A 56,386-nucleotide genomic window follows, 5' to 3' on the forward strand; every position below is an offset into this window, starting at 1 on the left:
GGTACGGGTGGGCGAGCGGCCACGCCGGGAACGTGTTGGTGGAGAACCGGGAGTGCACCACGGCGAGCGCGCTCGTGACGCGCTCGTCGGACAGGTCCGGGTAGAAGGCCTCGACCTGCGGCTCGGCGAGCATGCCCTTGTAGACGATCGTGCGCGGCGACAGGCTCGGGAAGTAGACGCCGGTGGCGTGCTCGGCCCGCTTGCGCAGGCAGAACGTGCGGCGCTCCAGGTCGATGCCCGACTCGCCGGCCAGGCCCGCGACGAACAGCTGGCGGAAGCTCGGCATGGCCTCGCGGGCCATCGGGCCCAGATCGGCGGCGTCGGGGTCGGTGGGCAGCTCGCGCCAGCCCAGCACCTCGAGGCCTTCCTCGGCGGCGAGCTTCTCGATCTCGGCCACGGCGACGTCGGCATCGGTCCGCTCGGCGGGCAGGAACGCGGTGCCCACGGCGTATGCGCCCTCTACGGGCAGTTGGAACCCCACGACGGCCCGGAAGAACTCGTCGGGCACCTGGAGCAGGATCCCCGCGCCGTCCCCGGTATTCGCCTCCGCGCCTCGCGCGCCGCGATGCTCCATCCGCAACAGCGCCGTGAGCGCCTTGCGGACGATGGCGTGGCCGCGGCGACCGGCGAGATCGGCGACGAAGGCGACGCCGCAGGCGTCGTGCTCGAACTCCGGGTCGTAGAGCCCAGCCGAGGTACCCGCTGAGATCGCAGCCAAGAGTGCCTCCTGTGTCGTCTCGGTGCACCCCGACACCAGCATCGGGACGACGGCGTGACGAGTGTGTGGTGGTGGACGTTGCAGGGAAAGGGGAGTATCGGTCTGGTCCGCCTGCTCCGCCGGTTCTGGCGTTTCCTTCCGCGTGCGGCGCAGCACCGTGCGTCCGGACGTGGGTGAGCCTCGGACACCGGCACGACGACCGGTCGCCGTCGTGTGGCGTCGGCCGGGGTTCTACGCACGGTGCGAGCGCGCACGCGTCAGCGAGTGCGGTTTCGCGGGAACAATGTCGCACGTGGGAGCGGCGATTCGCCAGTGAGAGCCGCAGTGAACACAGTGACCGGCCTTGAACGCGCGAGATCGGCCGTACGCCCTGTAATGTGTACGGCCGGTTTCGTCAGCGTGACCCCGTGGCACCTCCCACCCTACTCGGCCGGTGATTGAGCGGGTGCAGGACGTGACGGGGGCACACTCCGGGGGTGGACGCGCGTTCCCTGCTCGCCGACGTGGCCGGGCTCGGCCCGTTCTTCACGTTCGCTACCGGCCCCGGCGAGCGTCCACTGCCCGACCCGGAGCCGGTGCGGGACCGGATCGCCCACGTCCGCGGGGCGCTGGCGTGCGATCAGCGGGTGGCGGCCTCGCTTGCGTTCCAGGGGTTCGCGGCGCAGCTGGTGTCCGCGCCGTACGCGGCCGCCGTGCTGCATCGGGAGGTACCGGAGGTCACGCCGTCCTCGGTGGGGTGGAGCCGGTTCGCGGACGGTGGCTGGGCGCTGTGCACGAATGCCACGGCCCTCGTCGACGAGGATGCGCTTCCCCCGCTGCTCGCGGGCCTGCTCGCGCCGCTGGTCGCGGCTTTCCGCGGGCAGGTCCACGTGGCGGAGCGGCTGCTCTGGGGCAACGCGGCGTCCACCGTCGCGGCGGCCAAACGACTGCTCGTGATGCAGCGCTCTGCTGTCGCCGGCAGAGCGGCCGATGTGGCCGAAGCGGTGCTCGTCCACGGCCCGTTCGCCGGGGCGGGGGAGCGGCTCTCCCCACGCGACCCCGATCTGGTCTGGACCTTCCGGCGGCACAGCTGCTGCCTCTACTACCGGGTGCCCGGCGGTGGCTTGTGCGACGACTGCGTCCTGTCCACCGTGCGCGGCTGACTCGTGGCCGGATCCGGACGCAGAGGTTGTCGGCCCGCGCTACCCGTCTCAGCCGACGCGATCCGTCGATGGGCCGCGTCCTCCCGATCGGGGTGCGTGAGCGGTATCGGGGTGCGTCGCCCGGCCCGTGTCCCGTTCCCGCCCGCCCCGGCCCGCCCGGGAACCGAGCGGCCGGACCCGTAGACTCGCGAGGACGACCGGCCGGTTGCTCGCAGGCATCCGTGGCCGGGACCGCGAGCGGACCATGTCGCCTGCGGTCCGCGCACATCCCAGTACAACCGAGGAGTAGTCCCCACCGTGAAGAGCACCGTCGAGCGGCTGAGCCCGACGCGAGTCCGCATCAACGTCGAGGTGCCCTTCGACGAGCTGAAGCCGGACTTCGACCGGGCCTACAAGAAGATCGCGCAGCAGGTCAGGGTGCCCGGCTTCCGCCCGGGCAAGGTCCCGGCCCGCATCATCGAGGCGCGCCTCGGGCGTGGTGTCGTGCTCGAGGAGGTCGTCAACGGCGCCGTTCCGGCCAAGTACAGCGAGGCCGTCACCTCCGCGGAGGACATCACCCCGATCGGCACCCCCGACATCGAGGTCACCGAGATCGCCGACGGCGACAAGCTCTCCTTCAAGGCCGAGGTCGACGTCCGCCCGCAGATCGACCTGCCGGACCTCTCCTCGCTCGCCGTGTCGGTCGACGACGTCGAGGTCTCCGACGATGACGTGCAGGAGCAGTTGGAGAACCTCCGCGCCCGCTTCGGCACCCTCGCAGGCGTCGAGCGGCCCGCGCAGAAGGACGACTTCGTCCTCATCGACCTGTCGGCCACCGTCGACGGCGAGCCCGTCGAGGAGGCCCAGACCACCGGCTTCTCCTACCAGGTGGGCCAGGGCGGCCTCATTGACGGCATCGACGATGCGGTCACCGGCCTGTCCGCCGATGAGGAGGCCACCTTCACCTCGAGGCTGGTAGCGGGTGAGTTCGCCGACCGCGACGCCGAGATCACCGTCAAGGTCACCGCGGTCAAGGAGCGTCAGCTGCCCGACGCCGACGACGAGTTCGCCCAGCTGGCCAGCGAGTTCGACACGCTCGACGAGCTCACGGCCGACCTGCGCGAGCGGCTCGGCCGCGTCCGCAGGATGGAGCAGGTCACTCAGGCGCGGGACAAGGTGCTCGACGCCATCGTCGATGCCACCGAGGTGCCGCTGCCGGAGTCCGTCGTCAAGGCCGAGGTCGACTCCGCCGTCCACGACGCCGTGCACCCCTTCGACCACGACGAGGCCAAGTTCGAGGAGTTCCTCGTCTCGCAGGGGAGCAGCCGGGAGCAGTTCGACACCGAGACCAAGGAGGCCGCGGAGAAGTCCGTGCGCACCCGGCTCGTGCTCGACGCGCTCGCCGACCGCGAGCAGACCACCGTGAGTGAGCAAGAGCTCACTGAGCGCATCGTCTTCCAGGCGCAGCAGTACCAGATGCAGCCCGAGGAGTTCGTGCGCCGCATCCAGGAGGCCGGCCAGCTGGGTGCGGTCTACTCGGACGTGCGTCGCAGCAAGGCGCTCATCGCGGCTGTGCGCGCGGCCAGCGTCACCGACAGCTCGGGCAGCGAGGTCGACCTGTCCGATCTGCTGGGCGAGGACGAGGACGAGGACGAGGGCGCGGAGACGACCGATGCCGCGCAGGCCGGCACCGAGCCGAGTGAGGACGCGCCTGCCGCTTCCGAGGAGAAGGCGCCCGCCTCTTCTTGAGGCGCGCCACGCCCACAGCGAACAACCTGGCCAGACGCGGCGAACGTGAGGTTCGTCCGCGTAGGGTCGCTATCGATGGACACGCGAGCCGAACCAGCAGAAGGCAGGGTGAAGTGAGGCCACAGGACATCGGCCCGCGTACGGCGGACCGACTCGTCGGAGAGACGATGCGGCGGGGTGGCGCGCCTGCGTCGATGACGCTGTCCGACTCGGTGTACGAGCGGCTGTTGCAGCAGCGCATCATCGTGCTCGGCCAGCAGGTGGACTCCGAGATCTCCAACCGCATCGCGGCGCAGATGCTGCTGCTCGCGGCGGAGGACGCGGAGGCCGACATCTCCCTGTACATCAACTCGCCGGGTGGCTCGGTGCCGGACGGCATGGCGATCTTCGACACCATGCAGTTCATCCCGTGCGACGTCGCGACGTACGGGATGGGCATGGCCGCGTCGATGGGGCAGTTCCTGCTCTCGGCGGGCACGCCCGGCAAGCGGTACGTGCTGCCGCACTGCCAGATCCTCATGCACCAGCCGTCGGCGGGCGTCGGCGGCACCGAGTCCGACATCTCGATCCAGGCGGAGCTGTTCAAGCGCCACAAGCGCGAGATGGCGGAGCTCATCGCCGAGCACACCGGCCAGACCGTCGAGCGGATCGTCGCCGACTTCGACCGTGACCGGTGGTTCTCCGCGCAGGAGGCCCTCGAGTACGGCTTCGTCGACCACGTGATCTCCAGCGCCAGCCAGATTCCCGACCCGAACCAGAACGGGAGCGCCCGATGAGCAACATGTGGACGCCGTCGGGGGGCCGTGCTCCCGAGCCGGCACAGTCCCGGTACGTGCTGCCGTCCTTCGTCGAGCGCACGAGCTACGGGGTCAAGGAGTCCAACCCGTACAACAAGCTCTTCGAGGAGCGCATCATCTTCCTCGGGGTGCAGATCGACGACGCGTCGGCCAACGACGTGATGGCGCAGCTGCTGTGCCTCGAGTCGGCCGACCCGGACCGCGAGATCAGCATGTACATCAACTCGCCGGGTGGGTCGTTCACGTCCCTGATGGCGATCTACGACACGATGCAGTTCATCCGCCCGGACATCCAGACGGTCTGCCTCGGGCAGGCCGCGTCCGCGGCTGCGGTACTGCTCGCGGCCGGCACGCCGGGGCGCAGGCTCGCCGTGCAGAACGCGCGGGTGCTGATCCACCAGCCCGCCACCGAGGGCTTCTACGGCCAGGTGTCGGACCTGGAGATCCAGGCGGCCGAGATCTCCCGCATGCGCAGGCTGCTGGAGAGCACGCTGGCCCACCACACGCACCGCACCCCCGAGCAGGTGCACGAGGACATCGAGCGGGACCGGATCCTCACGGCCGAAGAGGCCAAGGAGTACGGGATCGTCGACGAGATCATCCAGAGCCGCAAGCTCTCCGCGGTCTAGACAATTCAAGAGGCGCGGTCGGCGCCCGGCTTTTCTTCGCCGGCGTCGACCGTCCGCCGACCCGTCGCCGAATCTCCGGTGCACGAAGCTCCCCGGGGACCGGGTCTGACGGGTACCGTCCAGAGAGCGCGCCTCCCGGACCCGCCGGGGCAGCGCAGAGAAGGATTTGGGGTCTGCACTCATGGCACGCATCGGCGACGGCGGTGACCTGCTCAAGTGCTCGTTCTGCGGGAAGAGCCAGAAGCAGGTCAAGAAACTGATCGCCGGTCCTGGGGTCTACATCTGCGACGAGTGCATCGATCTCTGCAACGAGATCATCGAGGAGGAGCTGGCCGAAGCGGGTGAGGTCAAGCTCGACGAGCTGCCCAAGCCGGCGGAGATCCACGAGTTCCTCGACCAGTACGTCGTCGGGCAGACCCAGACGAAGCGCACGTTGTCGGTGGCGGTCTACAACCACTACAAGCGCATCCAGGCCGGCGAGCGCCGCGGTGGCGGCGACAGTGGCGACGGTATCGAGATCGCCAAGTCCAACATCCTCATGCTCGGCCCCACCGGCTGCGGCAAGACCTACCTCGCGCAGACACTGGCCAAGCTGCTCAACGTGCCGTTCGCGATCGCCGACGCCACGGCGCTCACCGAGGCCGGCTACGTGGGCGAGGATGTCGAGAACATCCTGCTCAAGCTGATCCAGGCCGCCGACTACGACGTCAAGCGCGCCGAGACCGGCATCATCTACATCGACGAGGTCGACAAGATCGCCCGCAAGTCGGAGAACCCGTCGATCACGCGCGACGTCTCCGGCGAGGGCGTCCAGCAGGCCCTGCTGAAGATCCTGGAGGGCACCACCGCGAGCGTGCCGCCGCAGGGTGGGCGCAAGCACCCCCACCAGGAGTTCATCCAGATCGACACCACCAACGTGCTGTTCATCGTGGCCGGCGCGTTCGCGGGTCTCGAGAAGATCATCGGCGACCGGGTGGGCAAGCGGGGTCTGGGTTTCGGTGCCGAGATTCGCTCGAAGCGCGACATCGACCCCGCCGAGAGCTTCACCGAGACCTTGCCAGAGGACCTCATCAAGTTCGGCCTGATCCCCGAGTTCATCGGCCGCCTGCCGATCGTCGCCTCGGTCACCTCGCTGGACAAGGACGCCCTCGTCAAGATCCTCACCGAGCCGCGCAACGCACTGGTGAAGCAGTACCGCAAGCTGTTCGAGATGGACGGGGTGGAGCTGGAGTTCACCGAGGACGCGCTCGATGCGGTGGCCGACCAGGCCATCCTGCGCGGCACCGGCGCCCGTGGTCTGCGAGCGATCATGGAGGAGGTGCTGTTGCCCTGCATGTACGACATCCCGAGCCGCGACGACGTGGCGAAGGTCGTCGTCACCGGCCAGACGGTGCGCAGCAACGTCAACCCCACGATCGTTCCTCGCACCCCGGCCCGCCGGGAGCGCCGCGAGCGTTCTGCCTGAGCTTTTCGCGAAACGACGCCGGTCCGCGCAACGCGGGCCGGCGTCGTTGTGTTGCGGGCGATTCGCCCCGCTCGTTCGCCGTTCGTCGACCGCCGGTCGCGATCGCATACCGTATGGCGTAGTCGCGGTTGCACCTGCACCTACCGTGATCTACGTTCACGCGGTCGTGTCCCGTGAGGTGGCGAGGGAGCTGCCATGGCCGTCGGGTTCCTGCAACGCGAGCGCATCATCGCGCCGCCCGGATGGAGCAGGTGGCTGATCCCACCCGCTGCGCTGTCCATCCACCTCGCGATCGGGCAGGCGTACGCGTGGAGCGTCTTCAAGAATCCGCTCGCCGCCACGATGCTGCAGGGCAACCCGGCTGCGGGCACACTCACCGCGCTCCCGTTCACGCTGGGGATCGTGATGCTGGGGGTGTCGGCCGCGGTGTTCGGCACCGCGGTGGACCGCAACGGCCCGCGCTGGGCCATGTTCATGTCGATGCTCTGCTTCTCGACCGGCTTCCTCGTCTCGGCCTTCGGCGTGTCCATCGGCCAGTACTGGCTGGTCATCGTCGGGTACGGCCTGATCGGCGGGATCGGGCTCGGCATCGGCTACATCTCGCCGGTATCCACGCTCATCAAGTGGTTCCCGGACCGGCCCGGCATGGCCACTGGGCTCGCGATCATGGGCTTCGGCGGCGGAGCGCTGATCGCGTCGCCGTGGTCGGCCTCGATGCTCAGCGGGTTCGGCGCCACCGGGGACAATCCTCAGGCGAGCGGGGTCGCGCTGTCCTTCCTCGTGCACGGGCTGGTGTACGCGGTGTTCATGTCGGTCGGGTGGCTGCTCGTGCGAGTGCCGCCCGATGGCTGGCGGCCTGCGGGCTGGCACCCTGACTCCGCCAAGACCGGAACGCTCATCACCACGGCGAACGTGTCGGCGAACAACGCGATCCGCACGCCCCAGTTCTGGTTCCTATGGGTCGTGCTGTGCTTCAACGTCACGGCGGGTATCGGCATCCTCGAGCGCGCCTCGCCGATCTTCCAGGACTACTTCCCGGACGCCGGCACGCAGATCGCCGCCGCGGCCGCGGGATTCGTCGCGATCCTGTCGCTGTCGAACATGGTCGGCCGGATCGTGTGGTCCTCGACGTCCGACATCATCGGGCGGAAGAACATCTACCGGGTCTACCTGGGCGTTGGCGCGCTGTTGTACCTGCTCATCACGCTGACGGGCAACGCCAACCAGGTGCTGTTCCTGATCGCCTCGATGCTGATCCTGTCGTTCTACGGTGCCGGCTTCGCCACCGTGCCCGCGTACCTGCGGGACCTGTTCGGCACGTACCAGGTGGGCGCGATCCACGGGCGGCTGCTCACCGCGTGGTCCACGGCGGGCGTGCTGGGGCCGGTGATCGTCAACGCGATCGCCGACGCCCAGATCGCGGCCGGCGTGCAGGGGCCGGGGCGGTACACCGTGGCGTTCTCGATCATGATCGGCCTGTTGATCATCGGCTTCATCTGCAACGAGCTCATCCGGCCGGTGCACGAGCGCTTCCACGAGCCGGTGGGGGAGCAGGCCATCAGCCCCGAGGGAGCGAAGGCGGCATGAGCGCGCACACCGAGTCCGCCGATGTCCGGTCCGGCCCGCCCGCGGTCGCATGGCTGGCCTGGGTCTGGGTGGTGGTCCCGTTCCTGTACGGCCTGTACCAGCTCGTGATCAAGATCCCGGCCCTGTTCGGCGGCTGATCCGCGCGGCGGCTGTGGTCCTCGCAGGCGCCGCGGGCCATGCGCGGACCGCACTCAGCGCGCGACGCCGGGATCGGGGCGCCCGGGCGGGCGCCGTCCCACGGGGTTAGGGTCGCGCCCGTGGCTGAGAGCAGCGATGCGCGCGCCCTGTCCGAGTGGGTCACCGCCGTGGTGCGGGAGCTGGGCATCGAGGGCGCCCTTGAACGCGAGGGCGTGGTCGACATGGTGCTCGACCTGACCTCCGACGTGGCCCACGGCGTCTCCCGGCCGGGAGCGCCGGTCACCGCCTTCCTCGTCGGGGTGGCGGCCGGTCGCGCCGACGACCCGGCCGTCGCCGCCCGCGACTACGCCCAGAAGATCGGGCGTCTCGCCGACGGGTGGGGCGCCGACAGCGATCGCGGCGCCCCGGCGGGCGACCAGTCCCGCCGCGCCTGACGGGACTAGCCGTTAGCGTCGTACGTGATCAGCGGATCGGCGCCAAAGCCGACGCTACGCGTCGGGAAACGCGCCAGTTCGATGATCAAGGGCTGGTTGTGACGCGACCGGCTGTGGTCCCGTTCCCACCCCGCTGACCACGCACACCGGCATGATCGGCCGGAGCGTGACCTCAGCCGCACCCACGCGGCTCATGTCACGTTCCCGCTGATCACAGGCACCGCCGCGGCCCGGTACTGGTGTCACCCTGGCTCTCCAGGAGAGGGATTGAGAGGTCAAGGCGAACCGGCGGGACCACACGAGAGGCCGGACCGCAGCGCGAGCACCCGGCGGCCCGAGCCGGGAACGGCGCGCCCACCGGCGTGCTGGCCGACCAGACCGACATGACGAGCATCGGGCCCGGCGGGCAAGCGGCCGCCCACCCAGGCGCTCGACAGCGCGGCGGCATGATCCGAAGTTCCGGTTGTCCATGGCTGTCGGCACAGCCATGGACAACCGAGACCGCGGATCATGGGTGCGACCACCGCCACCGGACGGGGTAGCGGGTCGTCCCGGACACGTGCACCCAGTCGCCGTCGACCACGGCGCGGGCGTACCCGATCTGCTCCTCGAACGTCGAGCCGCTGAGGATCGCGCGTCGTTCTGTCACGGGCAGGACGCTAAGTGATGGCCGCGAGTTGCTGCTCGCCGCCCGGCGCGTTCTCGCCGACCTCGCCGCCTCCCCGGGCCCTGTGAACCGCGCGCGATCGCGGCATCAGCCGGTGACGTCGAGGTCGGCGATCACGCGGGTCGGCCGTAGGCGCACCACGAGCTCGCCCGGCACGCCGTTGCGCTTCCCGAACTCCTCGGCCCGGTCGGCGCCCATGTAGCGACCGCCGATGGCGGTGGCGGTTCGCAGCAGCTCGTCCAGGTCGTCCGTTACCGTCGCGGTGCCTTGGACCTGCACGAACGCGTAGGGCGGCTCGTCGTGGTCGACGCAGAGCACGATCCGGGGATCGCGGGCGATCGCCCGTGCCTTGGGTGTGGTCGCACCGGTGTTGAACACCAGTTCGTCCCCGTCGACGACGAACCACACCGGCGCCACCAGTGGGCGGCCGTCCTTGGCGATGTAGCCCAGCTTCCCGGTGCGCGTACCGGTGGAGAGGAAGGCCCGGATCTCGGGCGTCAGGTCGGACACACTCGGCACTGTAGGCGCCGCCGTTCATCCCGGTACCGGCAATCGTTCACCCGGATGGTCTACACCAGGCGCATGCGCTCCCTCCGCATCGACCGCCGCTCCCTGCTCCGCGCCGCCGCCGTCGGCGCATTCGCCGCCCCCGGACTCGTCCGGGCCGACCGCCCCGTACTCACCCACGGCGTGCAGTCCGGGGACGTGGTCCGCGGGTCGGGCCTCGTCTGGGCGCGCGCGGACCGGCCGTCCCGAATGGTCGTCGAAGTGTCGGACGAACCCGGCTTCGCGCACGCGCGGCGGGTCGAGGGACCGGTGCTCACCCCGGACACCGACTTCACGGGGAAGGTGCGGGTACTCGGCCGCGGGCGCACGGTGCACTACCGCGTCACGGCGGAGGACCTCGACGGCCGCGTCGCGAGCGAGCCGGTGACCGGTTCGTTCCGCACGCCGCCCGCCCGCAGCGAGAGCGTGCGGTTCGTCTGGTCCGGCGACGTGGTCGGGCAGGGCTGGGGGATCGACCGCGACCGGGGAGGGATGCGGATCTTCCGCGCCATGGCCGAGCGCGACCCCGACTTCTTCCTGCACAGCGGCGACACCATCTACGCCGACGGGCCCCTCACCGAGACCGTCGCGCTGCCCGACGGGACCACGTGGCGGAACCTGGTGACGCCGGAGAAGGCGAAGGTGGCCGAGACGCTCGCCGAGTTCCGCGGGCAGTACGCCTACAACCTGCTCGACGAGCACCTGCGCGCCTTCGTCGCGGCCGTGCCGCAGGTGAACCAGTGGGACGACCACGAGGTCACGAACAACTGGTATCCGGGCGAGCTGCTCGCGGACGACCGCTACACCGAGAAACGGGTGGACGTCCTCGCCGGGCGGGCGTTCCAGGCCTATCACGAGTGGGTGCCACTCGACCCGCGCCGGGCGGTGGACGGGCGGGTGTACCGGCGGCTGCCGTACGGGGCGCACGTCGAGCTGTTCGTGCTCGACATGCGCACCTACCGGGACGCCAACAGCGCCAACACCGGTCCGCTCGAACGGATCCTCGGCGAGCGGCAGGCGCGGTGGCTCGTGGACGGGCTGGCGTCCTCGCACGCGACGTGGAAGTTCGTGGCCTCCGACATGCCCATCGGCGTGCAGGTTCCGGACGGGACCGCGTGGGAGGCCGTCGCGAACGGTGCCGCCGGTCCGCCGAGCGGGCGGGAGGCCGAGCTCGCGTGGGTGCTGTCGGAGCTGCGCAGGCGCCACGTCCGCAACGTCGTATGGCTCACGGCGGACGTGCACTACACGGCTGCCCACCACTACGCGCCGGAGCGGGCCGCATTCACCGAGTTCGACCCGTTCTGGGAGTTCGTCTCGGGGCCGCTGCACGCAGGCGCGTTCGGGCCGAACCCCCTCGACGCGACGTTCGGCCCCGAGGCCGTGTTCGTCAAGGCCCCGCCTGCCCCGAACACCTCACCCGCCGCCGGGTTCCAGCACTTCGGTGAGGTCGAGGTCGCCCCGGGCGGCGAGCTGCGCGTGACGCTGCGCGGGCAGGGCGGGGAGGAGCTCTGGTCGACCACGCTCCCGGCCGTGGCGTGACCCCGCCTGCGCGGGGAGTATCAGGGCATGCGGACCGTGGTCGGGGTGGCGTGGCGGATCGGGTCGCGGGTGGGGCGCTCGCGCGCGCAGCCGGAGCCGGCCGCACAGGTCCGGCCGCTGGCGGCCGGCAGGCGCCCGCTGCTCACCGACCGGCTCGGCGAGCAGCGGCGCGGCGGGGTGCGCCTCGACCAGGTCGACGGCACCACCTGCGGTAGCGCGGTGCTCATCGCCCTCGCCGCGTGGGCCGATCCGGCCGAGACGGCGCGCCTCGACGGTGACGAGGCGGCCGCCGCGGCCACGGGTGCGGGAGCCGGGGCGCGAGCGGGCGTCGCTATCGGGTTCGGGGCGCGCTACGACGCCCGGCAGAAGGAGGTGCACCGGCAGTCCACGCGGTTCTGGCCGCGGGCGCTGGGCACGACCCCGTGGGGGATGGTCGGCTGGCTGCGCCGGCACGCTCCCGCCGCCGGTCCGTACCGCGTGCGGCTGGTCGACGACGTGTCCGCGGCCGACGTCGACGACGCGCTCGCGGAGGCCGGAGCCGCGCTCGCCGCGGGCAGGCCGGTGCCGCTGCTGGTGGGATCGCTGGTGCCACGGCACTACGTCATGGGCCTCGGCGTGCTGGGAGACGGCCGGTGGCGGGTGTACGAGCCCACGAGCGGCCAGGTCCGCGCGCTGGACCTGCGGCTGGTCCGGGAGCGCAGGCTCGCGTCCGTGCTGGGGTTCGACCGGCTGCAGGCGGTGCTGCTGCCCGTCTAGTGGTTGAGAAGCGAGTGGCGTCTGCCGTACACCAGGTAGACCACCAGGCCGATGGCGAGCCATACGGCGAACCGCAGCCAGCTGAGCAGGTCGAGGTTCAGCATCAGGTAGAAGCAGGCGAGCGCGGCGAGCGCGGGCACCACCGGTGACAGCGGCACCTTGAAGGGCCGCTCCAGCTCGGGCCGGGTACGGCGCAGCACCGGCACCGCGATCGCAACGATGATCATCGCGCTGAGCGCCCCGATGGAGACCATGTCGGCCAGCTCGGAGATCGGCGTGGTCGCCGCGATGATCGCGATCACCACGGCGCCGATGATCGTCATCCGGTGCGGGGTGTGGAACCGGGGGTGGGCGGTGCCGATCGGTGTCGGCAGGAGCCCGTCGCGGCCCATCGCGAACCCGATCCGGCCGATGGTAACCAGCTCGACCATCATCACCGAGGTCAGCCCCGTGACCGCGCCGATCGAGATCAGCGCTCCGACCCAGGAGAGCCCGACCGCGTTGAACGCGCCCGCGAGCGGGGCCCCGGCGTCGATCTGGTCGTAGGGCGCCATCCCGGTCAGCACGAACGAGACCGCGATGTAGAGCACCGCGCAGAGGCCGAGCGCGCCGAGCAGCCCGATCGTCATGTCGCGTTCCGGTCGCCGGGTCTCCTCGCCGAGGTTGGCGAGCGCCTCGAAGCCGGTGTAGGCGAAGAACACGACCGCGGCCGCCGTGAGCATCCCGCCGACCCCGTACGCCGTGGCCTCCAGCCCGAACACGCCCTCGACGACCGGCTGTTCGAGGACCGAGCCACCCTCCGGCACGGGCACCGCGGGCGGGATGAACGGCGTGAGGTTGGCAGCGTCGACGAAGAAGATGCCGACGCCGATGATCAGCACGCACACCGCGAGCTTGATGGCCACCAGCACATTGGTGAGCCGGGACGACTGGCGGATCCCGAGCACCGCCACCACGGTGAGCAGGCCGATGATCAGGACGGCACCGATGTTGACCGGCGCGGTCTCACCGAACAGCACCTGCGGCAGCCCGAAGAGGTTCGCAAGGTAGCTCGACCAGCTGCGGGAGACGACTGCCAGGCCGAGCCCGAACTCCAGCAGGAGGTCCCAGCCGATGATCCAGGCGAACAGCTCGCCGAGCGTGGCGAAGGCGTAGGTGTAGGCGGAGCCCGCCGTCGGCACCGAGGACGCGAGCTCCGCGTAGCAGAGCGCGGCCAGCGCGGCGACGACCGCGCCGATGATGAACGACAGCGTGACCGCGGGCCCGGCGTGCTCCTTGGCCTCCACCCCGGCCAGGGTGAAGATGCCGGTCCCGATGATGATGCCGACCCCGAACCCGACGAGGTCGCGCCCCCGCAGCGTCCGCCGCAGGTTCTCGTCCCTGCCTCGTTCCAGGACGTGCTCGACCGGGAGCGTGCGCAGCACCGACATCCACCGCACGTTAGCCCGAGCCGCCCAGTCCTGCCGGGCTTAGGCCGTGTCTCGTGGATCTTGGCCGATGGGCTTCGAGATCTGGGCTCGAAGAGCGCGGTCAAGATCCGCGAGACACGGCCTAGTACCGGCCGCCCACCGGCTCACTGTCGGTCGCTCGTAGACTTTTTCGAGTGACCGACACCCTCCCACAGCGCACTGCCGACCTGCCCGCCCAGTGGAACCCGGGCGAGGTAGAGGGCGTGCTCTACGAGCGGTGGGTGGAGCGCGGGTACTTCGAGGCCGACAACGCGTCGGACCGGCCGCCGTTCTGCATCGTCATCCCCCCGCCGAACGTCACCGGCAGCCTGCACCTCGGCCACGCCATGGACCACACGCTGATCGACATCCTCACCCGGCGCCGCCGGATGCAGGGCTACGACGCGCTGTGGCTGCCGGGCATGGACCACGCGGGCATCGCCACCCAGAACGTCGTCGAGCGCAGGTTGGCCGGCGAGGGCCGCAGCCGCCACGACCTGGGCCGGGAGGCGTTCGTCGACGAGGTCTGGACGTGGAAGGCCGAGTCCGGCGGGGCGATCCTCGGCCAGATGCGCCGCCTCGGCGACGGCGTCGACTGGGCGCGCGAGCGGTTCACGCTCGACGATGGCCTCTCCCGCGCCGTCCAGACGATCTTCAAGCGGCTCTTCGACGACGACCTCATCTACCGGGCCGAGCGGATCATCAACTGGTGCCCGCGCTGCCACACGGCACTGTCGGACATCGAGGTCGACCACCACGACGACGAGGGTGAGCTCGTCTCGATCCGCTACGGCGACGGGGAGGACTCCGTCGTCGTGGCCACCACCCGCGTCGAGACGATGCTCGGCGACACGGGCGTGGCCGTGCACCCCGACGACGAGCGCTACGCCCACCTCGTCGGCCGCGAGATCGAGTTGCCGATCGTCGGCCGGAAGATCCCCGTGGTCGCCGACGAGCACGTGGACCCCGCGTTCGGCACCGGCGCGGTGAAGGTGACCCCGGCGCACGACCCCAACGACTTCGAGATCGGCCGCCGCCACGACCTGCCGATGCCCTCGATCATGGACGACGCCGCGGTGATCACCGGGTCCGGCACCAGGTTCGACGGGATGGACCGGTTCGCCGCGCGCGATGCCGTCCGCGAGGAGCTGCGGGCGCAGGGCCGGATCGTCGCGGAGAAGCGCCCGTACGTGCACGCGGTCGGGCACTGCAGCCGGTGCGACACGGTGGTGGAACCTCGGCTGTCGCTGCAGTGGTTCGTCCGTGTCGAGCCCCTCGCGAAGGCCGCGGGCGACGCCGTCCGCGACGGCCGGACCACCATCCACCCGAAGGAGCTGGAGAAGCGCTTCTTCGACTGGGTCGACAACATGCACGACTGGACGATCAGCCGGCAGCTGTGGTGGGGCCACCGCATCCCGGTCTGGTACGGCCCGGACGGCGAGGTCGTCTGCGTCGGACCCGACGAGCAGCCGCCAACCGGCGAGGGCTGGCGCCAGGACGAGGACGTGCTCGACACCTGGTTCTCCTCCGGGCTGTGGCCGATCTCGACGCTCGGCTGGCCGGACTCCACGCCGGACCTTGCGCGCTACTACCCGACGTCCGTGCTGGTCACCGGCTACGACATCCTGTTCTTCTGGGTCGTCCGGATGATGATGTTCGGGCTGTACGCGATGGACGGGAAGCCGCCGTTCGAGCACGTGTTCCTGCACGGGCTGATCCGCGACCAGCACGGCAAGAAGATGTCGAAGTCCAAGGGGAACACGATCGACCCCCTCGACCTGATCGACCGCTTCGGCGCCGACGCCCTGCGCTTCACGATCGCCCGGGGGGCCAACCCGGGTGCCGACATGGCGCTGTCGGAGGAGTGGGTCGCCGGCTCGCGCAACTTCGGCACCAAGCTGTGGAACGCCACCCGGCTCGCGCTGACCAACGGGGCGTCGGCGGACCTGGACCTGCCCGCCGACGTCGACCGCACCGACGCCGACCGCTGGATCCTCGGCCGACTCGCCGAGGTGGTGGAGCAGACCGACGCGTTGCTGGAGGACTTCCAGTTCGCCAAGGCCACCGAGGGCCTCTACCACTTCACGTGGGACGAGCTGTGCGACTGGTACCTCGAGCTCGCCAAGGTGCAGCTGCGCGACGAGCGCACCGCCGACGGCACCCGCGCCGTCCTCGGCCACGTGCTGGACGCGCTGTTGCGGCTGCTGCACCCGATCAGCCCGTTCGTCACCGAGGCGCTGTGGACGGCGCTGACCGGCCGCGAGTCCGTGGTCGTCGCGCCGTGGCCGACGGGCGTGGGTGCGCCGGTCGACGCGGCCGCCAACGGCCGGCTCGCCGACGTGCAGAAGCTGATCACCGAGGTGCGCCGGTTCCGCACCGAGCAGGGCTTGCCCGACAGCCGCCGCGTCGCGGCCCGGGTGGAGGGCCTGGTGGCCGCCGGACTCGGCGAGCCCGGTCCGGGTGGTGCGGCGGCCGCGCTGCGGTCACTGGCCCGCCTCGACGACCCGGGCGACGGCTTCGCGCCCAGCGCCACGCTGGACGTCCTGCTCTCCGGCGGGAAGGTCCACGTCGAGATCGACACCTCTGGCGCCATCGACGTGGCCGCCGAACGGGCCCGTCTCGGCCGCGACCTCGCCGCCGCCCAGAAGGAGCTCGACCAGGCGGACAAGAAGCTCGCCAACCCGAAGTTCGTGGAGAAGGCCCCGGCCGACGTCGTGGCGGGTATTCGCACCCGGCGCGAGGCTGCGGAGGCGGAGATCGCGAGGGTGACGGCGCGGCTGGAGGCCCTGCCCAGCGCCTGAGTTCGGATAGGTTCCTGGGCTCAGAACCGGTGGCGGGTGTGGGAGAACGTGCCCTTGCCGAAGGTCAGGACCTTGGCGGGTGCGACGGCGTACACCAGCGCCGGGCCGACCTCGTGCTGGAACGCGCCGTCGCGCGCCTCGAACTGCCAGCGTCCGTCCCATTTCGTGCGCCACGCGTCGGCGAGCCGCTTCAGCATCGCGTCGTCCGTGACTTGGACGGCGTCACCCTCGACGACGACGTCGAGCCCGCGGTCCCAGTCGTTGCGGCCGGTGGTCAGGACGACGTGCGGGTTCGCGCGCAGGTTGACGGCCTTCTGCTCGGCGGCACCGGTGCAGAAGTGGAGGGCGCCGTCGAGCCAGATCGCGGGCAGCGGGGTGACGTGCGGCCTGCCGTCGGCGCGGACGGTGGTGATCCAGAACAGCTCCGCAGACTTGATGGCTTCCACAGTGTCGTCCCACGAGGTCGCCGTGGCGGCCGGGTCGCTGAACCGGCTGTCGAGCGAGGTCTTCGGTGCACTCATGGAGAGTCCTCTCGTGTCAGTTCGTCGACGATCAACTGGTCGATGCGGGCCGCGGTGGTGAAGTCGCCGAAGCGGTTGCGCATCATCGCGACGGCGACGCCGGAGTCGATGTCGGCGAAGGCGGCGGAACCGTTCGCACCGAGCCAGCCGAACGTCGAGCCGGGCCGGCCGCGGCCGCTCGGGCGGAAGGGGCTGTAGCCGAACGCGCAGGACGCAGGGAAGCCCATCACCTCGTCCATCCCGGTGAACGCGATCGCGGCCATCGCGGTGCGCCGGCCGGGCGACACGAGGTCGACGCCGTCCACGTGCCCGAGGAGGGCGGAGTAGACGCGGGCGACGCCGCGGGCGCTCATGGTGCCTTCGGCGGGGATGTCGCTGGTGAGGAGGTCGGAGCGGTTGGCGTACTCGGCGTCCGGAACAACGCCGGGAGGCATCGCTCGGGCGAGCGGTGAACCGGGTTCGGGCAGTGCTGTGGCGGACCCGACCTGCCGAGCCACCCGCGGCAGCAGTGACTCGGGGACGCCGAAGTGGACCTCGTCGCCGACCCCGAGCGGTTCGGTCACGTGCCTGCGGAGCAGGGTCGAGATCGGGTCGCCGGTCGCGCGGCGGAGGGTCTCACCGAGCAGGAACCCGAACGTCTTGGCGTGGTAGCCGAACCGGGTGCCGGGCTCCCACCACGGCTCCGCATCGGCGATCACCCCGCACATGCGGTCCCAGTCGCACAGGTCGGCCGCGCTCGTGCCGGGCGGGAGGCCCGGGACGCCCGCGGTGTGAGTCAGCACGTGGCGCAGTGTCACCCGGTCCTTCCCGTGGGCCCCGAACTCCGGCCACACCTCGACGACTCGCATGTCATCGGTGAGGGCGCCCCGTTCGACGAGGACGTGCGCCACCGTGGCGGCGACGCCCTTCGCGGTGGAACCGGCCCAGAACAGCGTGCCCGGCTCGACCGGTGCGCCCGTGCGCGAATCAGCCACTCCCCGTGCCGCGTCGACGAGCGTGCGGCCGTGCCGAATGACGGCGACCTGCAGCCCCACCTCCGCTCCCGAGGCGACCAACTCGTCGAGCAGGGCATCGATCGCCACAGCAAGCCGCTTCTCGCGCACACCAGGTATGACCGTGGGCAGGCGCCACACTCATCGGTCACCCGGCAGCGTTGTGGCTCCACAGTGCTGCGGGAGGGGCCCTCAGATCAGCACTATGGCTCCGTGACGCGGTCCGGGAGGAGCACCTCCACCCGCGTGGGGCCTTCGTTGCGTTCCTCCAGCACCAGGTTCTGGATCCGGCCGGCCGCTCGCACGTCCGATTCGGCCATGGCCAGCGTGGACAGGACGGCGCCGGGGGCCGTCACCACCGTCTTGCTGACGTCGGCGCGCATGGAGACCTTCGCCTCCGACTTCGCCCTGCGCACGGCGGTGAGGACCTCGGTGGCGGCGGTGAGGACCTGTGGGTCGCCTGCCTGCGCGCGGAGATCGGTGGCCTCGGGCCATGGGGCGACGTGCACCGAGCCCTCCTGCCACCACGACCAGACCTCCTCGGTGACGAACGGCAGTACGGGTGCGAACAGCCGAAGCAGCACCGACAGCGCGGTGGCCAGCCCGGCGCGGGCCGAAGCGGCCGCGTCCTCGCCGTGCTCGCCGTAGGCGCGGGCCTTGACCAGCTCGAGGTAGTCGTCGCAGAAGTGCCAGAAGAACCGCTCGGTGACCTCGAGGGCGCGGGCGTGGTCGAAGTCCTCCAGCGCGGCGGTGGCGACCTCGACGGTGTCGGCGAGCTCCGCCAGCAGGGCCCGGTCCAGCGGTGCCGTCACCTCGCCGGGGACGGCTCCCGTCGAGAGCGCGAAACGGCTCGCGTTGAGCACCTTGATCGCGAGCCTGCGGCCGATCTTCATCTGGCCCGGGTCGAAGGCCGTGTCGGTGCCGGGCCGGGCGCCCGCGGCCCAGTAGCGCACGGCGTCCGAGCCGTACTGCTCCAGCAGCGCCATCGGCGTGACGACGTTGCCCTTCGACTTCGACATCTTCTTGCGGTCCGGGTCGAGGATCCAGCCGGAGATCGCGGTGTGCCGCCACGGCAGCGTGCCGTGCTCGGTGTGCGCGCGCAGCACCGTGGCGAACAGCCAGGTGCGGATGATGTCGTGGGCCTGCGGGCGCAGGTCCATTGGGAAGACCCGCTGGAACAGGTCGTCGTCGCTGCACCAGCCGGCCGCGATCTGCGGGCTGAGCGACGAGGTGGCCCAGGTGTCCATGACGTCCGGGTCGCCCGCGAAGCCGCCCGGCTCGCCGCGCTGTGCCTCCGTGAAGCCGGGTGGCACGTCGGTGCTCGGGTCGACCGGCAGCGCGGCCTCGGCCGCGGAGATCGGGCGGTCGTACACGGGCTCGCCGTGCTCGTCGAGCGGGTACCAGACGGGGAACGGCACCCCGAAGAACCGCTGCCGGCTGACCAGCCAGTCGCCGTTCAGGCCCTCGACCCAGTTCTCGTACCGGGCACGCATGTGCACGGGATGCCACGCCAGCTCGCGGCCGCGCTCGAGGAGCGCCGCGCGCAGGTCGGCGTCGTGGCCCCCGTTGCGCACGTACCACTGCCGGGTGGTGACGATCTCTAGGGGCTTGTCGCCCTTCTCGTAGAACTTCACGGCGTGGGTGATCGGTTTCGGCTCCCCGAGCAGCCTGCCCTTCTCCCGCAGCATCGCGACCACCCGCTCGCGCGCCGTGTGCACGGTGGCCCCGGCCAGCTGGGCGTACGCCGTGCCGTTCAGGCCGTCCGGCGGCTCGGACAGGAACCGGCCGTCGTGCCCGACGACGGTGCGCGTGGGCAGCTGCAACTCGCGCCACCACAGGACGTCGGTGGTGTCGCCGAAGGTGCAGACCATCGCGATCCCGGTGCCCTTCTCCGGATCGGCGGCGCGGTGGGCGAGCACCGGCACCTCCATCTCGAAGACGGGGGTGCGCGCCGTTGTGCCGAAGAGCGCGCGGTACCGCTCGTCGTCGGGGTGGGCCACCAGCGCGACGCACGCCGGCAGCAGCTCGGGCCGGGTGGTGTCGATCTCCAGGTCGGCGCCGTCGGCGCGGGTGAACAGCAGCCGGTGGAACGCGGCGGGCCGCTCGCGGTCCTCCAGCTCCGCCTGCGCCACGGCGGTGCGGAACGTGACGTCCCACAGCGTCGGCGCCTCGGACAGGTACGCCTCCCCTCGGGCGAGGTTTCGCAGGAACGCCCGCTGTGCCGCCACCCGGGCCGGGACGCCGATCGTGCGGTAGGTCATGGACCAGTCGACGGAGAGCCCGAGCCTGCGCCACAGCTCCTCGAACGCGACCTCGTCGTCGGCGGTGAGGCGCTCGCACAGCTCGATGAAGTTCCGCCGGGACACCGGGATCTGGCGCTCGCCCGCCCGCTCTGGCGGCTCGAACGCGGGGTCGTAGGGGAGGGCGGGGTCGCAGCGCACGCCGAAGTGGTTCTGCACCCGGCGTTCGGTGGGCAGGCCGTTGTCGTCCCAGCCCATCGGGTAGAACACCGCACGCCCGCGCATCCGCTGGTAGCGCGCGATCACGTCGGTGTGCGTGTAGGAGAACACGTGTCCGACGTGCAGGGACCCGCTCACCGTCGGCGGTGGGGTATCGATCGCGAACACCGCCTCGCGCGGCCGCGTCCGGTCGAACCGGTATACGCCCGACTCGTCCCATCGGCCGGCCCACGTCGGCTCGAGGCCGTCGATCGTGGGCCGCTCCGGCAGGGAAGCAGCAGGCGTAGTCATGTGGCAACGGTAGTGGTGACGGCGCGACGCCCGCCCCGGGTTTCGCCCCGTCCCGGCTCGTAGACTCGAATACGTGGGCGAGCTTGCGAGCTCACCATTCAACACAGCAGCGCCGCGAACGCGGCTGACGAGCGTCAGCGAGGAGGACGTGTGAGCGACGAGCGCGACGAGCTGCCCGAGGGCGAGGGCGAGATCTCCACGCCGGAGGACGCGGTGGTCTCGCACGTCCTCGACGCCATCCGCGGTGGCGACACCCCCGACGTGGTGCCCGCCGAGTCTTCCACGCTGGGCTTCGCTGAATTCCTCGCGGTCGAGCAGGAGCTCAACCGGCGGTGGCCGGAGACGGTCATGGAGCCCTCGCTCGACCGGATCGCCACGCTGGTGGACGTGCTCGGCGAGCCGCACCGCGGCTACCCGGTGGTGCACCTGACCGGCACCAACGGCAAGACCTCCACGGCGCGCATGGTCGACGCGATCCTCACCGAGGTCGGGTTGCGCACCGGGCGATACACCAGCCCGCACCTGCAGCGGGCCACCGAGCGGATCAACATCGACAACCGCCCGGTGACGCCCGAGCGGTATGTCCAGGTCTACCGGGACGTGCAGCCGTTCGTGGAGCTCGTCGACCTCAAGGAAGGTGTCGCGCTCTCGAAGTTCGAGGTGCTCACGGCAATGGCCTTCTCGGCGTTCGCCGACGCCCCGGTGGAGGCGGCGATCGTCGAGGTCGGGCTGGGCGGGCGCTGGGACGCCACCAACGTCGCCGACGGAACGGTCGCGGTGATCACCCCGATCGGCCTCGACCACGCGGAGTACCTCGGCACCGACATCATCGGCATCGCGCGCGAAAAGGCGGGCATCATCAAGCCCGGCGCCGTCGCCGTGCTGGCCGCGCAGGACAAGGCGGTGGCCGACGTGCTGCTGGAGCGGTGCGCCGAGGTCGAGGCGCAGGTCGCGCGCGAGGGCGTCGAGTTCGGCGTGCGCGAGCGGGAGATCGCCGTCGGCGGGCAGCGGCTCGTGCTGCAGGGCCTCGGCGGCACGTACGACGACGTCTTCCTCCCGCTGCACGGCGAGCACCAGGCCAACAACGCCGCGCTGGCGCTGGCCGCCGCGGAGGCGCTGGTCGGCGCGGGCCCGCAGCAGCCGATCGACGCCGACGTGGTGCGGGCCGCGTTCGAGCGCGTCCAGTCCCCGGGGCGGCTGGAGCGGCTGGCGGCAGGCCAGGGCGTTCCGACCGTGCTCGCCGACGCCGCCCACAACCCGCACGGGGCCCGTGCGCTCGCGGCCGCCCTCGTCTCGGAGTTCCGCTTCACCCGGCTCGTCGGGGTGCTCGGCGTGATGCGGGAGAAGGACGTCCGCGGCATCCTCACCGAGCTGGAGCCGGTGCTGCAGGAGGTCGTGATCACGGCCAACTCCTCGCCCCGATCCATGGACCCCGACGAGCTGGGCGCGCTCGCCGTCGAGGTGTTCGGCTCGGCCCGAGTGAGCGTCGAGCCGGTGCTGCGTGAGGCCGTCGACCAGGCAGGGGAGCTGGCGGAGGAGGGCGGTGAGTCCGGCGTGGGCGTCGTGGTCACCGGGTCGGTGGTCACCGCGGGCGAGGTGCGCACGCTCTTCGGTAAGGACCCGGCATGACCGTCCCCGACCCGATGAAGGGGCTGCGCGGCGTGTACGCCGCCACGCTCACCCTCGAGGCGATCGTCGTGGCGCTCGCCCTGCTCGTGCTGTCGAAGTTCGGCGAGGGCGCCACCCCGTTCGGCGTCACGGTGATCGTCGCGCTCGCCGTCGCGATGGTCGTCGCGGCGGGGTTGCAACGGCGGCCGTGGGGGCTGTGGTTCGCGCTCGGCCTGCAGGCCGTGATGATCGCCTGCGGGCTGCTGGTGCCGGCGCTCGGCGTGATGGGTGTGGTGTTCGCGCTGGTGTGGGTCGGGATCCTGCTGCTGCGCCGCGACCTCATGGGCAAGATGGCTCGCGGCGAGCTGCCGAGCCAACAGGTCCGCGAACCGTAAGGGTCTTCCCTGCTGCGGGTAGGGCACGGTTTGCGCCATGGCCACTCATACGCCGCTCCGCCGCCGTCCTCTCGTCGTGACCCTGATCGCTGCCGGCGCGGCGCTGGCCGTGGTGGCACTCGCGCTCTTCCAGCCGTGGAAGCTCGTGATCGACGACCGGGTGGACGAGGCCGTGCCTGCCGCTGCGCCGGCCGCGCCGGCCGCCCCCGATGCGCCGGCTGCGCCCGCCGAGCCGGTCGTCATCGCCCGCGGCGAGCTGATCAGCCACGAGCACGAGAGCAGCGGCTCCGTGGCCGTCCTGGAGCTCCCGGACGGCTCCCGCGTGCTGCGGCTGGAGGATCTCAACACGAGCAACGGACCGGACCTGCAGGTCTGGATCACGGACGCATCGGTCATCGAGGGCCGCGACGGCTGGCACGTGTTCGACGACGGCCGCTACGTCGACCTCGGCGATCTCAAGGGCAACATCGGCAGCTCGAACTACCCACTCCCACCCGAGGTCGACCTCGCGGAGCTCCCGAGCGTGAGCGTGTGGTGCCAGCGGTTCGCCGTGTCGTTCGCGGCGGCCGCCCTGGAGCCGGTCGCCGGGTGAGCCGCCGATACCCTCGTCCGCGTGACTGAACGCACCCTGGTCCTCGTCAAGCCCGACGGCGTGCAGCGCCGCCTGATCGGCGAGGTCATCTCCCGCATCGAGCGCAAGGGGCTCGACATCGTCGCCCTCGAGCTGCGCACCGTCCCGCGCGAGCTCGCCGAGCAGCACTACGCCGAGCACGACGGCAAGCCGTTCTTCGGCGACCTGCTGGAGTTCATCACCTCCGGCCATGTGCTCGCCGCCGTCGCGGAGGGCCCGCGGGCGATCGCCGCATTCCGCCAGCTGGCCGGCGGCACGGACCCGGTCGAGAAGGCCACCCCCGGAACGATCCGCGGCGACTTCGGCCTCGAGACGCAGTACAACCTCGTCCACGGCTCCGACTCGCAGGAGAGCGCGGCGCGGGAGATCAAGCTCTGGTTCCCGAACCTGTGATCGAGGGGCCGCGCCTCGTCACCGAGGCGCGGCCGGGCCTCGCGGCCGAGCTCGGCACGCTCTGGACGGCGGTCACGCGCGCGGACGGGGCCGTCGGCTTCGCGGTGGACGCCCCGGAGGCGGACATCCGGACGGCCGCCGACGAGCTCGTCGAGGACGTGCGGGCCGGTCGGCAGCAGCTGATCGCGATCGACGCCGACGGCGAGCTCGCCGGCACTGTCTTCCTCCGGCGTGGTGACCGGGCCGTTGTCCGGCACCGCGCCGACGTGCTCAAGCTGATGCTGCACCCCGACCTGCAGGGGCGCGGGTGGGGCAAGGCCCTGCTCGACGCCGCAGTCGCACATGCCACCACGATCGGGTTGGAGCAGCTGCTGCTCTCCACACGCGGTGGGACCGCCTTGCCCGAGTTCTACGTCAAGCAGGGCTGGACGCAGGTCGGGCTGTTCCCCGACGCGTTGCGCATCGGGCCCGGCGACCTGCGCGACGAGCACTGGTTCCAGCTGAGGCTCTAGACGTCCGCCCGGTGGCGCTGCAGCGCCCGCAGCTCCACCGGGTCGTGGGCGCTGAAGATCGTGATCTGGTCGCCGTGCTCCCGCACCAGCTCGCGCAGCCGTTCCTGGTTGGCGAGCCGCAGCCCGCGCGCGGTCTCCATCCGCGCCTGCATGTAGCGCAGGCCCGGCGGGCAGCCGGGAGCGACGGCGTCCATCTCGTCGTGGTGGAAGTACGCGTCGCCCGCGTGCAGCAGCCAGCCGCCGCCGTCGCGCACGGCCACCCCCGTGTGCCCGACGGTGTGCCCGATCAGCGGGACGAGCCGGATGTCCGCCGCGACGCCGGGCAGCTCGCGGACGGCCGCGAAGCCGAACCACTCGTCGCCCTGCGGGTCGTGCGTGACCCACTGCGGCCCGTGCGCCCACTGAGCCATCGGGTAGCGGGTGCGCTCGCGGGACGTGCGGGCCGCGCGCGCCGCCTCCAGCTCACCCCGCATCACGTGCACGCGCGCGTTCGGGAAGTCGCGCAGCCCGCCACCGTGGTCGAGATCGAGGTGGGTGAGGACGATGTCGCGGACGTCCTCGGCGTGGAACCCGAGCTTCTCGACCTGCCGCAGCGCCGTCTCGGACTCGGCGAGCACCGGCCGCGCCAGCCGCCGGAACGACCGGGTGAGCGACGCGTCCGGGTTGCGGACGTCGTCGGTGCCGTACCCGCTGTCGACGAGGACGAGCCCGTGGCCGGCCTCGATCAGCAGGCAGTGGCAGATCATCTCGGCGGTGGCGAGCAGAGGGCCGCTCCCGCTGACCAGGCGGCCACCGTAGGGGCGCATCGTGCCGCAGTTGAGGTGGTGGATCCTCATGCCGATCTCCGTTCGGGTGCGAGCAGGGCGCGCATGTGCGTCCCCACGGTCTGCAGTGGCGTGACGTCCCGGCGGGTGCGGGCGAGGAGGACGGCGCCCTCGATGGCGGCGACGAGCACGGTCGCGAGTCCTTCGGCGTCGTCGGCCCCGGCGGCGCGCAGGTGCCGCGCGACGACCTCCTCCCACGAGTCGTAGACACCCGCGCACGCGGCACGGATCGGCTCGCTCTGCGCGGCGGCGTCGAGCGCGACCGTGGCCACGGGGCAGCCCTCCCGGAAGTCGGTGTCGACCAGGTGCTCGCCGAGCAGCGCCAAGATCCGGTCGAGGGCGGTGGCGGGGTCCGGGGTGGCGTCGAGCGCGGCCGCGATCCCGTTGCCGAGCTCCTCGCCAGAGAGCCGCAGCGACTCGACGGCGAGCTGCTCCTTGCCGCCGGGGAAGTGGAAGTACAGCGAGCCCTTCGGTAGTCCGCCCTCGGCCAGCACCTGGTTGAGCCCGGTTGCGTGGTAGCCCTGGGCCCGGAACAGGCTCGCCGCCGTCCGGATCACCCGCTCCCGGGTGTCTGTTCGTCGCGGCACCGCCCGAACTATAGAGACCGGTCTACTACCTGTCCAGGCGTTCGAAGGCGGCCGCGAGCGCGAGCAGCGTCGTGTCGGTGCCGGGCAGGCCGTCGAACGAGAGCCCGACCGGCAGCCCGGAGGCCGCGCGGCCGGCCGGCACTGTGATGCTCGGGAGGCCGGCGAACGCGGTCGGGTCGGTGTTGCGCAGGTACGCCTCGAGCGTGCCGACCTGGCGTCCGTTGATCAGTACCTCGTCGTCCTGCCCGATCGGCCGCGCCGGGAGCCGGGTCGTGGGCAGCACCAGCGCGTCCAGCCGGTCCCGGCTGATGCAGTCGGCGTAGCGGGCCACGAGCGCGGGCCGGGCCCGTTCCAGGATCTCGACGTGGTGGGTGACCGGAACGGGGTCGCCCCAGAGCTGGTCGGCGAGCCACTTGCGCTCGACCGGCCCTGCCATCGCGTCGACGACCTCCTCGACCGTGACCGGACAGCGGTGGCGGGCGAGGTGCATCCCCAGCTCGCGGGGCCATTCGTGCAGGGTGAGGGCGAGCGAGTGGGGTCGGGTCAGCTCGTCGAGATCCTCGACCCGGGTCTCGACCAGCTCGGCCCCTGCGTCCGACAGCCGCCCGAGCGCGTCGTCGATCACCGCGGCGGTCTCGGCGTCGAGGTCGTCGTAGAAGTAGGCCCGTGGCACGCCTAGCCTGCGCCCGGCCAGCTCGACCGGATGGATGCGCAGGCCGGTGATCAGCTCGTCGACGAGCGCCGCGTCGGCGACGGTACGGGTGATCGGGCCGACGGTATCGCGCGTGGCCGACAGCGGGATCACGCCGTCGTTCGGGTACCGACCGGTCGTCGGGCGGAATCCCACGCACCCGCATAGCGCGGCGGGGATCCGGACGGACCCGGCGGTATCGGCGCCGAGGGACACCGGCACGATGCCCGCCGCCACAGCGGCGGCGCTCCCACCGCTGCTGCCGCCCGCGATCAGTCGCGGATCGTGCGGGTTGCGTACCGCGCCGTACGCGAGGTTGTTGGAGGTGATCCCGGCCGAGAGCTCGTGCATGCCGGTCTTGCCGACGATCACGGCGCCCGCGGCACGCAGCGTCCGCACCACCGTGGCGTCCGCCGCGGGCCGCCAGTTCCGCAGCGCAGGCGTTCCGCCGGTGCACGGGAACCCGGCGACGTGGATGCTGTCCTTCACCGCGATCGGCACGCCGGCGAGCGGGCCGCCGGACGTACCCGGTTCCGTTGCGTCGGCGAGCGCGACGAACGCGTTGAGCTCAGCCGTCTCGCTCGCGCGCTGCAGCGCGGCTTCGACCTGCTCGTTCATCGCGCTGCCCGTACCGTCAGGACGAGCGTGAGTGCGGCGAGCGATGCGAGGCCGAGCAGCAGGACGCTCGGCGCAACGATGTGGTCGACGGCGGCCAGCGGGACGGCCACGGCGAGGCCCAGGTACGAGATCGCCTGGTAGGCGGCGGTGAGCCCGGCGAGCTGTCCGGGCCGGGCGATGCGTTGCACCTCGGCGAGGCCGCACACCTGGCAGCACCCGTAGGCCGCGCCGAGCACGAGGACCGCCGCGACGACGAGGAGCGGGTCGGTCGTTGCGGCGGCGACGGCCGCGACCACGAGGCCGGCGACCACGGTGCCCAGTGCCGTGGCGAGCAGGCGGCGGCTCCCGCTGCGAGCGACCCGGCGCGCCACGGGGACCACGGCGATCCCTGCAGCGGCGCCGAGCAGGGTGACCAGCGTGCAGAAGAGCAGCACGTACCCACCGAGGCGGCGCTCGACCAGCCCGGGCAGGTAGGCGATGCCGACCGCAACCACGCCGAACACCCACGGTGCCAGCGGTGCGACCACGGTGCGGAACCGCCGCGACGACATGTCCGGGATGTGCACGCGGCCGTCGCCCGCGGTGCGGGTCTCCGGCGTGAGCCGCACGAGCGGCAGGGCGGCGACGGCGAGCAGCAGGTGCGGCAGGTAGGGCAGCACGGTGCGGGCAGGCGCCCACTGCGCCAGCACCCCCGCCACGAGCGGGCCGAGGCCGAACCCCGCGGTCATCGCGACGGTCGCCCGGCGGGGGCCGCGCTCGCCGTCGTCGACGGCGCCCGCGCTGAGCTCCCTGATCCAGGCCGCGCCCGCGCTGAAGCCCGCTCCGCTCGCGAACCCGGCGACCAGCCGGCCGGCGAACAGCCACCCGATGCCGTGACCGCCTGCGAGCAGCAGGGCGGAGGCGGCAACGGACGCGGCCAACGCCGCGAGGACCACGGGGCGCCTGCCGTACCGGTCGGACACGGGACCGCCGAACAGGAGCCCGGGGATCAACCCGACGACGTAGGTCGCGAAGACGGCCTGCACGGTGGCGGCGCCCACGCCCAGCTCGGCGCGGTACATCAACAGGAGCGGGGCGAACTGCTGGGCTCCCCAGCCCACTGCCGCCACCGCCGCTCCGGCTCCCCACCACACCCTGCCCCGCTGCCGCAGCAGCACTCCCGGTTCGTTCACGGCGGAGATGCTGCGCCGTCGCGGATCGCTCCACGAGTGACGGGAACGCCAACATGCGTACAGTTCCGGACATGCACACCGTCGCCCTCGCCGTGGCCGGAGGTAAATCGATGTTGGAGGTGGCCATCGCCCACGACGTCTTCGGGATGCACCGCTCGGGCCTCGCAGACCCCTGGTACGACTTCGTGGTCTGCGCGTCGGCGGGGGCGCGTATCGGTGGCTGGTTCCAGGTGAGCACGCCGTACGGGCTCGACCGGGTCATCACGGCCGACACCGTGATCGTGCCGTGGAGCCATGACGTCGAGCAGCCCCCGCCCGCCGACCTGGTGGACGCCGTGCGTGCCGCGCACGAAGCCGGTGCGCGGATCGCGTCGATCTGCACCGGCGCCTTCGTCCTCGCGGCGGCGGGGCTGCTCGACGGCAGACGGGCCACCACCCACTGGATGCACGCCGAGCTGCTGGCCCGCCGCCACCCGCGGGTGCAGGTCGACCCGGACGTGCTCTACATCGACCACGGCGACGTGCTCACGTCGGCAGGCAAGGCCGCAGGCCTCGATGTGTGCCTGCACCTCGTCCGGACCGATCACGGCAGTGCCGTGGCCAACGCGCTCTCTCGCCGCCTCGTCGTGCCACCGCACCGGGCGGGCGGACAGGCCCAGTTCATCCCGGCGCCCGTCCCGTCCACCGTGGACGGCGGGCTGGGTGCGCTGCTCGGCTGGGTCACGGAGCGCCTCGACGAGCCGCTGACCGTCACGGACATGGCCCGCGCGGCCCGCATGAGCGAGCGCACGCTCACCCGGCGGTTCCGGGCAGCCACCGGCACCACGCCCCTGCAGTGGCTGCTGACCCAGCGGGTGCACCGCGCGCAGGAGCTGCTCGAGACCACCGACCTCGGCGTCGAGCAGGTCGCCGCGCGCACGGGCCTCGGCACGGCCGCCACGCTGCGCAGGCACTTCCACCGCGCCGTCGGCGTTCCGCCGGACGCCTACCGCCGCTCCTTCCACGGAGGGTCCCGCCCGGCGGCTTAGGAGCGGTATCCGCCGGCCCCTCTTCCTGTGGTCGAGTAGCGCCGGCCCGTCAGGGCCGGCGCGTATCGAGGCCACCAGCACCGAGACCGGCATGTGGTCTCGATACGGGCCGGCGCTGGGGCGCCGTCCCTACTCGACCACCGGGAGCGCGGTGGCTCGCTCTCGAGCATCCGAAACGTCCACGCTTTCTGTCGGGGAACCCGGCTAGCGTGCTGGGTCGTGGGGGACGGACTGGTGCAGGCGCGCGGGCTGCGCAAGCGGTTCGGTGCGTTCGAGGCCGTGCGCGGCATCGACGTCGATGTCGCGCGTGGTGAGGTGTTCGGCTTCCTGGGGCCCAACGGCGCGGGGAAGTCCTCCACCATGCGCATGATCGCGTGCGTCTCTCCGCGCTCGGGCGGCGAGCTGCAGGTGCTGGGGATGAACCCCTCGGTCGACGGGCCGCGCATCCGCGCCCGGATCGGGGTGGTGCCGCAGCTGGACAACCTCGACCAGGAGCTCACCGTCCGGCAGAACCTGGAGGTCTACGGGCGCTACTTCGGCCTGTCCCGGGCCAACGTGCGGGCCAAGGCGGCGGAGCTGCTGGAGTTCGTCCAGCTGGCCGAGCGTGCCGACGACGAAGTCGAACCGCTCTCGGGCGGGATGAAGCGCCGGCTCACCATCGCACGATCGCTGGTCAACGAGCCGGAATTGCTGCTGCTCGACGAGCCGACCACCGGGCTCGACCCACAAGCCCGCCACCTGTTGTGGGAGCGGCTCTACCGGCTCAAGCGCGAGGGCGTCACCCAGATCATCACCACCCATTACATGGACGAGGCCGAGCAGCTGTGCGATCGGCTCGTCGTGATGGACGGCGGGCTGATCGTGGCGACGGGCTCACCCGCGGAGCTGATCGAGCGCTACTCCACGCGGGAGGTCCTCGAACTGCGCTTCCCGCCGGGCGAGGCGCCGTCGGCGGAAGATCTCGCGCCGCACGTCGAGCGGGTGGAGGCGCTGCCCGACCGGCTGCTGCTCTACACCGCCGATGGTGAGCACGCGCAGGCCGCGGTGGCGCAGGCCGGCCACCATCCGCTGTCGGCGCTGGTGCGTCGCTCCTCGCTGGAGGACGTGTTCCTCCGGCTCACCGGCCGGAGCCTCGTCGAATGAGCGCTCCCGTGGTCGTCACACGGTCCGCAGGCCGGGCACCGGGCGCGGCGCGGGGCGTGCTGCTCGTCGTCGAGCACTGCTGGGTCTGGTATCGGCGCAACTGGCGGGCCACCGTGGTGTCGTCGGTCCTGCAGCCGCTGCTGTTCCTGCTGGCGTTCGGTGTCGGGTTCGGGGCGCTGGTGCAGGGCGGGGCAGGGGCCGCGGCAGCCACCGGCGGGGTCGGGTACCTGGTGTGGCTCGCGCCTGCGCTGCTCGCGGTGTCGGCGGTGCAGACGGCCGCGTTCGAGTCGTCCTACCCGGTGCTGTCCGGCTTCAAGTGGAATCGGGTTTTCCACGCGATGACGGCGGGCCCGGTCTCGCCGGGCCAGGTCGCGCTGGGCCTCATCGCGTGGGTGGCGCTGAAGATCGCGGGCACCGGCGCGGTCTACGTCGGGGTGATCGCGGTGTTCGGCGGGGTGGCGAGCCCCGGCATCGTGGTGGCGCTCCTCGTCGCCGTGCTCACCGGTGCCGCGGTCGCGGCACCGGTCACGGCGTTCTCCGCCAGCGTGGAGAACGAGGGCACGGCGTTCAGCGTGCTGTTCCGGTTCGTCGTCATCCCGATGACGCTGTTCTCCGGCACATTCTTCCCGGTCGACCGGCTGCCGGGCTGGGTGCAGCCGCTGGCGTGGGTGTCCCCGCTGTGGCACGGCACCGAGATCGCGCGTGCCGCCGCGCTCGACCGGTGGCAGCCGCTGGCCGCGCTCGGCCACGTCGCCTACCTGCTCGCGCTGATCGTGCTCGGTGCGGCACTGGCCGCCCGGCTGTTCACCAGAAGGCTTCAGCCATGACCGCGGTCCACGAGCCGGCCGCGAGGTCTGCGGCGTCCTCGGTAGCGCTGGTGCGGCTCCTGGTGCCGGCCGGTAGCTACGCGGGCCGGTCGCACGCGTTGCTGATACGTTCGGCCACCGCGTCGCGCAGGGCATGGCTCGCGTTCGTGTCGGGATTCTTCGAGCCGGTGTTCTACCTGCTCGCGATGGGGCAGGGCCTCGGTTCCATGGTCGGCGTCCTTCCCGGCCCGGACGGATCACCCATCAGCTACGCCGCGTTCATCGCGCCCGGCCTGCTGGCGGCGTCGGCGATGAACGGCGCGGTATTCGACTCCACCTTCAACGTGTTCTTCAAGCTCAAGTACGGCCGCATCTACGATGCGATGCTCGCCACCCCGCTCGGCCCGGTCGACATCGCACTCGGTGAGATCGGCTGGGCCCTGATCCGGGGCGGCCTCTACTCGCTCGGGTTCCTCGCCGTCATGGGCGGGTTCGGGCTGCTCGTCTCGCCGTGGGCGCTGCTGGCGCTCCCGGCGGCGCTGATGGTGGCGTTCGCGTTCGCGGCCGTCGGCATGGCCGCCACCTCGTACATGCGGTCCTGGCAGGACTTCGACCTGGTCACGCTCGTGGTGCTGCCGATGTTCCTGTTCTCCACCACGTTCTACCCGCTCTCGGTCTACCCCCGGTGGCTGCAGATCGTGGTGGAGTGCCTGCCGCTCTACCACGCGGTCGAGTTGATGCGCGGGCTCACCACGGGCGCCGTGCACACCGGGATGCTGGGCCACCTGGCCTACTTCGCGGTGATGATCGCGGTCGGGGTGGTCGTGGCGGCCCGACGGCTGGACGCGCTGCTGCTTCGATAGCGCTCGGCGCGCCGACTGCGGTCTTCGCAGGGTCCCTGGGGCCTGTGAGGACCACAGCTGGCGCGCGTTCAGGAGTGGTAGCCTTCGCCGCGATATCTCACCGTGGGCCCTGAGCCTCGCCGATCAGCTTTCCCGTGTCCGATGGCACGAAAAGGTGGGAGTCACACGCACATCCCGAAAGGGTGTTCTGTGATGTCCCCGAAACGGCCGTGGTTCGTTCTCGGCATTCTCTGCATCGGCTTCTTCATGGCGCTGCTGGACGGCAGCATCGTCACCATCGCCGTCCCGACGCTGATCGGCAGCATCCATGCGTCCTACGACCAGGTGCTGTGGATCATTGACGCCTACCTGCTCGTCTTCTCGGTACTGCTGATCACCACCGGGCGGCTCGGAGACATCCTCGGGTACAAGCGCCTGTTCGTGGCCGGAGTCGCCACCTTCACCGTGGCGTCGGCGCTCTGCGGGCTTGCCGGCTCGCCGGCGCAGCTGCTCGCGGCGCGCGTGCTGCAAGGCGTGGGCGCGGCGATCCTCTTCCCGCAGGTGATCTCGACGATCCTGACCGTCTTCCCGCCCCAGCTTCGAGGTCGGGCGTTCGGGGTCTTCGGCGCGATCGTGGGATTCGCGCCGGTTGTGGGCCCGATCGTCGGCGGGTTCGTGCTCGCCCACCTCGGCTGGCGCTGGATCTTCCTGGTCAACCTGCCCATCGGGGTGCTCACCGTGATCCTGGCCGCGGTGTTCGTCCCGGATCTGCGCCCGCAGCGGCGGCACGGCCTCGACCTCACAGGCGTGGGGCTCGCCACCGCGGGGTTGGGCGGCATCGTCTTCGGCCTCATCGAGGGCGAGCGCCTCGGCTGGGGGACGACCATCGCGGCGAGCATCGTCGCCGGGATCGTGCTCGTCGCCCTGTTCGTCGGCTGGCAACACGTCCAGCGTCGCGAGCCGCTGATGCCGCTGGAACTGTTCACGGCCGAACGCAGCTTCCCACTCGGCAACGCGATCGGTTTCGTCTTCCAGCTCGGGATGATCAGCATCGCGCTGGTGCTCGTGCTGTACCTGCAGAACGTCCTCGGGTACTCGCCGCTGCAGACGGCGCTGGTGCTGCTGCCGGGTGCCGTCCTCACGGCGATCGGTTCGGCGTACGCGGGCAGGCTGTCGGACCGGGTCGGCGGGAAGGGCGTCCTCGCCGCCGGGCTCGCAGCACTCGCGCTCGGACTGGCGGTCATCGTGCTGGCGGTGCGTCCCGACGCCACCGCGTGGCAGCTCATGCCCGGCCTGGTGATCATCGGCATCGCCAGCGGCGCGACGTTCGCGCCCCTGCAGGCGGTCACGATGGCCGGCGTCGAGGCGCGGCTCGCCGGGGCGGCAGCGGGGGTCTCCGGCACCACGCGGCAGATCGGCGGCGTGCTCGGCACCGCGGCGCTGGGCGCCATCCTGTCGTCGACCGCGGGCTCGGCCGTGCGGTACGAGGCCGAGCAACGGGCTGGGGTGCTGCCCGCCGAACTGCGCACGTCGTTCGTCGAGTCCACCGTGGATGCGGCCCGGCAGTTCAGCCCGCCGGCCTTCAGGGAAGGCGACACCGCACTCGCCGAACGGATCGGCTACGAGGCATTCGCAGCCGGGTTCGTGAGCGCGATGCAGGTGACATTGCTGGTCGCGGCGGTGGCGCTCGTCGTGGCCGCGCTGCTGTGTTCCGGGTTGGAGAGCACGCCACGAGAAGTTCGCTCACCCGCTCGCGCATAGTGCGTGGAGCACTGCCCGGGGAGAGGGACAATGGCGGCATGACGGTCCTCTCGCCGGGCTCCACCCGGACCGATCTCGTACGGAACGTCGTGGTGGCGCTGCTCGCGATCGCGCAGGTCGTGGTCGCGGCGGTGGCCGGCGGTGCGCTCGGAGCGGTCGCGCGCGAGTACCCCAGCCCGCTGCTCGCGGCCGGCTGGGCGTTCGCGGTGTGGCTGCCGATCTACGTCGGGTTCCTCGGTTATGCCGCCTTCCAGGCGCTGCCGGGGCAACGCGCCCGCTACGTCCACCGCGCCACGGGCTGGTGGATGGCGGCCTCGGCCGTGTTCAACATCGGTTTTGTGCTGTCCTTCGGCGCAGGCTGGTTGCCGCTCGCGCAGCTGATGCTCATCGGGCTGCTGGTGACCATCACCCTCGTGTTCGGGCGGTACTGCCGGATACCCGCCGAAGGCGTGGTGGAACGCGTCGTCGCGCGCGGCACCGTCGCGCTCTACGCGGGCTGGGTGTCCATGGCCACGCCGATGGGCACCGCGGCCACCGGGGTGTGGATCGGGCTGCCCGGCACCGGGGCGCTGGCCGCGATCGCCGCGGTCGTGGTGCTCCTCGCCGTCACCGCCACGGTGTCGTGGGCGGTGCTGTCGGGCACCGCGGTGGTGCCGTTCGCGGTGGGCGCGGTGTGGGCGATCGTGGGCATCGCGCTGAACGACCCGCCTGCCGGGGTCGTGGTCGCAGGGGCGATCGCGATCGTGGTCGTCCTCGGGGCGACGGCGCGGCGGATCAGCACCGCGGGTTTCCCGGTGCGCGCCGCTTGGGGCTGAACGTCGGACGAACGGCACTCTCGTCCAGACCTATCGGACGAGGGTGCCGTTCGTGCAATGCCAATCCTCGTGCGTGACGGCCGCGAGTCGGCCGCGCTCCGCGCGGGGCTACCCTGGGCAAACATGACGGCACCGTCGATTTTCCCGGACCTCGAGCCGCTGCTCCCGCGCGTCTCGAAGCCGGTGCAGTACGTCGGCGGCGAGCTGAACGCGCAGGTGAAGGACTGGGAGGCCGCCGCCGTCCGGTGGGCGCTCATGTACCCCGACGCGTACGAGGTCGGACTGCCCAACCAGGGCATCATGATCCTCTACGAGCTGCTCAACGAGCGCTCCGACGCGCTCGCGGAGCGCTGCTACGCGGTCTGGCCCGACCTCGAGGCGCTGATGCGCGAGCACGGCGTCCCCGCGTTCACCGTCGACTCGCACCGGCCGCTCGACGCGTTCGACCTGCTCGGGGTCAGCTTCTCCACCGAGCTCGGCTACACCAACCTGCTCACGGCGCTCGACCTCGCGGGCATCCCGCTGCACGCCGTCGATCGGGGGATCGATCACCCGGTCGTGGTCGCAGGGGGCCATGCGGCGTTCAACCCTGAGCCGATAGCCGATTTCGTCGATGTCGCGGCGATCGGTGACGGTGAGGAGGTGGTCGGCGAGATCACTGACGTCGTCAAGGCATGGAAGGCCGCCGGCCGTCCCGGCGGGCGGCGGGAGCTGTTGCTGCGGCTGGCCGCCGTCGACGGTTGCTACGTGCCCTCGCTGTACGAGGTGAGCTACGGCGCAGACGGCGCGATCGCCGCCGTCCGGCCCGTCGACGAGCGGGTGCCGCGCAGCGTCACCAAGCGCACCACCACCGACCTCGACGCATGGCCGTACCCGAAGCAGCCGCTCGTGCCGCTGGCCGAGACGGTGCACGAGCGGGCGAGCGTGGAGATCTTCCGCGGGTGCACCCGCGGCTGCCGGTTCTGCCAGGCCGGGATGATCACGCGGCCCGTCCGCGAGCGGTCGCTGCGGGGCATCGGCGAGATGGTCGACGCCTCGGTGCGCGCGAGCGGCTTCGACGAGGTCGGGCTGCTGTCGCTGTCCAGCGCCGACCACTCCGAGATCGCCGAGATCACCAAGGGCCTGGCCGACCGCTACGAGGGCACCAACACCTCGCTCTCGCTGCCGAGCACCCGCGTCGATGCGTTCAACATCGACCTCGCCAAGGAGATCTCCCGCAACGGTCGCCGCTCCGGGCTCACGTTCGCGCCGGAGGGCGGGTCGGAGCGGATCCGGCGCGTGATCAACAAGATGGTGTCGGAGGAGGACCTCATCCGCACCGTCTCGGAGGCGTTCGCGCAGGGCTGGCGGCAGGTGAAGCTCTACTTCATGTGCGGCCTGCCCACCGAGGAGGACGAGGACGTCCTGCAGATCGCGGACATGGCGCACAACGTGATCCGCGCGGGCCGGGAGGCGTCCGGCCGCAACGACGTGCGCTGCACGATCTCGATCGGCGGGTTCGTCCCCAAGCCGCACACCCCATTCCAGTGGGCCGCGCAGGCTTCGCCCGAGGTGATCGACTCGCGGCTGCGCAAGCTGCGGGAGAAGGTCAACAGCAACCGCAAGCTGGGCCGCAACGTCGGGATGCGCTACCACGACGGCGAGCCCTCGCTGATCGAAGGACTGCTCGCCCGTGGCGACCGGCGCGTCGGGCGCGTGATCGAGCGGGTGTGGCGCGAGGGCGGCCGGTTCGATGGCTGGAGCGAGCACTTCTCCTACGAGCGTTGGGTGCAGGCGTGCTCGGCGGAGCTGGAGCCCGTCGGCGTCTCGCTGGCCTGGTTCACCACCCGCGAGCGTGACCGCGCCGAGGTGCTCCCGTGGGACCACCTCGACTCCGGGCTGGAACGCGAGTGGCTCTGGGACGACTGGCAGGACGCGCTCGCCGCCCGCGAGCAGGACGACTGCCGGTGGACCCCGTGCTTCGACTGCGGCGTGTGCCCGGCAACCGGCACCGACATCGAGGTCGGCCCGAGCGGCACCACGCTACTGCCGCTGACTGTGGTGAGTCCCTTGACGAGGGGGAACGCGGGCGCAGGTGGCTGAGGTCGCCGACTTCGGGCAACAGGTCGCCATCCGCGTGGCCGACGAGCGCGATCTCGGTGCGCTCGCTGGGCTGCGCCGCGCCTGGCTCGAGGAGCGCCTCGGCTACCCGGTCGAGGACCCGGGTTTCGAGGCGTCGTTCGCGCAGTGGTGGCGGGTGGAGCTGCCACGGCGCACGTTCTGGATCGCGGAGGTGGGGTCGCCGCGCAGCGGCTACACGGCGGTGGGCTCGATCAACGTGCTGGAGGTCGTCCACATGCCGCGGCCGGGCGCCAGGGGCGGGCGGATCGGGCACGTGGGCAACGCGTTCGTGCTCGCCTCCTTCGCCGACCGCGGCGTGCCGGCGGCGCTGCTCGAGGCCGTGGTCGCGCACGCGAAGGCCCGGCGGTACCGCCGCCTCCTCCTCGCGCCGACGGCGGGCAGCTCGCCGTTCTACCGCCGGGCCGGGTTCGCCCCCGCGGGGGAGGGGCTGTTGATGCTCGACCCGTCCACCCTCCCGCCCGCTTGACCTCCCAGCGCGCGCTGGACCTGGGCGGGTGACGACTGACGGGTGCGCATCCGTGGTAACCGGAACCAGCCGAGCCAGAAGGATGGTGCGCACATGATGACCGTCGTCACCCAGGTCACGCTGAAGACCGGTTGCGAGCCCGAGTGGGACGCCGCAATGCGCGAGCGTCTGGAGGCAGCGAGCGGGCGCCGCGGCTGGGTCGGTGGCCAGCTGCTGATCCCGCTCGAGGGGCACAACAGGCGGGCGGTGATCGGCACCTGGGAGAGCCGGGCCGACTGGGAGGCATGGCACGAGGACGAGCGGTTCGTCGAGTCCCGCAAGCGGATGGACGGCCTGCAGGAGGGCCGCAGCGAGATGACCTGGTACGAGGTGGTGACCGAAGGGCGTGGCGCCCGGACGGCGTCCGTCGGGCCTCCGCAGTAGCCGCCGGCCGCTCACGGGCTTCACGACCATGGACGACCGGCGCCGCGGATCACGTGCTCACGGCCTGGCCTCGTAGACGAGGTTGAACGGGGTCTGCAGGACGCGCCGGAACCGGGTGAACCCGGCATCGGTGATCACCTGGCGGATCGCGGTCTCACCCGCCTGCGTGCCCAGCGCGTAGCCCCCGGACTGGGACAACGCGTTCGGCGTGCAGAGGAACACGGACGCGTTGTAGTACAGCCGGCCCACCGGGTTGAAGTTCTCCTCGATCTTGTCCGACGCGTACGGCTCGACCAGGAGCCACGTGCCGTCGGGGGCAAGCGCTTCCCGGATCCGCTTGGCGGCACCGAGCGGGTCGCCCATGTCGTGCAGGGCGTCGAACATCGTCACGAGGTCGTAGTTCGAGCCGGTGAACGTCTGTGCGGTTGCCACCTCGAAGCCCACCCGGTCGCTGACCCCGGCCTCGGCGACCTTCTTGCGCGCCAGTTCGATCGACTCGGCGTGGTAGTCCGAGCCGACGATGGTGGTCGTCGGGTAGGCCTGCGCGATGAGCACCGAGGAGGAGCCGAGCCCACACCCGATGTCGGCGACCCGACCCCCGGCGGCGAGCTTCGCCTCGACCCCGTCCAGTGCGGGGATCCACTCCGGCACCAGTGCCGCCTCGTAGCCGGGTCGGAAGAACGCGTCGACCCCGACGTGCACGTCCTCGTGGTGCTCGTGCCATCCGATGCCCTCGCCGGTGCGGAAGGCCTCGGTGATGCGGGGCTCGGCGCGCAGATAACCCAGCCCGACGAGGAACGCAGCAGGCAGGTTGGGGCCGTTCGGGTCGGCCAGGCAGAACACCTGCTCCTCGGTCATGGAGAACTCGCCTGTCGCCGGGTCGTAGTTCACGTACCCGCCCGCGGCCTGGCCGCGCAGCCACTCGGTGAGGTAGCGCCAGTTGCAGCCGGTGCGCTCGGCGAGCTGCTCGGGCGTGGCCGGGCCCTGCGCGAGCGCGCGGTAGAGGCCGAGCCGGTGGCCGACCACGGTCAGACCGGCGGCACCGACCGCCGAGAAGTCGGTGATGACCCGCCCGAGGAACTCGTTCAGCTTGTCCTGATCCATGCTCTTTCCTTCCTGCTTCGGTACGAGGAAGGGTCGGCGCGTCCGCTGTCTCGGCTCGCGCACGCGCTTTCTCCGCGCTGACACGGCATGCTTGCCCTGGTGAGCGTGCGGGTGGAGGTGCTCGGGCCGCTGCGGCTGGTCGTCGACGGGGTCCCCGTGGACGTGCCCGGGCCGAAGCGGCGCGCGGTGCTGGCGTTGCTCGCGCTCGCCGAGGGACGGATCGTCACGATCGATCACCTCCGGGACGCGCTGTGGCCGTTCGAGGTGCCGGAGTCGGGGCGCCAGGCCCTGCACACGCACATCTCCCGGCTGCGTGCCCACCTCGGAACGGCGGCCGCCCGGCTGCAGACGAGGCACGACGGCTACCGGCTCGACCTCACCGCCGACGAGCTGGACGTGGCACAGGCCCGAGCCCTGCTGGCGAAGGCGCGCACCAATCACGACGCGTTCGCCGCGCTCCGCGAGGCCCACGGACTGTGGCGAGGGCCGGTGCTCGCCGACCTCACGGACGTCGCCCCGATCGCCACCGCGGTCGACGGCTGCGCGCAGCTGCAGCGGGACGTCACCGACGCCCTGATCGCCGCCGGGATCGCCGCGGGCAGGGGCGCCGAGGTCTGTGGCCTCGCCGCCGAAGCACTGGCGGCTGATCCGCTGCGCGAACCCGCGGTCCTGCTGCTGATGCGCGCGTTGGCAGCGGCAGGCCGGGCGGCCGCGGCGCTGCACACCGCACGCGAGTTCCGCAGGCGGCTGGCCGACGAGACGGGCCTCGACCCGTCACCGGCGCTCGGTGAGCTCGAGCGCGACATCGCCGGCGGCTCCGCCGGCCCTGCGCCGACCCGGCCCGACGCACCGGCGCGGCCCACGACCCGGCTGATCGGTCGCGATGACGAGGTGGCGGCGCTGGAACGGACGCTCCCGGGCGAGCGGCTCGTCACGATCGTCGGACCCGGCGGCGTCGGCAAGACCAGGGTCGCGCTCGAGGTGGCCGGGCGGAGCGACGCGTCGACCGTGCTACTGCTGGCGCCGGTCAACGATCCGGGAGCGATCCCGCACGCGCTGGCCGCGGCCCTCAACCTGAACGTGGTGCGGGGCGACGTCCTCACGGCGTGCGTCTCCGTGCTGGCCCACCGCGCAGGCCTGCTCGTGATCGACAACTGCGAGCACTTGGTCGACGCGATCCGCGACACCGTCGAGGTGCTCCTGGCCGGCTGCCCGGACCTGCGCATCCTGGCCACCAGCCGCGAGCGGCTCGGGCTGGCCGCCGAGTACACCTTCCGGCTCGCCCCGCTCCCGTTGCCCGGTTCGGACCGCGACCTCTCGCACGTCCCGTCCGTCGCGGTGTTCCTCGACCGGGCCGCCCGGGTCCGCCCCGGCCCCGCGCCGACGCCTGCGGAGCTGCGCACCGTCGCCGACATAGTCCGGCGCCTGGACGGGATGCCGCTCGCCATCGAGCTCGCCGCCGGCCGGCTGTCCACCTTCTCGCTCACCGACCTGCACCGGCGGCTCGATCGCTCGCTGGACCTGCTCGGCGGCAGCCGGCCGACCGCCGACGCGCGGCACCGGACCCTGCGCGCGACCGTCGAATGGTCCTACGACCTCCTCACCGACGACGAGCGGCGGCTGTTCCGGCAGCTGTCGGTGTTCGTCGACGGCGTCGACCTCGAGACCGCCGAGCGGATCGGCACCGAGATGGGGCTGCGTCCCGATCCCGGGACCGCCCTCGCCCACCTCGTCGACGCCTCCATGATCGATGTCGCGTTCGAAGGGGCCACCCGGTACCGCATGCTGGAGACGCTGCGGGCGTACGGCCTCGACCGCCTCGCGGAGGCCGGTGAGGACGAGGTTGCAGGCGAGCGCTTCGTCCGTTGGGCCGTCGAGCTGGCCGACTGGATCGGGACCGTCATGAGCACCGAGCGCGAACCCGATGCGGACACCGTCCTGCGGCGCGACCTGCCGAACCTGCGCGCCGCGTGGCGGCTGGCGCGCAGCCGGGGGCGGCTCGACGACGCCACCGCGATGGTCACCGCGCTGTACGAGGCGATGAGCTACCGCGATCTCATCGAGCTGCGTGGCTGGGCGGAGGAGCTGGCCGACGACCCGGCGATCGCCGCCCACCCGAACGCGGCCGCCGTCCTCGGCACGGCAGCGGAGGCCGCGTACCTCCGCGGCGACCACCCGCGGGTCGAGCGGCTCGCCCGCGCCGGGCTGGAGCGGGCGACCGATGACGCCGGGAGGTGGTTCTGCCTGATCCCGCTGGCGTGGGCGGCGCTGGCCCGCGGGGCGTACGCCGAGGTCGTCGAGCGCTGCCTCGCCGCGACCGCGCTCCCTCGCCGGGCTTCCGAGGCACTCGGCGGGGCTGCACTCGCGAGCGTCTACGCGGGCGATGATGACACGGCACGGGTGCTGATCGAGCGGGGACGCGGCGGGGCGACGTCGCCATCGGAGCGTGCCTGGATCGCCTACGTGTCCGGGGAGATCGAGAGCCGCACCGGCCACAACGACCTCGCCGAACGGCACTACCTCAGCGCCATCGAGCTGGCACGCAGGTCGGGCGCGACCTTCCTCGTCGGCGTCGCGACCGTGGGCCTGCTGACGGTGCGGGCCGGCGCAGGCCGCATCGGCGACGCGCTGCGCGGCTACCGCGAGGTGATCGACTACTTCGCCCGCACCGGCAACTGGACCCACCTCTGGGCCACCCTGCGCGATCTCGCAGGCCTCCTGCGCGCGCTCGGCGACGACGAACCGGCGGCGCTGCTCGTCGCCGCGGCCGCCGACGCGCCGGACGCCCCCGCGGCCGTGCCGCCGCCACCGCTCGTCCCCGGAACGCCGGTTCTCGACCGCGCCGAGGTGCTCGAGGTGGCGCGGCGGGCCATCGAGCGGAACCTTCAGGCCGTGGCGAACGACTCCGCGCCGACCCATGCCGTGTAGCGGCCCACGCCCAGCGCGGCGATGAGCCCTGCCGTCTGCGTCGTCTGGGCCGCCAGCGCCCTGACCTTGCGGTTCGCGGTGTGCTCGTCCAGCTCCACGTCGACCGCGAGGCGGTCGGCCGGGGTGATGACCGGGTAACCGGGCAGGTAGATGCCGAGGCTGTCGCCGAGGCTTTTCCAGCGCCTCATGCGCGGCTCCGACAGCGCGGCGTACAACAGCCGGGCGCCGGGCGTGGCGGCACGGTCGAATGCCTTGGTCGTCCATGCGGAGATCGTCTGGTGGTCCGGATGGCCGGTGATGCCGTCCGCGCCGAAGGTCAGCACGGTGTCCGGGCGGACCTCATCGATCAGCTCGCACAGCCGCGCGACCGCCTCCGACAGGGCGACATCGGGGCACCCGCCGTCGCGGTACCCGAGCCAGTGGTGCTCGGTGACGCCGAGGATCTCGAGGCAGCGCGCCAGCTCACCGGTGCGCTCCTCGGCCAGCCGCCGTGGCGGCCAGGCGTCCGGGTCGGGCGTGCCGAGCTCGCCGCGGGTGGCGGTCACGCAGACCACCCGCGACCCGGCGTCGCGGGCCAGCGCCATCAACCCGCCGGACAGGTACGCCTCGTCGTCGGGGTGGGCCCACACCCCGAGGATCGTGCCCAACTCGGTGATCATGACCGCGCCTCCCGTCCCAGGATCCCGTGCAGAACCAGGCCCGCGCCACAGCACATGACCGGGATGAGCCACAGCGAGCCGACGCCCACCCCGTCGATGACGCGACCGCCGAGCAGTGAGCCGGTCGCGAACCCGAGGTGGATCGCTGAGCTGTTCAGTGCGAGCAGCAACGGCGCAGGTCCCATCCCGGTCACGCGGTGGTGCTGCGCCGAGACGACTCCCCATGCCGCGAAGCCCCACGCGACCACGGCCGCCGGTGCCGTCTCGGCGGCGACGTGCGGGAGCGTCGCGAGTCCCGTCCCCAGCACGATCAGCATCGCCGTGACCACCCGGCGGCTGCCGTAGCGGTCGACCGCGGCACCGCCCCACCAGGTCCCCGCCACGCCGGCGAGCCCGAATACCGCGAGGTACAGCTCGACCGGCCCGCTCAGCAGCACTGCGACGTAGGTGTAGTTGCTGTTGGAGGCGGTCATCGCCAGGAACGTCACGGCGAGCGTCCCGGCGACGGCGGGGGAGCGCAGCGGGCGCAGCCGCTCCACGAGCGTCGACCGCGCCGGCGGATCGGACCCGAGGCTGCTGCGCAGCAAGCCGAGGACGGTGCTCATCGCCAGCACTGCGACCAGCCCGAACGCCGCCCGCCACGAGAGCAGCGACGCCAGCAGCACACCGAGCGGAGCGCCCATCACCATCGCGACCGCAGAGCCGGCCAGCACCACCCCGAGTGCGCGACCCCGCCGGTTCGCGGGGGCCGCGGCGACCGCCGCTGCCCCGGCGGCCGGTACGTAGGCCGACGCGGCGAGCGCGGCGACGACGCGGGCCGCGAGCAGCACCCCGAGGCCGGGCGCGAGCGCGCACACCACGTTGCACACGGTGAACAGCACCAGCGAGCCGATCAGCACCTGTCGCATGGGCCGGGCCGCGAGCAGGGCGCCCAGCACGGGTGCGCCCGTCGCATACGCCAGTGCGAAGACGGTCACGGTCAGACCGGCGGTCCCGACCGTGACCCCGAGGTCGGCGGCGAGGTCGGGAAGCACGCCTGCGACCACGAACAGGTCCGTGCCGATCGCGAACGCGCCGAACCCGAGCGGCGCGACCGCTCTCGGCTTCACCGTGCTGACAGGCATCTCGTCCTCCGGGCTCGTCGTGGGCCCCGAGGATCCGGCTGCGTGCTCACAGCGCGCTGGCACGGCGCTGACACCCCTCACCGCGGGCTGCCGCTACCGTGAAACGTGTGGAACGTTCCCGCACCGTTGTCTTCGATCTCGGCGAAGTACTCGTGCCCTCTGGCGGCGTGATACCGCGCCTGTCGGCCGCGCTCGGCGTCACCGTGGACGAGTTCATTCCTGCGTACTGGTCCGGGCGGGTGGCCTACGACCTGGGTGGCAGCGCGCAGGAGTACTGGACGGGCGTGCTGGCGGCGCTCGGGCGCGCCCCCGAGCCGGATCTGCTGGGGTGGCTCACGGAGATGGACTCGGTCAAATGGTCGACGCTGCCGCGGGTGAGCGTGGACCTCCTCGCACACCTGCAGGGCAGGGGAGTGCGGCTCGGGGTGCTGTCCAACGCCCCCGGCCCGCTCGCGACGGCGGTCCGTGCGGCGCAGTGGAGCGCAGGCATCGCCCATCTCGTGTTCTCGGCCGAGGTCGCGCTCGTCAAGCCGGACCCGCAGATCTACGCCCACGCCGACTCGGTGTACGGCACGGAGCCCGGCGACGTCGTGTTCTTCGACGACAAGCCGGAGAACGTCGAGGCGGCGCGGGCCCACGGCTGGGACGCGCACGTCTGGGCCGGCGCGGAGGCGGCACTCGCCACGCTGGGCCGGTGAGCGAACGCTGGCGGGCGGGGTCGCTCCGCTCCTTCGCGAGTCGGGGTCTGGGTGTACGCGAGTCGCGGTCTGGCGGCGACTGTGCATCGGGGGTTCGTTGATCTGTTACGCCGCTGACGTGGGTCTGCCGCCCGATAGTGGAACGTTCCCGATCATGTCTGGGAACGTTCCACATCCCTCGGTGAGCGAGCGATTCGCGGCAGCGCCCGCCGACCCCTACCGCTTCGGCGTCTACCTGCGGCCGGATCCGCACACCTGCATGGCGGTCACGCAGCTGACCGGCCAGTTGCGCGCGCAGTACGGCCTGGTGTCGGCCGCCGCGTTCCCGCCGCACGCCACGTTGGTGGGCAGTCAGCACCTGGACGTCCCGACGGCCGACGTCGTGAAGGCGGTGTCGGCCGCACTGGCCGGGTCGAGCGCGTTCCCCGTCCACAACTCGGGCATCGTGCCGATGGGGCACGGCTACGTCTACGACGTCCACCACCTGCCCGACGGCAGCCCGAACGATGCCTTCGTCGAGCTCGCGGCCGCCGTCGACGACGCGGTGGCCCCGCTCGTCACGCCCGCGCCCAACCCCGACCCGCACCTCTTCGACCGCGAGCGGTTCCGCGCCCACCTGTCGCTGGCCTCCCACGACCTCATGGTGCGGCCCGACCTCGTCGATGAGGTGGGCGAGTTCCTGCGCGGCCTGCCGGTCGAGCCGCCCGCGGCATTCGCCGGGGACGCCGTCGCGCTCTACCGCACCCGCAGCGACGACTGGACCGGGCGGTGGTGGACCACCCTCACCTGGGAGCACGTGCACACCTGGCGGCTTCCCTGACCCGTAGCCGGGATTCCACGGTCTCACTGGCGTGACGCACGTCATATCGCGTCACGTCTCGGTGATCGGTGGTGTCCCGAGGGCATGTCTGATCACAAGACCCCCACGAGGGTCGTCGTCCTCGGAGGCGGATACGCCGGCACGGTCGCGGCCAACCATCTGCTGATGCGTGCCGACGTCGACGTCACGCTCGTCAACCCGCGCCCGCGGTTCGTCGAACGCATCCGGCTGCACCAGTTCGTGGCCGCTACCGGCACCGCAACGGTCGACTACGGCACGTTGCTGGGCAACGGCGTCCGGCTGGTGGTCGACAGCGCCACCCGCATCGACACGGCCGCGCGCGCCGTGCTGCTGGCATCCGGTGGCGCGCTCGACTACGACTACGTCATCTACGCCGTCGGTAGCACGTGCGCCACGCCGGCCTCGGTGCCGGGAGCGGCCGAACACGCCTGGCCCATCGCGGAGTTCGAGCAGGCGCAGCGGCTGCGCGACGCGATCGGGGAACTGGATCCGTACGCCCCCGTCACGGTCGTCGGCGCTGGTCTCACCGGGATCGAGACGGCCGCGGAGCTGGCCGAACAGGGCCGCACCGTCACGCTGGTCTGTGGCGGGATGCTGGCCCCGTCCCTGTCCGAGCCGGGCAGGCGGTCGATCGCCAAGTGGTTCGTCCGCAATGGTGTCGAGGTACGCGAGACAGCCGTCGTGGCGGAGGTGCGGCCGGATTCCGTGGTGCTCGGCGACGGCACCGTGCTGCCCAGCGCGGTGACCATCTGGACGGCCGGATTCGGGGTGCCCGAGATCGCCGCCCGCAGCGGCCTGCGCACAGACCCGCTGGGCCGGCTGCTCACCGACGAGACGCTGACCAGCGTCGACGACGATCGCATCGTCGCGGCCGGCGACGCGGCGGCGCCGTCGGGACGGCCGCTGCGGATGAGCTGCCAGGCCGCCGGGCCGCTCGGGGCGCAGGCCGCCGACACCGTGCTGAGTCGCATCGCCGGAAGCGAACCGGCCCCGATCGACCAGGCGTTCGTGGCATCGTGTGTCAGCCTCGGCCGTCGGGCCGCGACGTTCCAGCTCGCCCGCAAGGACGACACGCCGCTGAACTTCTTCATCGGCGGCCGCACGGGTGCGTCGATCAAGGAAGCGATCTGCAAGAAGACGGTGCGGGCGATCGGTCACGAAGCACGCAAGCCTGGTTCCTTCGTCTGGCGCAAGGGCGGCAGGCGTCCCGGGCGGCCGGCGTTCGTTGCGCCGGCGGCCACGAAGCCGTGACCGCCGACGAGCACGCCGAGCGGTTCACCCTGCTGCGGCCGCTGCTTTTCACCATCGCCTACGAGATCCTCGGCTCGGCGACCGAAGCCGACGACGTGCTGCAGGACAGCTACCTGCGGTGGGCCGACGTGGACCTCGCGACGGTGCGCGACACCAAGTCCTACCTGGCGCAGGTGGTGACCCGTCAGGCGCTCAACGCGCTGCGGGCGAGCGCCCGCCGCCGCGAGGACTACGTCGGCCCGTGGCTGCCCGAGCCGCTGCTGCTCGACGGCCGCGATGGTGCCGCCGATGTGGTGCTCGCCGAGTCGGTGTCGATGGCCATGCTGGTGCTGCTCGAGACGCTCGGCCCGGATGAGCGAGCGGTGTTCGTGCTGCGCGAGGTGTTCGGCTTCGACTACGACGACATCGCGGGCGCGGTGGGCAAGTCCGTGGTGACGGTGCGTCAGGTGGCGCACCGCGCCCGCGAGCACGTGCGGGCGCGGCGCAAGCGGTACCGGCCGCTCGACCCTGCGCAGACCGCGAGGATCACCGAGCGGTTCATGACCGCCGCCGCCAACGGTGATCTGGAGGGGCTGCTGGCGGTTCTCGCGCCGAACGCCACCTGGACGGCCGACAGCGGCGGCAAGGCCACAGCGGCCCGCCACCCGGTGGTCGGCGCGGACAAGGTGGCCGCGATGGTCGTGGGTCTCTTCCGAATGGGCCCGCAAGTGCTGCCCGACCTGCGGATCGAGACGGTGACCTGCAACGGCGCGCCCGCGGTGGTCGCCTACAGCGCCGACCGGATCGAAGGCGTCTTCCTGATCGAGATCGACGAGGAAAAGATCACCAACTTCTACGTCATCCGCAATCCGGACAAGCTGGCCGCCGCCGCGATACCACGCACGATCAGCCGGTAGCCGCGGACAACCTGCAAGGAGGAACTCGTCCCATGTCGCTTCGAATGACCGAAACTCCTCGACACGCCCGCGACTGGAGCAGCATCCGCCCCATCGCCTTCTGGGTCACCACGTTCGTCATCGTCTTCGAGTTGGCTGCCGGATCCGTCTGGAACCTTCTGACGATCGAGTGGATAGAAGTCCAGATGCTCCACCTGGGATACCCGCACTACTTCGCCTAAATCTCCGGCTGGTGGCAGGCCGCTGCGGCTGCCGCGATCATCGTGCCCGGGCTCCCGCTGCTCAAGGAATGGGCGTACGCGGGCGCCTTCTTCCTGTGGTCGGGCGCCGTGGCGTCGCATCTGTCGGCCGGTGACGGTTTCGAGACGTGGTCGGCGCCGCTCATGTTCACCGCCGTCGGTATCGCGTCGTGGGCGCTGAGGCCGGCCGACCGCCGGCTCCCGGGAACGCGGCTCCGCCGGGACGGAACCGATCTGCCGGGAAACCGCCCCCGGGGTTGGGCCATGGCGGTGGGCCTCCTCGTCGTCCTGTATGTCGTTTCATTGCTGACGCTTCCCGTGGTCGAAGACGTCATGCACGAGCGGGCGGTCGAGCTCGGCTGGATCGACGGGTAGCGCTGCATGGCTGTCGGCAAGGCGCTCGTGCCCGCCGTCAACTCCGTTGTGGGCACGTCTGCTCACCCGATAGCTTCACGAACGTAAGGGGGAACCATGCGATACGCGGTGAACTTGCCTCCGTTCTCCTCACCGGAGGCCCTGGTCTCGCTCGCCGTCGACGCCGAACAGGCGGGCTGGGACGGGGTCTTCTTCTGGGATCACATGACCTGGCTGCCCGAGCTGCGGCTGAACGTGCACGACCCGTGGGTTCTGCTCGGTGCCGTGGCGGTCCGGACCGAGCGGGTGCTCCTGGGCACCATGGTCACCCCGCTGGCCCGGCGTCGACCGTGGAAGGTCGCCAAGGAGATCACGACGCTCGACCACCTCAGCGGCGGACGGGCAGTGCTGGGTGTGGGTCTCGGCGCTCCGCCCGACGCCGAGTTCGGGGCCTTCGGGGAGCCGGCTGCCGCACGCCACCGCGCGGACCTGCTCGACGAAGGACTGGCCGTCCTGGACGGCTTGCTGCGGGGCCCCGTCGACCACGGCGGCGAGCACTACCAGGTGCACACCGAACTGCTCCCCCGGCCGGTGCAGGATCCACGCCCGCCCATCTGGGTCGCGGGCGAGCGACCGCACCGCAGGCCGCTGGACCGGGCGATCCGCTGGGACGGCTTCGTCCCGCTGTCCGCGGACGGGCCCCTCACGCCGGACCAGGTCGCCGACTACCTCGACGGGGTCGAGCGGCCGCCCGCGTGGGACGTGGTCGCGGTGCACCCGGCCGGCGTCCCTGCCCGCGAGTACATGCAGGCGGGCGTGACGTGGCTCGTGGAAGGCATCTTCCCGGAGGGCAACTGGATCGACGATCTTCGGGCGTCGATCCGCCGCGGGCCGCGCAACTGAAGCGCGGCGATCGATTCGAGATGCCGGCGCTACTCGACCACCGGGGGAGCGCTGGCGGGCCGGCGCTACTCGACCACCCGATGGCTGCCTGTTCGCGCGACCTCTCAGGGCTTGCGGGCCACCGCGCCGTATCCAGCGACCTCCACCGCGTCGGCGTCGCCGCCCGCGATCTCGGCCCGCCACCGCGAGACCGGAACCAGGCCCGGCTCGACCTTCTCGAGGCCATCGAAGTAGCCGTCGATCTGTTCCGGGCTGCGCGGGATGTACGGCACGCCGCCGGTCTCCGCGTAGTCGGCGTTGGCGCGGACCAGGTCCTCGCTGGTGTCGGTGCCGTCCCACAGCGTGAGGTGGCTGCCGGACGGGGTGGCGCCCATGACCGTGGCGACGATGGAGCGGGCCTCGTCGTAGTCGGCGACGTGGCCGAGCACACCCATGAACAGCACGCCGATGGGCTCGGTGAAGTTCAGGATGTTCTTCGCGTCGCCCACGATCTGGTCGGGCTCGTGCATGTCGGCGGCGACGTAGGCGGTGACGCCCTGCGGCGTGGTGTTCACCAGGAGCGCGCGGGCGTGTGCCAGCACCATCGGGTCGTTGTCGACGTAGACGACGCGGCACTCCGGGGCCGCCAGCTGCGCCACCTCGTGGGTGTTGTCCATGGTCGGCAGGCCGGTGCCGACGTCCAGGAACTGGCGGATCCCAGCCTCGGTCACCAGGTACCGCACCGCGCGGACGAGGAACTGCCGGGAGAGCGTGGCGAGGGGGATGATCTCCGGGCACTTCGCGGCGAAGTCATCGCCAGCGTCCCGATCGATCTGGTAGTTGTCCTTGCCGCCCAGCCAGTAGTTCCACACCCGCGCCGAGTGCGGGATGGTGGTGTCGATCCGGCTCGCCTGCATCACGGGGTGGACGCTACTCGGACATCGTCGAGATCAGCGGGGTGAGAACACGGCGTCCACCTCGACCTCCACGAGCCAGCCCGGCACGGGGAGGCTCTGCACCTCCAGCGCGAACCGGCTCGGGCGCGCCGGGTTGCGCACGAGCGGCGCCGACGGTTCCGCGCTGCCCATCGGCACGAGCTCGGTGTCGCCGCTCTGCAGGTTCGTGTTGGCGAAGAACTGCCGGTAGGCGCGGTTCCAGCCGGCGTAGTCGGCGCGGTCGGAGCCGGGGGCGTTGTCGAGGAACACCCGCATCGTCGTGACGTTCTCCAGCCGCAGGCCCTGCAGTTCCAGGTTCTCCTGGATGGCGCGCAGCACGTTCATGCCCTGCGCCTCGGTGATGGTCACACCGGCCGGGAGGACGCCGTCGGCGAACTGCGCGGTGTCGATGAACGCCTCCGGCGTGCCCTCGGCCGCCGCCGCGTTGAGTTGGGTCGGGCCGATCCCGCTGGTCTTGTAGATCTCCGCCCCGGCGCCGAGCGCGACGCCCTGGGCGATCATCGGGTTGGCCTCGCCGTCCGGCAGGACCGCGCGGGCCGTGAACGGTGGCTCGGCCGGGGCGGCGTCGGCGGGGCCTGCGGCACAGCCTGCGACGAGCGCAATTGCTGGCAGGGCGTGGGAGATACGCATGTGAGGGCTCCTTCTACGGGTCAGTTGGTGCCGGCGACGCGGGTGTGGATGGCCTCGACGACCGAGCGGGCCGACGTGAAGGCGCCGTGCTGCCATGCGATGGCGTTGGACAGGTGGTCGCCCGCGAAGTAGATGCGCTGCACGGGCTGGAGGAGGAGCCGGTACTCGGGGCTGGTCTGGTCCCAGGTGGCCCACGCCGACTCGGAGTAGCGGGTGCGTGCCCAGCTGCCCGAGAACGACGAGACGATGTCCTTGCGGTACTTGTCGCCGTGGATCTCCGAGCCCTCCGCGAGAGCCTTCGCGAGGCGCTGCCGGTGAGTCAGCGACTCGAACGCCTGGTGGCGGCGGCCGGTGTTGTAGTAGCCGACCACCACGCCGCGGTCGGAGTGGAAGTGGTCGTAGGGGAACATGATCTGCGCGATGTCCTTGTCGGTGTTGCTGGCACCGCCGTAGATCCGCTCGTCGGTCTCCCACCACCGCCGCGAGTACTCGATCCCGAGCTTCCCCGACGACGTGCGCCCTGCTGACCCGAGCGCCGCGACGACGTCTGCGGGCAGGTCGTGGGCGAGCCGTGGCACGAGGTGCGGCGGGATCGTGCAGATCAGGTAGTCGGCGGTGAGCGACTGGCCACGCCCGTCATGGCGGAACTCGACGGTGACGCCGTCGGGCACGTTGCGCATCGCCGTCACCTCGGCACCGAACCGCACCTTCTCGGACCCGATCCGGTCGACGAACGCGGTGTAGATGCGGTCCATGCCGCCCACCGGGGTGAGCATGAGCATCGCCTGGTCGTACTCGAAGTCGAAGGCGAAGTTGCGGCCGATGCCGCTGCGGATGACGTCGGACATCCCGTGCGGCGGCAGCTGGGTGCCGTATGCGGTGCCGGCGCCGGGCTCGCTCGAGTAGCCGCGGCGGGTGGAGCCGACGTAGCGGCCGTCGGAGCCGAGGTCGCCGAACTCGGTGAGGAACTCGGCGAGCGCGTGCTTGTCGTCCGCGCTCAGCACGTCGTCGAGCGCCCCGCGCGATGCCGCCTTCTGCAGGAGCTCGGCGACGTAGCCGTATGTGTCGGCCTTCGCGGCGCGGTAGGTGACCGATGTCTTCGACAGGGGGGTGTCACTCGCGTAGTTGACCACCGTGTTGGCGTTCTGGTTGCCGAACGCCTGGAGCTCGACGCCCAGCTCGCGGCAGTAGTCGAGGGTGATGTGACTCTGCGGGATGCGGGTGGCGCCGATGTTGATGAAGTGGCCATCGGCGAACGTGCACCGCTGGGTCTCGCCGTTCAGGTCGGTCTCCTCGGTACCGCCGCGCACCGACCAGACCCGCCCGCCCGGGCGGCCGCGCGCCTCCAGCACCGTGACCTCGTAGCCGGCCTTGCCCAGCTCGTAGGCGGCGGCGAGGCCGGCGGGTCCGGCACCGAGGATCACGACCGAATGCCGACCGGGCGCCTGCCCGATGAGGTCGCCTGCGGACGGTGGCCGGAACGGCGCCGCCGTGGCGGCGGGCGCGAGCCCCACCGCGGCCATCGCCCCGTACATCATCCCAGCGCCCCCGGTGGCGCCGAGGCCCTTCATGAACGATCTGCGCGTGACGGTCACGGCCACCGATCGTGGGCAGCGGCTGCGACGGATCGGATAACCCGGCGCAACGTCTCGCCGCCGCGCGAGCGGGAGAGCGCGCGTGCGTTCCCACTTGGCCGGTGCCAGCCGACCCGAACCGGAAATCCGGCCGCAACATGATCGACCTAGCTTCCGATGCATGTCGGCGCTCGCGGACGCCATCGCCCGCTCGTTCTCCGCGGCCGAGCCCGATCGTCCCGCGGTGTCGCCGCTGCGCGCGCTGGGCCGGCGGCGGCTGTCCGGGGCCGAGGTGCTCGCCCAGTCAGTGGCCACCACGGCGCCCGCGGCATCGATGGTGGTGCTGCCCGTGGCGATGCTGCAGACCGGCGACCTGTTCACCGGCCTGCTGACCGTGGCAGGCGCCACGGTGCTGATCATGATGGTGGCCCTGTGCGTCACGCAGTTCACGCGGCGGCAGGCGGCCGCGGGTGGCCTGCACAGCTTCGTCTTCCAGGGGCTCGGGACCCCGGCCGCGCTGGCCACCGGGGTGGCGATCCTGGTCAAGTTCCTCGGCAGCGCCACGCTCACCCTCTACAGCGGGTCCCGGGTGGTCACCCTGCTGCTCGCGCACCTCGGGGTGGACGCGGGCGGCTGGATCGGCCACGCCCTCGTCACCGCGCTGGTCACCACCGTGCTGCTCGTCGTGCTGGTGCGGGGTGTCAGGGTCGGGGCGATCGCGATCCTCGCGGTGGAGCTGTGCTCGCTGCTGTTCATCGTCGGGCTGTCGGTGCTGCCCGCGGCGGGCACGGTGGCCCCGCCGCCGCAGCCGGTGGGCACCGCGCACGGCGTGCTCTACCTGGCCCTCGCCGCGATCTTCTCCCTGGCCGGCTTCGAGAGCGCCACGTTCTTCGGGCCGGAGGCGCGGCGCCCGATGGTGACGGTCACGCGCACAGTGCTGCTCACCCCGATGCTCTGCGGGGCGTTGTTCGTCCTCGCGGCGTGGGCGGCGTGGACGGGGCACAGCGCCACGCTGATCAACGCCTACCTGTACGGCACGGCCTCCGGCGTGCCCGCCGCGCTCGTCGTCGCGCTGGAGCTCGGTGTCTGCTGCTCGTGGTTGGCCTCGGCGACGGCGTCGGCCCACGCGGCGTCGAGGCTGGTCTACTCGCTCGGCGTCGAGCGGCTGCTGCCCGCCCGCATGGCCCGGGTGCACGCCCGCTTCCGCACGCCCCACGCGGCGATCGTGACGATCGTGGCGGCGGTGGCCGCGGGGGCACTCGTGCTGGCCACCGGGGAGCTCCTCGACGACGTGGTGCGCCACGTCGTCCGTGCGATGGTCGTCGCGGCGTACGCCCTGGTGGCGGCAGCGTCGGTGCGATTCATGCTGCGCATCCGGGAGCAGACCGTCCCGGTGCTGGTGGCCGGGGTGCTGGGTGCCGCGGCCGGCGTCGGGCTGCTCGGCTATCTGGTGGTCGCGGTCGTCCTCGACGGCCGGATCGGGACGGCCGCGGTGATCGTCGGTCTGCTCGCGGCCGGTCCGCTCTGGCAGCTCTACCTGCGGCGGCGCCCCGCGCGACTCGACGCGGTCGGCGCGTTCGACTGCGCGGAGTCCGCCGACGTCCTGCCGGGCGCCGGTGCCTTCGCGGCCGACGCAGCGGGCAACGTCGTCCTGGTGAGACGCGGCCGGACGAGCTGATGGCCGTGCGCGACCGCGAGCCCGCCGGGCACGAACCCGCCGCCGTGCGCAAGGCGCTCACCCTGTTGGAGGCGGTGGCGCAGCTCGGCTCCGGCGCGACGGCCAGGGACATCTCCCGGGAGAGCGGCATCCCGCCCGCCACCGCGTACCGGCTGCTCAACCTGCTCGTGGCCGACGGCTACCTGGTGCGGATCGCCGACCTGTCCGGCTTCGCGCTCGGGCGCCGCACCCGCGAGCTCGCCGGGGCGGTGCCGGAACCCGGCTTCCACCCGGTCGGTGCCGTGGTCGAGGAGCTGAGGGCGCGGGTCCGCTTCGGGATCTTCGTGGCCTCCTACGCGGACGGCCGGATCCGGCTCGTCGACCGCGACCCGGACCACGAGCTGACCAGCGAGGCCGCGATCCGCACGCACCTGCACGCATCGGCCATCGGGAAGCTGCTGCTCGCGCAGCACCCCGAGCTCGCGCCGGCATCGCTGCGGGCGGTGACGGCCCGCACGATCACCCGGCCGGACGCGCTCACGGCCGAGCTGACCACGATCCGCGCGAGCGACGTCGCCCGCGAGGTCGACGAGCTCAGGTGGGGCCGCTCGGCGCTCGCCGTGCCGATGCGCGACCGGAGCCGGGCCGTGATCGGGTGCCTCGTCGCGATCGGGCGGACCGGGCGGATCGGGGTCGACGACGCGGATCTCGCGCGGCTGCTGCGCGGCTACGCCGAGCGGGCCGTCTCGCCCAGGTGACTCTTGCCAGCTATCGACCGTAGGCGAGGATGGCCGGGTGACGGACGCGCAGCGGGACGCCGGTGAGGCAGCGGTGATCGCCGCCATCGGTTCGTCGGTGCGCAGGGCTCGGCGGCGCAGCGGGCTGTCGACCCGCGAGCTGGCGCAGCGGGCGTCGCTCTCGCAGCCGTTCCTGTCCAACATCGAGAACGGCCGCTCGTCGCCGAGCGTGTCCACCATCTACAAGCTGGCCGCCGCGCTCGGGATCGGAGCCACCGAGCTGCTCCCGGCGAGCGCCGACGAGGGCATCGTCGTCGTTCGCGCTGGTGAGGGGGTCGCGACGGGGATGGACGAGACGCCGGGGGTCGCGCAGTCCGCTCTACTGGCCGGTGCGCCGGGGCGGTTGATGGAGGCCCGCCGTGCCATGATCGAGCCAGGGCAGCCGGCGGGCAGCTGGTTCGACCACAGCGGTGAGGACTTCCTGCACGTGCTCGACGGGGTGCTGCGGGTCGAGTTCGGCACCGGCCGGGTCGAGGAGCTGCTGGCCGGCGACTCGCTCTGGCACGAGGGAGCCATCCCGCACCGCTGGCGGGTGGGGCCCGACACCGGTGCGAGCCTGTTCCTCGTCACCGCCCGGGTGCCGGGGAACGGGCATGAGTGATTCTTCTGAGGAATCGCAACATGCCGGAAACAAGGCGACACCCGACCGTGACGCGCCCGACCTAGCGTTCGGGCACTCCCCGAACCGAAGGACACCGCCGATGCGTTACTCCCACCGCTGGCGCACCGCGCTCGCCGTCACCGCAGCGGCCGCCCTGCTCGTACTCGCCGGTTGCGGTGACGCCGGCCGCCGCGACACCGCGCCGGCAGACGGCGGCGCGGCGGCGGCGTCGGACAAGCCGCGGCTCGCGATCGTCTACTACCCGCAGTTCCGCGACGGGTCATGGGGCGAGGCAGCGCTGAACGGTGCCCAGAAGCTCAAGGACGCCGGGACGATCGCCGACTTCGCCGTGCAGGAGAACGTCAATCCCGGGGCCGACGGTGTGCGGGCGCTGCGCGGCTTCGCCGAGCAGGGCTACAACCCGATCATCGCCCACTCGTTCAACTACGGCGACGACGTGAAGCAGGTCGCGTCCGAGTTCCCGAACACGATCTTCGCCTACGCGGGCGGCTTCGGTGACGTCAAGGACAACGTCGCCGACTACTCCCAGCCGTTCTGGGAGGCCACCTACCTGGAGGGCATCCTCGCGGCCGGGGTGACGCCCGGCGGGAACGTCGCGGGAGCGGGCGGGTTCGACATCCCGGTGTGCCGGGCGATGTACAACGCCTACCTGGAGGGCGCGAAGCTCGTGCGGCCCGACACCACCGGCTCGTTCGTCGCCGTCGGTGACTGGTCCGACGTGCAGAAGGCCAAGGAGGCGGCGCTCGCCCAGGCCGACCAGGGCGCCACGATGTTCGTCGGCTGCGGACAGGGTCCCACGTTCGGGCAGATCGAAGCCGCCACCGAGCGGGGTGCCGTGGCCAACGGGTACACCGGCGACATGTCGGGGCTCTCGGGGCAGGTGCTGGCGTCGTTCACCTGGAACCTCGACAAGGTCTTCGCGGAGATGGTCGCCGACGTCGCCGCCGGGAAGACCAATCCCACGCGCTACTACGAGGTCGGCATGACCAAGGACGGCCTCGACGTCGTGATCAACCCCGCGTGGCAGGGCCGGATCCCGGCCGAGGTGATGGCGACCTACGAGCAGAAGCTCGCCGACATCCGCAGCGGGGCGCTCACAGTCCCGATGAACACGCAGTGATCCAGGCGGCCTCTCTGCACGGCATCCGGCGCAGCTTCGGCGCCGGGGCGCCCGCGCTCGACGGCGTCGACCTGGAGCTGCGGGCAGGCGAGGTCCATGCACTTCTCGGCGAGAACGGGGCGGGCAAGACCACGCTGATGCGGATCCTCGCCGGCCTCGACAGCCCCGACGAGGGCACGGTCGAGGTGGCGGGGAGCCCGGTCGACGAGTTCAGTCCCCGTGCCCTGCGGGAACGCGGGGTGGCGATGGTGCAACAGCACTTCACGCTGGTCCCGACGCTGACGGCGGGGGAGAACCTCGCGCTAGCCCGCCCGTCGGGGCGGCTGCGCCCCGGTGCCCGGCAGGCGCGGCGCCGGGTCGAGGAGCTGGCCGAGCGCTACGGGCTCCCGGTGCGCGCGGACGTGCCCGTCGACCGGCTCTCGGTCGGCGAGGAGCAGCGCCTCGAAATCCTGCGCGCGCTCGACGCCGACGCCCGCCTGCTGATCCTCGACGAGCCGACCGCCGTGCTGGTCGACGCCGAGGCGGAGACGCTGCTGCGGGTGTGCCGCGCCCTCGCGGAG

55 protein-coding genes (2 of these 55 cut by a window edge) are annotated in these 56,386 nt (G+C 71.8%); 38 read left to right on the forward strand and 17 right to left on the reverse strand.

Annotated elements, in window-relative coordinates; genetic code table 11:
• Positions 1–718 carry the start of a glutamate synthase large subunit gene (gene gltB, locus K1T35_RS10085; protein WP_255621747.1) on the reverse strand. 3,818 nt of this gene lie to the left of the window's left edge, so 718 of the gene's 4,536 nt are visible here — the first part of the coding sequence; the start codon lies at positions 716–718; its stop codon lies off the left edge, out of view.
• Between the two features lie 476 nt (positions 719–1,194).
• On the opposite strand from gltB, the gene K1T35_RS49620 reads away from it, so the two are divergent.
• The 8 genes from K1T35_RS49620 (at position 1,195) to K1T35_RS10125 (ending at position 8,638) form a co-directional block, all read left to right on the forward strand.
• On the forward strand, positions 1,195–1,860 hold the full coding sequence (locus K1T35_RS49620) for a (2Fe-2S)-binding protein (protein ID WP_220259896.1): 666 nt from the start codon (positions 1,195–1,197) through the stop codon (positions 1,858–1,860).
• 297 nt (positions 1,861–2,157) lie between these two features.
• A complete protein-coding gene (gene tig / locus K1T35_RS10095; RefSeq protein ID WP_220259897.1) occupies positions 2,158–3,588 on the forward strand; it encodes a trigger factor in 1,431 nt (476 codons plus the stop codon).
• Between the two features lie 194 nt (positions 3,589–3,782).
• Complete coding sequence (locus tag K1T35_RS10100) at positions 3,783–4,364, forward strand: ClpP family protease (RefSeq protein ID WP_370645338.1); 582 nt, start codon at positions 3,783–3,785, stop codon at positions 4,362–4,364.
• The gene (locus K1T35_RS10105; protein WP_304940848.1) at positions 4,361–5,014 is read left to right on the forward strand and encodes an ATP-dependent Clp protease proteolytic subunit; all 654 of its coding nucleotides are present in this window, start codon (positions 4,361–4,363) and stop codon (positions 5,012–5,014) included. Before K1T35_RS10100 ends, K1T35_RS10105 begins: the two co-directional genes overlap by 4 nt.
• A 181-nt stretch (positions 5,015–5,195) precedes the next feature.
• Positions 5,196–6,479, forward strand: a complete 1,284-nt coding sequence (gene clpX / locus K1T35_RS10110) for an ATP-dependent Clp protease ATP-binding subunit ClpX (protein WP_220259899.1) — start codon at positions 5,196–5,198, stop codon at positions 6,477–6,479.
• A gap of 195 nt (positions 6,480–6,674) precedes the next feature.
• Positions 6,675–8,066 carry an OFA family MFS transporter gene (locus K1T35_RS10115; protein WP_220259900.1) on the forward strand — a complete coding sequence of 464 codons (1,392 nt, stop codon included), beginning with the start codon at positions 6,675–6,677 and terminating at the stop codon, positions 8,064–8,066.
• Positions 8,063–8,203 (forward strand): hypothetical protein, encoded by a 141-nt coding sequence (locus K1T35_RS10120; RefSeq protein ID WP_220259901.1) that lies wholly within the window; start codon positions 8,063–8,065, stop codon positions 8,201–8,203. Before K1T35_RS10115 ends, K1T35_RS10120 begins: the two co-directional genes overlap by 4 nt.
• A gap of 120 nt (positions 8,204–8,323) precedes the next feature.
• Positions 8,324–8,638, forward strand: a complete 315-nt coding sequence (locus K1T35_RS10125) for a DUF6457 domain-containing protein (protein ID WP_220259902.1) — start codon at positions 8,324–8,326, stop codon at positions 8,636–8,638.
• 508 nt (positions 8,639–9,146) lie between these two features.
• On the opposite strand, the gene K1T35_RS10130 is transcribed toward K1T35_RS10125, so the two are convergent.
• On the reverse strand, positions 9,147–9,287 hold the full coding sequence (locus K1T35_RS10130; RefSeq protein ID WP_255621748.1) for a hypothetical protein: 141 nt from the start codon (positions 9,285–9,287) through the stop codon (positions 9,147–9,149).
• Between the two features lie 105 nt (positions 9,288–9,392).
• A complete protein-coding gene (locus K1T35_RS10135; protein WP_220259903.1) occupies positions 9,393–9,815 on the reverse strand; it encodes a PPOX class F420-dependent oxidoreductase in 423 nt (140 codons plus the stop codon).
• A gap of 72 nt (positions 9,816–9,887) precedes the next feature.
• Here K1T35_RS10135 and K1T35_RS10140 point away from each other — a divergent pair, with 72 nt between their 5' ends.
• Together K1T35_RS10140 and K1T35_RS10145 are read left to right on the forward strand one after the other, a co-directional pair.
• Positions 9,888–11,390, forward strand: a complete 1,503-nt coding sequence (locus K1T35_RS10140; RefSeq protein WP_220259904.1) for an alkaline phosphatase — start codon at positions 9,888–9,890, stop codon at positions 11,388–11,390.
• A 27-nt stretch (positions 11,391–11,417) separates the two neighbouring features.
• A complete protein-coding gene (locus tag K1T35_RS10145; RefSeq protein WP_220259905.1) occupies positions 11,418–12,146 on the forward strand; it encodes a hypothetical protein in 729 nt (242 codons plus the stop codon).
• Here the strand turns inward: K1T35_RS10145 and K1T35_RS10150 are convergent.
• Positions 12,143–13,576 carry an amino acid permease gene (locus tag K1T35_RS10150; protein ID WP_220259906.1) on the reverse strand — a complete coding sequence of 478 codons (1,434 nt, stop codon included), beginning with the start codon at positions 13,574–13,576 and terminating at the stop codon, positions 12,143–12,145. The genes K1T35_RS10145 and K1T35_RS10150 overlap by 4 nt on opposite strands.
• 173 nt (positions 13,577–13,749) lie before the next feature.
• Here K1T35_RS10150 and K1T35_RS10155 point away from each other — a divergent pair, with 173 nt between their 5' ends.
• Positions 13,750–16,395 (forward strand): valine--tRNA ligase, encoded by a 2,646-nt coding sequence (locus K1T35_RS10155; RefSeq protein ID WP_220259907.1) that lies wholly within the window; start codon positions 13,750–13,752, stop codon positions 16,393–16,395.
• Positions 16,396–16,415: 20 nt separating this feature from the next.
• On the opposite strand, the gene K1T35_RS10160 is transcribed toward K1T35_RS10155, so the two are convergent.
• The 3 genes from K1T35_RS10160 to valS all read right to left on the reverse strand — a co-directional run bounded on the left by K1T35_RS10160 (position 16,416) and on the right by valS (position 20,658).
• Positions 16,416–16,916, reverse strand: coding sequence for a pyridoxamine 5'-phosphate oxidase family protein (locus K1T35_RS10160; protein WP_220259908.1), 501 nt, complete (start codon positions 16,914–16,916; stop codon positions 16,416–16,418).
• A complete protein-coding gene (locus K1T35_RS10165) occupies positions 16,913–17,998 on the reverse strand; it encodes a serine hydrolase domain-containing protein (protein ID WP_220259909.1) in 1,086 nt (361 codons plus the stop codon). Before K1T35_RS10165 ends, K1T35_RS10160 begins: the two co-directional genes overlap by 4 nt.
• A 113-nt stretch (positions 17,999–18,111) precedes the next feature.
• Entirely contained in the window at positions 18,112–20,658 is a 2,547-nt protein-coding gene (gene valS, locus K1T35_RS10170; protein ID WP_220259910.1) for a valine--tRNA ligase, read from the reverse strand.
• 150 nt (positions 20,659–20,808) lie between these two features.
• Here valS and K1T35_RS10175 point away from each other — a divergent pair, with 150 nt between their 5' ends.
• The 5 genes from K1T35_RS10175 (at position 20,809) to K1T35_RS10195 (ending at position 24,197) form a co-directional block, all read left to right on the forward strand.
• The gene (locus tag K1T35_RS10175) at positions 20,809–22,287 is read left to right on the forward strand and encodes a folylpolyglutamate synthase/dihydrofolate synthase family protein (RefSeq protein WP_220259911.1); all 1,479 of its coding nucleotides are present in this window, start codon (positions 20,809–20,811) and stop codon (positions 22,285–22,287) included.
• Complete coding sequence (locus K1T35_RS10180; RefSeq protein ID WP_220259912.1) at positions 22,284–22,661, forward strand: DUF4233 domain-containing protein; 378 nt, start codon at positions 22,284–22,286, stop codon at positions 22,659–22,661. Before K1T35_RS10175 ends, K1T35_RS10180 begins: the two co-directional genes overlap by 4 nt.
• A gap of 76 nt (positions 22,662–22,737) precedes the next feature.
• Positions 22,738–23,253, forward strand: coding sequence for a DM13 domain-containing protein (locus K1T35_RS10185; protein ID WP_255621749.1), 516 nt, complete (start codon positions 22,738–22,740; stop codon positions 23,251–23,253).
• Between the two features lie 21 nt (positions 23,254–23,274).
• Complete coding sequence (gene ndk, locus K1T35_RS10190; protein WP_220259914.1) at positions 23,275–23,685, forward strand: nucleoside-diphosphate kinase; 411 nt, start codon at positions 23,275–23,277, stop codon at positions 23,683–23,685.
• The gene (locus K1T35_RS10195; RefSeq protein WP_220259915.1) at positions 23,682–24,197 is read left to right on the forward strand and encodes a GNAT family N-acetyltransferase; all 516 of its coding nucleotides are present in this window, start codon (positions 23,682–23,684) and stop codon (positions 24,195–24,197) included. Before ndk ends, K1T35_RS10195 begins: the two co-directional genes overlap by 4 nt.
• Here the strand turns inward: K1T35_RS10195 and K1T35_RS10200 are convergent.
• The 4 genes from K1T35_RS10200 to K1T35_RS10215 are packed head-to-tail and all read right to left on the reverse strand — an operon-like array spanning position 24,194 to position 28,089.
• Positions 24,194–25,033 (reverse strand): MBL fold metallo-hydrolase, encoded by an 840-nt coding sequence (locus tag K1T35_RS10200; RefSeq protein WP_220259916.1) that lies wholly within the window; start codon positions 25,031–25,033, stop codon positions 24,194–24,196. The genes K1T35_RS10195 and K1T35_RS10200 overlap by 4 nt on opposite strands.
• A complete protein-coding gene (locus tag K1T35_RS10205) occupies positions 25,030–25,608 on the reverse strand; it encodes a TetR/AcrR family transcriptional regulator (RefSeq protein ID WP_220259917.1) in 579 nt (192 codons plus the stop codon). Before K1T35_RS10205 ends, K1T35_RS10200 begins: the two co-directional genes overlap by 4 nt.
• 25 nt (positions 25,609–25,633) lie before the next feature.
• Positions 25,634–26,917, reverse strand: a complete 1,284-nt coding sequence (locus K1T35_RS10210; protein ID WP_220259918.1) for an amidase family protein — start codon at positions 26,915–26,917, stop codon at positions 25,634–25,636.
• Positions 26,914–28,089, reverse strand: coding sequence for an MFS transporter (locus tag K1T35_RS10215; RefSeq protein WP_255621750.1), 1,176 nt, complete (start codon positions 28,087–28,089; stop codon positions 26,914–26,916). The genes K1T35_RS10210 and K1T35_RS10215 overlap by 4 nt, the downstream gene beginning before the upstream one ends.
• Before the next feature lie 71 nt (positions 28,090–28,160).
• Between K1T35_RS10215 and K1T35_RS10220 the strand changes: the two genes are divergently transcribed.
• From K1T35_RS10220 to K1T35_RS10260, 9 genes are all read left to right on the forward strand, one after another.
• The gene (locus K1T35_RS10220; RefSeq protein ID WP_220259919.1) at positions 28,161–29,117 is read left to right on the forward strand and encodes a helix-turn-helix domain-containing protein; all 957 of its coding nucleotides are present in this window, start codon (positions 28,161–28,163) and stop codon (positions 29,115–29,117) included.
• A gap of 219 nt (positions 29,118–29,336) precedes the next feature.
• Entirely contained in the window at positions 29,337–30,260 is a 924-nt protein-coding gene (locus tag K1T35_RS10225) for an ABC transporter ATP-binding protein (RefSeq protein WP_220259920.1), read from the forward strand.
• Positions 30,257–31,087: an ABC transporter permease gene (locus tag K1T35_RS10230; RefSeq protein WP_220259921.1), complete on the forward strand. Its 831-nt coding sequence runs from the start codon at positions 30,257–30,259 to the stop codon at positions 31,085–31,087. The genes K1T35_RS10225 and K1T35_RS10230 overlap by 4 nt, the downstream gene beginning before the upstream one ends.
• On the forward strand, positions 31,084–31,929 hold the full coding sequence (locus K1T35_RS10235; protein ID WP_220259922.1) for an ABC transporter permease: 846 nt from the start codon (positions 31,084–31,086) through the stop codon (positions 31,927–31,929). Before K1T35_RS10230 ends, K1T35_RS10235 begins: the two co-directional genes overlap by 4 nt.
• A 192-nt stretch (positions 31,930–32,121) precedes the next feature.
• Positions 32,122–33,669, forward strand: a complete 1,548-nt coding sequence (locus tag K1T35_RS10240; RefSeq protein ID WP_220259923.1) for a DHA2 family efflux MFS transporter permease subunit — start codon at positions 32,122–32,124, stop codon at positions 33,667–33,669.
• Positions 33,670–33,707: 38 nt separating this feature from the next.
• Positions 33,708–34,484, forward strand: a complete 777-nt coding sequence (locus K1T35_RS10245; RefSeq protein WP_220259924.1) for a hypothetical protein — start codon at positions 33,708–33,710, stop codon at positions 34,482–34,484.
• A gap of 123 nt (positions 34,485–34,607) precedes the next feature.
• A complete protein-coding gene (locus K1T35_RS10250) occupies positions 34,608–36,566 on the forward strand; it encodes a TIGR03960 family B12-binding radical SAM protein (RefSeq protein ID WP_220259925.1) in 1,959 nt (652 codons plus the stop codon).
• On the forward strand, positions 36,559–37,071 hold the full coding sequence (locus tag K1T35_RS10255) for a GNAT family N-acetyltransferase (protein ID WP_220259926.1): 513 nt from the start codon (positions 36,559–36,561) through the stop codon (positions 37,069–37,071). Before K1T35_RS10250 ends, K1T35_RS10255 begins: the two co-directional genes overlap by 8 nt.
• Before the next feature lie 93 nt (positions 37,072–37,164).
• Entirely contained in the window at positions 37,165–37,494 is a 330-nt protein-coding gene (locus K1T35_RS10260; RefSeq protein WP_220259927.1) for an antibiotic biosynthesis monooxygenase, read from the forward strand.
• A gap of 57 nt (positions 37,495–37,551) precedes the next feature.
• Here the strand turns inward: K1T35_RS10260 and K1T35_RS10265 are convergent, their stop codons facing one another.
• Positions 37,552–38,598, reverse strand: coding sequence for a trans-aconitate 2-methyltransferase (locus K1T35_RS10265; protein WP_220259928.1), 1,047 nt, complete (start codon positions 38,596–38,598; stop codon positions 37,552–37,554).
• A 99-nt stretch (positions 38,599–38,697) separates the two neighbouring features.
• On the opposite strand from K1T35_RS10265, the gene K1T35_RS10270 reads away from it, so the two are divergent.
• Entirely contained in the window at positions 38,698–41,526 is a 2,829-nt protein-coding gene (locus tag K1T35_RS10270; protein WP_220259929.1) for a BTAD domain-containing putative transcriptional regulator, read from the forward strand.
• On the opposite strand, the gene K1T35_RS10275 is transcribed toward K1T35_RS10270, so the two are convergent.
• A complete protein-coding gene (locus K1T35_RS10275; RefSeq protein WP_220259930.1) occupies positions 41,484–42,185 on the reverse strand; it encodes a PIG-L deacetylase family protein in 702 nt (233 codons plus the stop codon). The two genes, K1T35_RS10270 and K1T35_RS10275, sit on opposite strands and share 43 nt — an antisense overlap.
• Positions 42,182–43,309 carry an MFS transporter gene (locus K1T35_RS10280; protein WP_220259931.1) on the reverse strand — a complete coding sequence of 376 codons (1,128 nt, stop codon included), beginning with the start codon at positions 43,307–43,309 and terminating at the stop codon, positions 42,182–42,184. Before K1T35_RS10280 ends, K1T35_RS10275 begins: the two co-directional genes overlap by 4 nt.
• A gap of 107 nt (positions 43,310–43,416) precedes the next feature.
• Here K1T35_RS10280 and K1T35_RS10285 point away from each other — a divergent pair, with 107 nt between their 5' ends.
• From K1T35_RS10285 to K1T35_RS10315, 7 genes are all read left to right on the forward strand, one after another.
• Complete coding sequence (locus K1T35_RS10285; RefSeq protein WP_220259932.1) at positions 43,417–44,007, forward strand: HAD family phosphatase; 591 nt, start codon at positions 43,417–43,419, stop codon at positions 44,005–44,007.
• Between the two features lie 181 nt (positions 44,008–44,188).
• On the forward strand, positions 44,189–44,827 hold the full coding sequence (locus K1T35_RS10290; RefSeq protein WP_220259933.1) for a 2'-5' RNA ligase family protein: 639 nt from the start codon (positions 44,189–44,191) through the stop codon (positions 44,825–44,827).
• 84 nt (positions 44,828–44,911) lie between these two features.
• Positions 44,912–46,099: an NAD(P)/FAD-dependent oxidoreductase gene (locus K1T35_RS10295; protein ID WP_220259934.1), complete on the forward strand. Its 1,188-nt coding sequence runs from the start codon at positions 44,912–44,914 to the stop codon at positions 46,097–46,099.
• A complete protein-coding gene (locus tag K1T35_RS10300; protein WP_220259935.1) occupies positions 46,096–46,995 on the forward strand; it encodes an RNA polymerase sigma-70 factor in 900 nt (299 codons plus the stop codon). The genes K1T35_RS10295 and K1T35_RS10300 overlap by 4 nt, the downstream gene beginning before the upstream one ends.
• A gap of 44 nt (positions 46,996–47,039) precedes the next feature.
• Entirely contained in the window at positions 47,040–47,216 is a 177-nt protein-coding gene (locus K1T35_RS10305; RefSeq protein WP_220259936.1) for a hypothetical protein, read from the forward strand.
• Positions 47,217–47,609 carry a DoxX family protein gene (locus tag K1T35_RS10310; RefSeq protein ID WP_255622573.1) on the forward strand — a complete coding sequence of 131 codons (393 nt, stop codon included), beginning with the start codon at positions 47,217–47,219 and terminating at the stop codon, positions 47,607–47,609.
• Between the two features lie 96 nt (positions 47,610–47,705).
• Complete coding sequence (locus tag K1T35_RS10315) at positions 47,706–48,491, forward strand: LLM class flavin-dependent oxidoreductase (protein ID WP_220259938.1); 786 nt, start codon at positions 47,706–47,708, stop codon at positions 48,489–48,491.
• A 104-nt stretch (positions 48,492–48,595) separates the two neighbouring features.
• Here K1T35_RS10315 and K1T35_RS10320 read toward each other — a convergent pair whose 3' ends face one another.
• Genes K1T35_RS10320 through K1T35_RS10330 form a run of 3 tightly spaced genes read right to left on the reverse strand, consistent with a single transcriptional unit; the run spans position 48,596 to position 51,651 of the window.
• Positions 48,596–49,387: an SAM-dependent methyltransferase gene (locus K1T35_RS10320; protein WP_220262508.1), complete on the reverse strand. Its 792-nt coding sequence runs from the start codon at positions 49,385–49,387 to the stop codon at positions 48,596–48,598.
• Positions 49,388–49,420: 33 nt separating this feature from the next.
• The gene (locus K1T35_RS10325; RefSeq protein ID WP_220259939.1) at positions 49,421–50,056 is read right to left on the reverse strand and encodes a Rid family hydrolase; all 636 of its coding nucleotides are present in this window, start codon (positions 50,054–50,056) and stop codon (positions 49,421–49,423) included.
• 20 nt (positions 50,057–50,076) lie between these two features.
• Positions 50,077–51,651 (reverse strand): FAD-dependent oxidoreductase, encoded by a 1,575-nt coding sequence (locus K1T35_RS10330; protein ID WP_220259940.1) that lies wholly within the window; start codon positions 51,649–51,651, stop codon positions 50,077–50,079.
• 160 nt (positions 51,652–51,811) lie between these two features.
• Here K1T35_RS10330 and K1T35_RS10335 point away from each other — a divergent pair, with 160 nt between their 5' ends.
• The 5 genes from K1T35_RS10335 to K1T35_RS10355 form a co-directional block, all read left to right on the forward strand.
• Positions 51,812–53,308 (forward strand): APC family permease, encoded by a 1,497-nt coding sequence (locus K1T35_RS10335; RefSeq protein WP_220259941.1) that lies wholly within the window; start codon positions 51,812–51,814, stop codon positions 53,306–53,308.
• Complete coding sequence (locus K1T35_RS10340; RefSeq protein ID WP_220259942.1) at positions 53,308–54,045, forward strand: IclR family transcriptional regulator; 738 nt, start codon at positions 53,308–53,310, stop codon at positions 54,043–54,045. The genes K1T35_RS10335 and K1T35_RS10340 overlap by 1 nt, the downstream gene beginning before the upstream one ends.
• Before the next feature lie 37 nt (positions 54,046–54,082).
• Complete coding sequence (locus K1T35_RS10345; RefSeq protein ID WP_220259943.1) at positions 54,083–54,685, forward strand: helix-turn-helix domain-containing protein; 603 nt, start codon at positions 54,083–54,085, stop codon at positions 54,683–54,685.
• A 100-nt stretch (positions 54,686–54,785) separates the two neighbouring features.
• On the forward strand, positions 54,786–55,826 hold the full coding sequence (locus tag K1T35_RS10350; RefSeq protein ID WP_220259944.1) for a BMP family protein: 1,041 nt from the start codon (positions 54,786–54,788) through the stop codon (positions 55,824–55,826).
• Positions 55,823–56,386 carry the 5' end (the start) of an ABC transporter ATP-binding protein gene (locus K1T35_RS10355; RefSeq protein WP_220259945.1) on the forward strand. 912 nt of this gene lie beyond the right edge of the window, so only the first 564 of its 1,476 coding nucleotides appear in the window; the start codon lies at positions 55,823–55,825; its stop codon lies beyond the right edge, outside the window. Before K1T35_RS10350 ends, K1T35_RS10355 begins: the two co-directional genes overlap by 4 nt.

It is taken from the genome of Pseudonocardia sp. DSM 110487 (assembly GCF_019468565.1).
In the GTDB taxonomy this organism is placed as follows: Bacteria; Actinomycetota; Actinomycetes; order Mycobacteriales; family Pseudonocardiaceae; genus Pseudonocardia.

Bases quoted from the DNA above. Each gene is read 5' to 3' on its own strand.
- K1T35_RS10100 (WP_370645338.1), top strand. From the start codon at position 3,783: ATGACGCTGTCCGACTCGGTGTACGAGCGGCTGTTGCAGCAGCGCATC.
- K1T35_RS10105 (WP_304940848.1), top strand. From the start codon at position 4,361: ATGAGCAACATGTGGACGCCGTCGGGGGGCCGTGCTCCCGAGCCGGCA.
- clpX (WP_220259899.1), top strand. From the start codon at position 5,196: ATGGCACGCATCGGCGACGGCGGTGACCTGCTCAAGTGCTCGTTCTGC.
- K1T35_RS10115 (WP_220259900.1), top strand. From the start codon at position 6,675: ATGGCCGTCGGGTTCCTGCAACGCGAGCGCATCATCGCGCCGCCCGGA.
- K1T35_RS10120 (WP_220259901.1), top strand. From the start codon at position 8,063: ATGAGCGCGCACACCGAGTCCGCCGATGTCCGGTCCGGCCCGCCCGCG.
- K1T35_RS10140 (WP_220259904.1), top strand. From the start codon at position 9,888: ATGCGCTCCCTCCGCATCGACCGCCGCTCCCTGCTCCGCGCCGCCGCC.
- K1T35_RS10145 (WP_220259905.1), top strand. From the start codon at position 11,418: ATGCGGACCGTGGTCGGGGTGGCGTGGCGGATCGGGTCGCGGGTGGGG.
- K1T35_RS10150 (WP_220259906.1), bottom strand. From the start codon at position 13,576: ATGTCGGTGCTGCGCACGCTCCCGGTCGAGCACGTCCTGGAACGAGGC.
- K1T35_RS10160 (WP_220259908.1), bottom strand. From the start codon at position 16,916: ATGAGTGCACCGAAGACCTCGCTCGACAGCCGGTTCAGCGACCCGGCC.
- valS (WP_220259910.1), bottom strand. From the start codon at position 20,658: ATGACTACGCCTGCTGCTTCCCTGCCGGAGCGGCCCACGATCGACGGC.
- K1T35_RS10180 (WP_220259912.1), top strand. From the start codon at position 22,284: ATGACCGTCCCCGACCCGATGAAGGGGCTGCGCGGCGTGTACGCCGCC.
- K1T35_RS10200 (WP_220259916.1), bottom strand. From the start codon at position 25,033: ATGAGGATCCACCACCTCAACTGCGGCACGATGCGCCCCTACGGTGGC.
- K1T35_RS10210 (WP_220259918.1), bottom strand. From the start codon at position 26,917: ATGAACGAGCAGGTCGAAGCCGCGCTGCAGCGCGCGAGCGAGACGGCT.
- K1T35_RS10220 (WP_220259919.1), top strand. From the start codon at position 28,161: ATGCACACCGTCGCCCTCGCCGTGGCCGGAGGTAAATCGATGTTGGAG.
- K1T35_RS10230 (WP_220259921.1), top strand. From the start codon at position 30,257: ATGAGCGCTCCCGTGGTCGTCACACGGTCCGCAGGCCGGGCACCGGGC.
- K1T35_RS10235 (WP_220259922.1), top strand. From the start codon at position 31,084: ATGACCGCGGTCCACGAGCCGGCCGCGAGGTCTGCGGCGTCCTCGGTA.
- K1T35_RS10240 (WP_220259923.1), top strand. From the start codon at position 32,122: ATGTCCCCGAAACGGCCGTGGTTCGTTCTCGGCATTCTCTGCATCGGC.
- K1T35_RS10245 (WP_220259924.1), top strand. From the start codon at position 33,708: ATGACGGTCCTCTCGCCGGGCTCCACCCGGACCGATCTCGTACGGAAC.
- K1T35_RS10250 (WP_220259925.1), top strand. From the start codon at position 34,608: ATGACGGCACCGTCGATTTTCCCGGACCTCGAGCCGCTGCTCCCGCGC.
- K1T35_RS10260 (WP_220259927.1), top strand. From the start codon at position 37,165: ATGATGACCGTCGTCACCCAGGTCACGCTGAAGACCGGTTGCGAGCCC.
- K1T35_RS10265 (WP_220259928.1), bottom strand. From the start codon at position 38,598: ATGGATCAGGACAAGCTGAACGAGTTCCTCGGGCGGGTCATCACCGAC.
- K1T35_RS10275 (WP_220259930.1), bottom strand. From the start codon at position 42,185: ATGATCACCGAGTTGGGCACGATCCTCGGGGTGTGGGCCCACCCCGAC.
- K1T35_RS10280 (WP_220259931.1), bottom strand. From the start codon at position 43,309: ATGCCTGTCAGCACGGTGAAGCCGAGAGCGGTCGCGCCGCTCGGGTTC.
- K1T35_RS10295 (WP_220259934.1), top strand. From the start codon at position 44,912: ATGTCTGATCACAAGACCCCCACGAGGGTCGTCGTCCTCGGAGGCGGA.
- K1T35_RS10305 (WP_220259936.1), top strand. From the start codon at position 47,040: ATGACCGAAACTCCTCGACACGCCCGCGACTGGAGCAGCATCCGCCCC.
- K1T35_RS10315 (WP_220259938.1), top strand. From the start codon at position 47,706: ATGCGATACGCGGTGAACTTGCCTCCGTTCTCCTCACCGGAGGCCCTG.
- K1T35_RS10320 (WP_220262508.1), bottom strand. From the start codon at position 49,387: ATGCAGGCGAGCCGGATCGACACCACCATCCCGCACTCGGCGCGGGTG.
- K1T35_RS10325 (WP_220259939.1), bottom strand. From the start codon at position 50,056: ATGCGTATCTCCCACGCCCTGCCAGCAATTGCGCTCGTCGCAGGCTGT.
- K1T35_RS10335 (WP_220259941.1), top strand. From the start codon at position 51,812: ATGTCGGCGCTCGCGGACGCCATCGCCCGCTCGTTCTCCGCGGCCGAG.
- K1T35_RS10340 (WP_220259942.1), top strand. From the start codon at position 53,308: ATGGCCGTGCGCGACCGCGAGCCCGCCGGGCACGAACCCGCCGCCGTG.
- K1T35_RS10350 (WP_220259944.1), top strand. From the start codon at position 54,786: ATGCGTTACTCCCACCGCTGGCGCACCGCGCTCGCCGTCACCGCAGCG.